Genomic DNA, 57,671 nt, shown 5'->3' with positions numbered 1-57,671 from the left:
TTTGCCATGGTCAGCGCCTGGGTATTTTTGCCGGTTCTGGCGTAGGTAAATCAACGCTGCTCTCCATGATCGCACGAAGTAACTCTTTCGACACTGTCGTTATCGGACTTATCGGCGAACGTGGCCGTGAAGTTCGTGAGTTCGTCGAAGAAACACTTGGTGATCAACTCTCCAAATCAGTGGTCGTGGTCGCTACAGGTGATGAAAGCCCCATGATGCGGCGGCTGGCTCCTAAAACAGCGATGACAGTTGCCGAACACTTCAGAGATCAAGGACAATCTGTATTATTGATCGTTGATAGCGTCACTCGCTACGCACATGCTCTACGTGACGTTGCATTGGCAGCTGGAGAGCCCGCTCTCTCTCGCGGCTATCCACCAAGCGTATTCTCGGAACTCCCTCTCCTGCTAGAACGTGCAGGCCCTGGCATTGAAGGAAGCGGCATGATGACCGCGATCTTTTCCGTGCTGGTTGATGGTGATGACCATAATGACCCTGTCGCAGACAACATCAGAGGCCTACTGGATGGGCATGTCGTTCTGGATAGGCATATTGCTGAGGAAGGCCGATATCCTGCCGTCAACGTCCTCGGCTCCATCTCGCGACTTGCACAGAGCTGCTGGTCCCCTCAGGAACGTGAGCTCATCCTGAAATTGAAGGCAATGATTGCGAAGTTTGAAGATACCAAAGATCTACGCATGATGGGCGGATATAAAGAGGGAGTGGATCCCTTACTCGACCAAGCCATTGAGGTTGCCCCAAAGGTCTACAATGCGCTTGTACAGGGCTTGGATGCACCCTCAAGCCAGGACGCATTTACTGAGCTGGCTCAGCTTCTGTAAAACACGAAAGATACGAGACCTAAACAACAAAAAAGGCTGCTCGAGCAGCCTTTTTTGTTGTTATAGAGAATTAATTATATAGCCAAGATAACGCTTTGAATCGATGGGATCATACCCCATCTGTGTACGTAGTTTCTTTCTTAGCTTACTGATGTGACTTTCGATTACATTTTCGTCTACTTCACTTTCAAAGATGCCATAGACAAAGTTATAAATCTGAGTTTTCGTCAAGCGACGCCCGTTGTTCTGAGCAAGATACTCAAGGATACGACGTTCTCGGCGTGGTAATGCCAGTGTGTTCCCTTTGATTTCAGGATCCCGTCCATCAAAGTATACCGTAAGGTCACCCAGCTCGACATTGATGCTTTGGTTCGTTGTCCGGCGTTTGATTGCGTTAACACGCGCAAGTATCTCTTGCGGATGCACCGGCTTGCGGACAACGTCATCTACACCAGCAGCAAACAACTTCAGTGTCTGCTCTAAAACCGGACTGCTATTCAGAACCAATACCGGTTTTTGAGAACATCTACGGCGGATAATTTGCGGGAACTTTTCATGCTCCCCTATCTCGCCAATCAAAATAGCTTCGACGGCCTCGAACTCAGTATCAGGTGCAGTATTTAACCAATCCCGAAAGTCGTCCGGACTAAAGCCACTTGTCGAAATACCTTCTCGCTCAAATCCAGATGCATACCCATCGGTTACAAGCTGTTGTTCATCAACAATTAAATACATAACCCCAACCCATTCATTCCCAAATGAATATATCGCTGGTAAATCAGTGAAACACGTTCTGTCAATTTCTCTTGAAGAATTTTTACCTTCGACACCAAGTAAAACCTCACCAGAAACTATAGTAATTATAATAGAAAATAAGAATAAATTTTACTTACATTTTTATTCTAATAAATAATATAGGTGCTAGTTTCTGCCATTTTTCGAAATCTTTCGAATTTCAATCTTTATTTTTCATACCCTTATTTTTTGTAGTTCAAAAATTCAAAGGCATATTTTTGCCACATCCTCTCCATATTTGAGTTCGCGTCATACGGGAAAAATCCTTGGGATAAACTATTAGCAATTTTAAGTTAGCTACTATTGGCGCAAGGAGTAGAATCAAAAAGAAGCATTACAGCCGGAGAAAAACGGGCGTACTTCTACTTATTCTTACAATTGTATATCTCATGTAATTTTATCTAAATCAGCACATTAACCATCCAATTCTTAGTAGGCAGCATTTTCCTACTTAGAAAAGAAATGTATTCTCCTAGAACTTTAGATAAATAACAGAGCTATACTCTCTAATACTCGTCACAATTCGACTACAATTTTACCACAATACGTGTCTTTCTTCAGGCAAGGATACCACGTTATCAGGGGGATATACCTAACTGTGGGATGTGTTTCATCTCAGGTTATGTACTATTGCGTTTCAACTTAAACAAACCTATTTGCACATCCAGAAATGATCGGCTCGTGCAGGAGACACAATGTTAATTACAGTAATAGGTAGCGGCTACGTCGGGTTGGTTTCAGGCACGTGTTTTGCTGATTTTGGTCATAAAGTCATCTGCGTTGATAAAGCGGAAGACAAGATTGAAAAGCTGAAGAACGGACAGATCCCAATTTACGAGCCGGGCCTGGAAGAGTTGGTTGCCAGCAATGTGAAAGCTGGCCGTTTGAGCTTTACAACTGAGCTACCTGACGCGGTTCGTAAAGCCGACGTCATCTTCATCGCAGTCGGCACCCCTTCTCGCCGCGGAGACGGGCACGCCGACCTTAGCTATGTGTATGCAGCGGCTGAAGAGATCGCAACATCCCTTAATGGCTTTACAGTCGTTGTCACAAAATCGACTGTTCCGGTTGGTACGGGAGATGAAGTCGAGCGCATTATTCGCGAAGCAAATCCAAATGCGGATTTTGAAGTTGTTTCGAACCCAGAGTTCCTGCGCGAAGGTGCCGCGATTAATGACTTCAAACGTCCTGACCGTATTGTTGTCGGCCTTTCTCATGAGCGCGCGAAGTCGGTCATGACTGAAGTCTACCGTCCTTTGTATCTCAACCATTCTCCAATCCTGTTCACGAGCCGTCGCACCTCTGAGCTGATCAAGTATGCCGGCAATGCCTTCCTTGCCATGAAGATCACGTTCATCAACGAACTTGCTGATCTAAGTGAAGCAGTTGGAGCAGACGTTCAGGATGTTGCCCGAGGCATCGGTCTTGATAACCGCATTGGTGGCAAGTTCCTGAATGCTGGTCCCGGTTATGGCGGTTCCTGCTTCCCGAAAGATACACTTGCGCTTGTTAAGACTGCGCAGGACCACTCCAGCCCTGTTCGCCTAATTGAGACCACATGTTCAATCAACGATCAGCGCAAACGTTCTATGTCCAAGAAAGTAGCAGCGGCTATTGGTGGGGATGTTCGCGGCAAGAAAATCGCAGTGCTTGGCCTGACCTTTAAGCCAAACACAGACGATATGCGCGACAGCCCTGCCCTTTCCATTATTCAGGCGCTTCAAGACAAAGGTGCTGACATTCACGCCTATGATCCTGAAGGTATGGATTCAGCTGTAGAGCTTTTAGAGGATGTTACATTCGGAAGTAATGCCTACGAGATTGCAAAGGGTGCACATGCTCTGGTTATTGTGACCGAGTGGGATGCGTTCCGCGTTCTCGACTTCAGCCGCCTTAAAAATGAGATGGCGACTCCAGTGCTCGTGGATCTCAGAAACATCTACGGCAAAGACGAAGTTGCAAAACACGGCTTCTCTTACACCTGTATTGGACGTCCTGACGAAGAAATCTAAACAATAAGGTCCCGGCGAATTATGCGTTTTGCCGGGACTTTTCTCGCCTCCCACAATCCATGCCCAATTTTTAAGTGCTGTTACCAAAGAGGTGACAATTGCGGTTTGCTTTCAACACACCAATCATGCGAATTTTAATTATCGCGTGAGCAGATTCTCTCAGGGCTAATCCCAAGAGCTTTATGAGCTGAGAACAATCTGCATTTTGGAAGATTGTTGGAGCCTATCCTAGTTGCTTTACAAGCATAAAAACAGACGAGAGCGTATAGCCTCTGGTTGGCCATGGAACGTCAAAATTCCTCGCGCTGTTGCTTTGCTTGTTTGCTTGTGCCTTTCATTCAGCACCTTTTCGCAAGCCTATGCCTTTGAACTTTTCGGATACCATCTCTGGGGTGAAAAAGCCGAGAGTGATGAAGATAGCTTAGCTGGTGTGCCAGACCCGACACCTTACACCGTTGAGTTCCGTGTTATTGGGGAACATGAAGACCAGCCGAGTGAACTTGAGGAAGAGCTGCAGTCCGTCAGTCTTCTAGTTCAGGACGTCAAGAAGCTCCCGTCTGGCGCCAGTGGCGTTCTCGCCCGCGCAACTCAGGACTTTGAACGCCTGATCGGTAAGCTTTATGAAGATGGATACTATGGTGCTCTGGTTCAAATCACCGTAGCAGGATCACCACTTAATCAAGCCATCCTTCATCCTGAGAAAATTACAGAGCGCCCTATTCCTATTCTCGTGGAGATTAACAGAGGTATTCAGTTTCACTTTGGCAACGCAGATGTAAATTATAAAGGCTCGGCAACAGAGAATGGACTTGACCTGCCCAACGCGCAGTCACTCGGCCTTGTAGAAGGAATGCCAGCACTTTCAGCTAAGGTGCTGGAAGCAGAGAAGCAGGCCGTTAAGTTCCTTAAGGATGAAGGATATCCATTTGCGAAAGTGGGGAACCGGCAGTTACTGGCCAATCACGCCAGTCAGACGCTCAAAGTTAAACTGGATGTTGTCAGTGGACCATATGCGCGGTTTGGTCCGATTTCTGTATCCGGCACAGTCAAAATGGATCCTGAGTTTGTTCGCAGTTACGCAAACCTTCCTCGCGGTGCGCAGTGGGATGCCAAAGTTATCTCTCACGCACAGAGCAGACTGAGGGATCTGGAAGTCTTTTCCAGCATTCGCTTTGAACCTGATGACCAGCTTGATGCGAACGGTGAACTGCCTCTGACGATTGTTGTGGCAGAACGCCCACGGAAAGTTTTTGGAATTGGTGCCAATTACTCCAGTAATGAAGGCGTTGGTTTTGATGGATACTGGCGACACCGCAATCTGTTTGGAAAAGCGGAGCGACTTTCAGTAACCGGCGCAGTCGGCCAGCTTCTTGCCGTAAATAACGAGCAGATTGAGTATGCCGCCCGCGTCACCTTTGAAAAACCCGGTGCGATTGGACCGTTGACCGCTTTTTCAACCAGCGTTGCTGCCGTTCAGGAAAACCCAGATAACTATCGCAGCACGTCATTTACATACGATGCTTATCTATCCCGTGATTTTACAGAGGCTTTGAGCGGCCGAATTGGTGCAGAAGTCTATTTTGCCAATGAACGGGACGTTTTCGGCCAGAATGATTACTTTCTACTGGGAATTCCTGCAGACCTGACTTACGACACACGCAATGACGCTTTGAACCCGACCAATGGTATTGAAGCCAAATTATTCTTTGAACCAGCCTATGACGTGCTTGGTGATACCGAAAACCTGTATTCTCAAGGCTCAATTGCCAGTTACCTGCCGATTGTAGGTACGGACCGTGTTGTTTTAGCTGGCCGCGTATCAGCTGGTGCAATTATCGCCCCGTCGGTTCAGGATGTCCCCGCTGCACGGAGGTTCTTCCTTGGAGGTGGTGGATCAATCCGAGGGTATGCTTATAAAAACGTGGGGCCGCGCCTGGATGACGAAGTTACGGGTGGGCGCAGTTTCATGTTGTTTAATGGTGAAGTCAGAACAAGAATTACCGAAAACATTGGTCTCGTCGGATTTGTAGATGCAGGCGCTGCATATTTGACCCAGTTTCCAAACTTCGATGAGCCCTTCAGCGTAGGTGTCGGCGGAGGGGTGCGCTATTTCACACCTGTTGGCCCTTTGCGGCTTGATGTTGGTGTCCCACTTGAACCTCAGCGCAATGATCCGCCGTTTGCAGTCTATATTGGTTTAAGTCAGTCCTTCTAATCAGCTCCGCCTACAGAAGGCATGCGACAAAAAGAGAAAGATCAAAGAGCGAATGCAACTGGTCCGACGTATCACAATGACCCTTGGCAAAATACTAGCCCTTCTTCTCGTGCTGGTACTTGTGGTTTATGCGGGACTTGTGGTGACAACTAGTTTTCAGGCAGGTCGCCAGTTCCTCGGATCAACTTTGAGCTCTTTTTTGCCAGATGTGAGGATTGATCAACCTCGCCTGACCGCTTCCGGCAATCTGTTTGCCGATGGGGTCTATCTTTCCGATGCGAAGGGCACATGGCTTGAAGTTCACAGAGCTTCAGTTCGTTGGTCACCGCTTTCGCTTCTTTTCGGCGCACTTGATATTCACGAGGGCGCAGCACAACGGATTGCATTAGCACGATTGCCAGAAGCTACAGAAAGTCCGGGTTCTGAACCTGCCCCTGCTGAAGAAACAGGCATTACCCTGCCTTTCAACACCATTGATCTCCAAAGCCTCAACATCAAAGAACTTGCCCTCCCCGCTTCTATTGCCGGTATGCCTGCACAGTTCGAGATCACGGGCACTGCGACTTATGCGAGTTCTCCTGACAAAATTGCCGGCAAGCTCAACATTTCACGCACTGGCGACGTTCAGGGCACAGCAAGCATTGACGTCGATTTTGATCCGGCAGATGGCGTAGTCAATTTCCGTGGCATGGTCTCTGAAGCAGCCAATGGGCTGACTGCCAATCTTCTTGACCTTCCGGATGCACCGAGTTTTGCGCTACGTATGGAAGGTGGCGGCCCGCTGACAAACTGGTCGTCTTCATTACAAGTAGATCTGAATAGGGTTCGAGCCATTGATGGTGAGATTACTCTTGCGCAAAATGGAACGCAGAAGTCACTAACTACACATTTATCAGGGGAACTTGAGCAGTTTCTTCCCTCTTCTATCTCCAGCCTATTTGCAGGGCAGACCACGTGGTTTGCAAACGCGACACTCAATGAAGATTATCTGCCGCTTTCAGTAACCGGAAAGCTTTCAACCGGTGCGATCTTAGCGCATTTGGAGAACACATACGCAACTGACAAGAACTCTTTGATAGCGAAGGTCCAAATCCAGACACTTGAGAGCAACACTAAACCACTTCTCATCAAGACTGGCGAGCAGGCCGTTCAACTGGATACTTTGTCTGTGACTGCATCGGCTTCGGGACCGCTTGAGAGCCTGAATTGGGACTTCTCTGTTCAAGCAGATAAGATTAAAACACAAGAAGCGGATCTGGGGGCGCTAAGCCTTTCTGCAAAGGGTGATGGTGCAAACATTTCCGCGCAGATAATGTCCATCCCGCTTGAAGCGCGTCTCCAAGTTAGTGGTGTCCATCTTGCTCCAGCTTCACAAGACCAAAACATCAAGAATATAAGTGTTTCACTCAAAGGCATCGCGTTTCCAAATCAGGAAAAACTAAAGTTAAGCGAGTTACACTTGGAGAGTGATGCAGCGGCTGCACGGTTTAATCTGGTAGAACTCTCGCCGAGCAACGGACAGGCACAGGGCAATCTTTCTGTATCTGACCTTAGCCTTCTGTCAGGATTTGTGCAGCAAAACGTAAGCGGCTCTGTTGAGGCTCAATTGTCCTTGCTAGCGGATTTCCAAAAACAATCTGGAGAGATCAATCTCAAGGGAACCAGCAGCCGTGTGAGTATGCAAAATGAGCGCATTGACCGAATTCTCACTTCCCCGGGTAGGTTTTCTGCCAAGCTTGCAGCAACCCTTGATAGCACCGACCTGCTCGCTTCATATGGCCGACTGGAAGTTCTTTCCTTTGAGAACATGTTTGGACAATTTGAAGCTCATGGCAGTTTGCAAGATCGTCAGCTGGATGGTGCATTTTCTGCTCAAGTGCATCAACTCGATCTGCTGGAGCCCCGTGTAAGTGGGGCCCTCACTGCCAGCGGGAAGGTTTCAGGTAATACTTCTGCACCTGAAGTGACACTTGAAATACACTCTGACCGGATTGAGATGGATGGCACTCCCTTAGAGAAGCTGAAGCTTGTAGCCGATGGGACGCTTTCTGAAACGGCTCCCAATTCGGACATCAATCTTACAGGCAGGTTTAAAGGGGAAGAGCTTGTTGGCAAGTTCAAGCTGCTGAGTGAGGCTGGCAAACTGTCTGTTCCGATACTGGATTTTGATTTCGGCGGGAACAAACTCAGTGGCAATGCACATGCTACTGATCTTGCGCTTCTACCACAAGGTTTGGTTGGGCAGTTCACCATTGAAGCCAATGATCTGAGCACTTTGTCATCACTGGCCTTGACCGAGATGGAAGGTCAGGCTCATGGACAAATCGATATTGAGCAAGACAACGGAGATGCCAAGATCTCATTTGATCTTAGCAGCCAAAACCTTCGGTTTGCGCAAAGTTCCATCATGTCCTTTGTCGCAAAAGGCTGGATAGACAAACCTTTCACACGCCCAGCTGCAAATGCGAACATTGCGCTCGATGGTGTTGAAGTGGAAGGGGTAAACCTGAGATCGTTGACATTGAATGCGACACCTGTTGAAGGCAAGACAAGTGCAGAGGTTGCAACTGGCTTTTCCATTAATGCCGAATTTGCTGAAAACAACGACCAACTTCAAAGCGCAGGGCTGGTGCAAGCTGTTCCCGAAGGGATCATTCTTACGCTGAATTCTCTTAATGGCCGCTACAAGGGCATTCAGACAAACCTCAAGCAACCAGCAGTGATTTCGCTACTTGAAGACAAACGGACTGTGTCCTCCTTTGAGCTGGCTCTTGGCAGTGGCTCTTTAAATGTTTACGGGAGCAACAGCAATCAGCTCAACATCAACGCCGAACTGAAGCAACTGCCACTTTCCATAGCGAATGCCTTTGTTCCAAGCCTTGCCTTGGATGGTGCTCTCAACGGGACCGTTCGCGCCTTTGGCGAGAACGACGCACCTCAAGTCAGCTGGCGGCTTGCGTTGAGCCAGTTTTCAGCAAAGCCGCTTCAGGATAACCGCATCCTCCCACTTCAGATTGAGAGCACCGGCTCGTTTGCTGACAACAAAATTGACCAAAAAACCATCGTCACCAACAGTTCAGGCCTGAACGTTGAGGCTTCAGGGGCAATCGGGCTTGCAGATGGTCAAGAAGTGTCTTTGACCACATCAGGCAACATCCCCCTTGATGTGGTGGGAGCTAAATTGATCGAGCAGAATTTGGGTGGCAGTGGTGGCTTCCGTCTCAGCGGGTCAGTTTCCGGCTCCCTCAAGGATCCTCAGATCGCCATTGATATCCAACCTGTGAACCTTGAGACCACACAGCTCTCAACTGGCATGACGCTGACAGACTACTCAGGTGACATTAAGGTCACACGGCAAGAGATTGCGATCAATAAATTTGCTGCCAAGTTTAGTAATGGTGGCACGTTGGTACTGGATGGCAAACTTGGACTGGGTTCAGGCCTGCCTGCTCAAATGGAACTCACGATTGATGGTGGCCGTTATGTTGACGGGACATTTGTTAGTGCATTGATTGACGCCAATCTTGCACTACAGGGCTCTCTTGCCGATGCAGGCGCCCCTCCTGCAATTTCGGGCAAAGTCACCATTAACCAGGCAGATATTGAAATTCCGAGCTCCTTTAACTCCAGTATCAATCCTGTGATCGTCCGGCATTTGAATGCGCCCAAGCCTATCCTCAACCAAGCGAAGATCCTTGCGCAAGATGAAGGGCGGGAAAACGCCAAGAAAAACGAGCAACCCAGCCCGATCTCGAAAGCCAGTTTGAATGTTGGCGTGGAAGCACCAGGCAAAATCTTCATCCGTGGGCGCGGCGTCAACGCTGAAGCCGGTGGATCACTTAACATTGGCGGCAAGCTCGATGATGTGAAGACCGTGGGCGCTTTCTCTCTGGTGCGTGGCCGTATCGATATTTTGTCAAAACGCCTGACACTCAGCCGCGGTAATGTGACGTTTAGTGGTTCTCTTGTACCAACACTCGATTTTGCGGCAACGACAACATCTGGCTCAACGGAAGTGACTGTCCTGGTGAGTGGACCTGCTGATATGCCGGTGATTGATTTCACTTCAGTCCCAAGCCTGCCAAAGGATGAGGTCCTTGCGCAACTGTTGTTTGGCGAGTCTGTCAACGATCTTTCGCCAATTCAGCTGGCAAGCCTTGCAAGCGCGATCGCAACGCTAACCGGAGGCACTGGCGTGGAAGGGCCATTGGGCACACTCCGCAATCTACTCGGTGTCAGCGATATCGATATCAAGTTTGATGCAGCGGGAAATCCAGAACTGGCCGTTGGTGGCTATATAAGTGAGCGGATTTATTTGGGCGTGACACAGGAGCCGACAACAGGTGACAATGCAGCAACTGTTGATATTGATGTCACGAAGTTCCTGAAGCTTCGTGGTGAAGCCGGCTCCGACGGAGATGCAAAAGCCGGTTTCTACTATGAGCGTGAATACGACTAAGTTGACGGCCCGGCGAGGCGGACTGCCTCTTCGTAGATAGGCTTTGGTAGGTTGACACCGTATTGCTCTGCTTTTTCGCGGGCTGCAAGACGAGATGTTCCCGGTAAACGTGCGCCCTCCTCAGCCTCAATCGCAGCAACAAGCGTTTGCATTCGTTCAGCAAACAAACCGCCAGAGACAAGATCTGCGTTGATTGCCAGAATAACCTGACCAAGATCAGGGGCGTCGCCCTCTCCTGAGAACAAACTGGACGCCTCAAAACCAAATGCAGCTCCGCATAGGCCTGCAGCCATGATCTCAATCATCATGGCTAAAGCCGCTCCTTTGGCCTCTCCGATAGGGATCATAGTTCCTGCAAGCGCCGCCTCCGGATCGGTGGTTGGCTGCCCGTCTTTGTCCAGTGACCAACCTTCCGGGATAGATTTTCCCGTTCGTTGCGCTGCCATGATCTTTCCGCGAGCGACACGTGAGAGCGCAAGATCAATGACAAGTGGCTCTCCATCTCCATTAGGAGCTGCAAATGCAATTGGATTGGTTCCGAACATAGGGTTCTTGCCGCCGTAGGCAGCAATTGCCTTAGGCCCATTGCCAAAAATGAACGCAACCATTCCATCGCGTGCCAAGCGCTCACAGTGGGCCCCCGCTTGCCCAAAGTGATGAGAATGACGGATCGCACTCAAAGCCAGCCCATTTTGCGAGGAAGCGTCTTTCAGAAATGGCAGCGCAACTTCAATTGCTGGGTAAGCAAATCCGTATTTAGCATCAATCCGCTGCACAACCGGAGTGATCAGCTCTGCTTCCGGTTTGGCAAAGCCGTCTACCTTGCCAGTTCTGGTTTGGGCGGTGTAGGACGGAATTCTGGAAAGGCCGTGGCCTGCCTGACCATCTGCCTCCGCGTTCACTAAAGCATTTGCAACGATCTTCGCAATTGCAGGATCTGTTTTGTTGGCAGACAAAGCACCCTCAGTGAGTTTGCGTGCTTCTTCTAATGAGAGATTGACCGTGTCTGACATGGAGCGACCTTAGCTATTCGAGTTTCAAAGCAAGTCGCTCCTGACACATTTTGCGGATAAGCACAATTGCGCCTGCTTCATGCGAAGACATAAATGCAGATTGACCTTGTTCATTTGAGCGGAGCAAATGACATTTCAACAGAACGGGTGCTCTCGCAGTCTTCCGGAATGACATCATTCCAGATTTTTCCGCCCAACCCATCTCAACCTCATTCTCGTAACAGCTTATGAAAGCATGAGTTTTGGATCTACTCGTGTTGCATTGAGAAAGAGACAATCATTACACACCCTGATTTGCATTGCAGAATGGATCAATCTTTGTAAATCCTATGGGGACTAGGTGTTTTTCCTAGAACTACCACTTATATGTGTAGGTCAGATAAAACCGTCGTTAGGTCTTGTTCTTCTATCTCTCCTTAATTGCCTGGCGGGATATGACTTCATCAGGAGATACTTATGAGCACAACACTCTCAGCAACCAAAGAAATTCCGCTCCTACGTGAAGCTTGTCTCATAGGAGGAAAATGGGTCGGCGGAGATGAAAGCAACTCCATCTCTGTAAACAATCCAGCCACTGGCGAAATCATCGGGCGTGTTCCACGTTTTGGCCGTCCTGAGACTGCAGATGCAATCGATGCAGCCCATGCAGCTTTTGCTGTCTGGTCTAAGATGACAGCAGATGAGCGCTGCAATCTGATGCTGCGGTGGGCAGACGTGATCACTGAAAACCAGAAGGACCTTGCTGAGCTACTCACTGTTGAAATGGGTAAGCCGCTGGCTGAATCTACTGGAGAAGTTGCGATCACAGCCAACTACATTCGTTTCTTCGCTGAAGAAGGCAAACGGGTTTATGGCGATGTGATCCCGTCCCCTTGGAAGGACCGCCGTATTATGGTGACCAAAGAACCTATCGGTGTTGTTGGTGCCATTACACCCTGGAATTTCCCAAGCTCTATGTTGGGGCGCAAACTGGCGGCAGCTCTTGGTTCTGGTTGTACTGTTGTGGCCAAACCGGCAAGCCAAACGCCTTATTCTGCGTTGATCCTGGGTGAACTTGCGGAACAGGCAGGAATTCCAACCGGTGTGATCAACATCATCACCGGTTCAGCTGCTCAGATTGCTGACGAACTTTGTGAGAACGACAAGGTCCGCAAGATCACCTTTACCGGATCTACTCCAGTGGGTAAGCAGCTTGCCTCCAAAGCATTGGCTAACATGAAAAAGGTCTCTATGGAGCTTGGCGGCAACGCACCATTTATCGTGTTTGATTCAGCTGATCTCGATAAGGCTGTCGAAGGTGCAATTGCTTCCAAGTTCAGGAACTCTGGCCAGACTTGTGTGTGCGCAAACCGCATTTACGCTCAGGCAGGTATTTACGACGAGTTCTCGGCAAAGCTGAAGGCTGCTATCGAAGATCAGCTACGCGTTGGTGATGGTTTGAAGCCGGGTACCAACCAGGGCCCTCTGATTGATGAGCATGCTGTCGCGAAAGTCGAAGAACTTATCACTGATGCCGTTTCGAAAGGCGGAACAGTGGTAACAGGCGGTAAGCCAGATGTTCAGGGTGGCACGTTCTTTGAGCCTACCCTCCTACTTAATGCGACCCCAGACATGAAGGTTGCCAAGGAAGAAACGTTTGGTCCGTTTGCACCTGTCTTCAAATTTGAAAGTGAAGATGACGTGGTCAAGATGGCGAATGACACTGAGTATGGCCTTGCCTGTTACTTCTACACCCAAGATTTGGGTCAGACCTTCCGTGTAATGGAAGCATTGGAATATGGTCTTGTTGGCGTAAATGAAGGTGTGATCACAACCGAATATGCTCCATTTGGCGGTTATAAAGAAAGCGGATTGGGGAACGAGGGCTCCAAATACGGCGTGGATGATTACATCAACATAAAGTACTCTTGCATTGGCGGGCTTGGCCTTTAACGCTCAATATTAATTTTGTGGGTGCCGGAGTGTTCAACACTCCGGCTTTTCTTTTGAGGACTGCTTTCGTGATTATCGAAGAAGAACGCTGTACAGCTGCTCCAACACTTAACGGCGAGCGCATTATCATGCGGGCTCACCAAACTTCAGATTTTAAAGCATGCTGCGCTTTGTGGGCACATCCTGATGTGGTTCGCTATATTTCAGGGAAGCCTTCCAGCCCAACGGATACGTGGGGGCGCATCCTCAAGTATGCCGGGCACTGGAGCCTCTCTGGTTTTGGGTATTGGGCTGTGATTGAGAAAGACAGCGGTGAGCTTATCGGTGATGTTGGATTCTCTGACTTCAAACGAGACATCACCCCAAGCCTTGATGGATTTGCAGAAGCTGGTTGGGTGATTTCGCCCAAGTTTCATGGCAAAGGTTATGCCCGGGAGGCTGTCGAGCTGAGCCTGTCTTGGTTACAGAGTTCCAGACTGTTTCCTGAAGTTCATTGCATTATTGCCCCTGAGAACAAAGCCAGTGTCAGCCTTGCTGAGCGTGTTGGTTTTGAGAAGTATACGGACGGGACTTATCTCGGACAACCGACCCTTTTCATGAAGCAAAGCTTTACTTAAGCTCAAGAGCCCAACCTGTATCCGCCGAGTTGGGCTTGTTCATTCTCTGCGATCCTGTATATCCTTCCTTTAAAGATCCACGCAGGCTGAGTTATGCAGAAATACGATAAGATTTACGCCAAGGACGAAAGTTACTTCGGCCATACTTCCAAGCAGTTTACAACGCTGTTCTCAAACCTCGACTTTGACAGCGGCACAATTCTCGATCTGGGTGCAGGCCAGGGACGCGACGCGATTTTCCTTGCCAAGCGCGGTTACAATGTAATTGCTGTCGACAGCTCCAAAGTGGGGCTGGACCAGTTGCAGGAGCGAGTAGACACGGAGAACCTGCCGATTGAGGTTGTTCACGTGGATGCACTTGGTTACACGCCCCCACAAGATCTTGATGTAATTGTTGCTGACCGTTTCTTCCACGAGCTGCCGAACAATGCACGTGTTAAACTTCTACAGCGTATGCTCAGTCACCTTCGTGTTGGTGGCTATATGCTTATCGCTGATGAAAAGAGCGTTCTGCCGAACCTGCGCGACACTCTGAAGAAGGAAAAGTTTGAGTTCCTACGCGATAAAAACGGCATTCTCTTCACTTACAAACCATAGGCACCTGATCGGAGGCGCATACGTGTGCCTCCCTTCCCCATTTTTATTACTAGAGTTTCTAACTGACAGATCACACACGAAAGTGTGATGTAAAACCCTTATATTTTTGCAGTTGTATCATCTGGTTTTACAATCTCCATTATATTGCCACAGTGACAACTCATTTCCGCAACAATGTTTGCAAAAATTGGCGATATTGCTGACTTCCTCGTGATTGTGCACCTGGGATGAACAATGCGTTTAATTGCAATTCCCAGAACATCTGCCAATTGTATGCCCAAGATTGAAATTCACAGTTCAACATAATTGGAGATTACAATGAAATCAGTTCGCTTTGGAATGCTCGCAGTCGCAGCTTCTTTCCTCGCTACAGCAGCGGTTGCTGAACCTGTTGCTTACGACGTTGATATGTCCCACGCAAATCTCGCTTTTGACTACAACCATCTGGGTTATTCCACCACAGACGGTCGTTTTGGCACCTGGACACCTACTCTGATTATCGACGAAGCAAACCCAGCAAATTCTAAAGTAGACGTCGAAATTGATGTCAACTCTCTCAACACATTCTGGGCTGCACGCGATGAGCACTTCAAAAGCGCTGACTTGTTCGATGTTGCCAAGTTCCCATCCGCAACATTCAAATCCACCAAGGTTGAGCAGGTTGGAGAGAAAAAGCTGGAAGTGACTGGTGATCTGACCATTCGTGGCATCACCAAGCCAACTGTCCTTGAAGTTGTTGTAAATCAGCTTGGTGAGCACCCAATGGCTAAGAAACAAGCTGTTGGTCTGGATGCGACTACCACGATCAAACGTTCTGACTTTGGCATGGCGATGGCTGTTCCTTACGTATCAGACGAAGTGAATATCAACATCAGCTTCGAAGCGACTGTTAAGTAATGTTTCCGGCCTGTCGGATGCTGAGAATGCTCTGACGGGTCTGGTCGAACTTTGAGAAGGGGCAGCGATGCCCCTTCCCTCGATCAAAGGGTCTTTTCCATGATCAGGAACACTCGATCAGCCTATGGCATCGTGGCAATTGCACTACACTGGACCATAGCAACGCTTATCATTGGTATGTTGGGATTTGGCCTTTATATGGTCACGCTGCCGATTTTCGAGCCTGCCACTTACTCTCTTTATCAGCTTCATAAGTCCATTGGTTTTGTCGTCTTGGCATTGGTCTCATTACGCATCCTTTGGAAAATCACTGGTATCACACCTGATTTACCCGCCGAAATGCCGATTTGGGAAAAGCTTGCTGCGCATTTGGGTCACATCAGCCTATATGCTCTGATGTTGCTGATGCCGCTGACAGGATGGTTGCTGGTTTCGTCCAGTCCGCTTGGACTGCCGACAGTTTTCTTTAACCTCTTTCAGATTCCGCATCTACCAACTCCTGAGTTTTTGGGGCAAAAAGCAGATGTATCTGCGTTCTTCACCGCAGTGCATGGCTGGGCTGCGTATGCGTTTATCGCAGTGATCCTTGCACATGTTGGAGCTGCCCTTAAGCACTACTTCATATCCAAGGATAAAGTCTTACAGCGTATGTTGTCCTCAAAAGCCTAATTTGAGGATCTGGAGAAAACCATGAAACGATTGACCGATATGTTCTTTAAAGCCGGCGTATTTCTGACCTTCATCTTGGTAGGAGCAGCTTCATCTGCCTTTGCAAATGAATGGTCAGTGGATCGCAATAAGAGCACGCTTGGCTTTGAGGTCATCAATAACGGAAACACCGTTACGGGCACTTTTGCCACCTGGAATGCTAAGATCATCTTCGACAAAGAAGAACTCGACAAAGCCCAGATTCAGGCAACAATCATCACTGGAAGCGTAAAAACAGAAGATGCGCAGGCAGCAGGTGCAATCACAACTCCACAGTGGCTGGATATCTCCAGCTTCCCTGATGCTGTGTTTCGCGTAGATAACGTGGTTCCTGCTGGTGGTGATCTCTATGAGGCTGCAGGTACGCTGGAACTCAAAGGTGCAAAGATTGCTATTTTCTTGCCCTTCACTTTGACCATTGAAGGTAAAACCGCTCACGCGGTTGGTGAAGCAACGTTATCTCGCAGTGACTTCAAGATTGGTGATGGCGTGCCAGACAGCACTGTCAGCAATAAGGTCACTGTGAAACTGGACCTATATGCTACTCGTTGATGGATTGCACCAAAGAGAGCCTTGCATTTTCCACCAAGTCTCACGACAATTCGGCGTAATCTAACAAATTTGACAAGTTTTGAAGGCTGAGGGGCTTTGCCCCTCGGCTTTTTCTCTATAAAACGGCGCTCAGCAAATTCAACAGTGTACAGCGGTACACCAAAATAGCCAGAGAGTGCCAAGATGTCCGAAACACTTGCTCCCGAGTACGTTCACACCTCTCTTTTTCCATTGGGTAAAGACAAAACTCCTTATCGCAAACTGACCTCCGAGTACGTGAGCGAAGTTGAGTTTGACGGTGAGAAAATCTTGAAGGTGGAGCAAGAGGGTCTTCGCTTGCTTGCCGAAGAAGCGTTTAAAGACATCAACCATTTCCTGCGCCCTTCCCATCTGGAGCAGCTCCGTAAAATTCTCGACGACCCTGAAGCAACTGCAAACGATAAATTCGTCGCTTTTGACCTGATGAAGAACGCGAATATTTCAGCTGCTGGCGTATTGCCAATGTGTCAGGACACTGGCACTGCAATTGTGATGGGTAAGAAAGGCCGCAAAGTCTGGACTAACGGACATGACGAAGCAGCGCTCGGTGAAGGCGCACGTGACGCTTATTTCAAAAAGAACCTGCGCTATTCCCAACTTGCGCCGATTTCCATGTTCGAGGAAAAGAACACCAAGAACAACATGCCAGCTCAGATCGAACTTTATGCTGAAGGTGATGACGCGTACAAGTTCTTGTTCATGGCAAAAGGCGGTGGGTCTGCTAACAAGACCTTCTTGTTCCAAGGTACTCCGAGCCTGCTGACCAAAGATCGCATGATTGAGTTCCTGAAGGAAAAAATTCTCACTCTTGGCACTGCGGCATGCCCGCCATATCACCTCGCAATCGTCATCGGCGGCACATCTGCAGAGTTGAATCTGAAATCCGTAAAAATGGCTTCTGCCCGTTACCTAGATGAGCTGCCGACAGAAGGCTCCGAAGGCGGCCACGCATTCCGTGATCTGGAAATGGAAGCTGAAATTCATAAGCTGACACAGTCCAGCGGTGTTGGCGCACAGTTTGGTGGCAAATACTTCTGCCACGACGTGCGCGTGATCCGTCTGCCGCGCCATGGCGCATCCCTACCAATCGGCATTGGCGTATCTTGTTCAGCAGACCGTCAGGCGACTGGCAAGATCACCAAGGAAGGCATCTTCCTGGAGGACCTGGAGCGGAATCCTGAAGTCTACATGCCGGAAGTTACCGACACCGATCTTTCTGATGATGTTGTAAAGGTTGACCTCACGCGCTCAATGAGCGAGATCCTTGGCGAACTGACCAAGCATCCAACTAAAACACGGCTTTCGTTGAGCGGTCCGTTGATCGTGGCCCGCGATCTGGCCCATTCCAAGCTCCGTGATCGTCTCGAGGCCGGTGAGCCGCTCCCTGACTACATCAAGAACCATCCGGTTTACTATGCAGGTCCTGCTAAGACGCCAGAAGGTATGCCTTCTGGTTCATTTGGCCCAACCACTGCTGGCCGTATGGATGCTTATGTGGACCAGTTTCAGGCCGCTGGAGGCTCCATGGTGATGCTTGCCAAGGGCAATCGCTCAGCGGGTGTTCGCCGTGCATGTCAGGCTCACGGTGGCTTCTACCTCGGTTCTATCGGAGGTCCTGCTGCCCGCCTTGCTCAAGACTGCATCAAGAGTGTTGAAGTGGTTGAATATGAAGAGCTGGGTATGGAAGCCGTTTGGAAGATCGAAGTTGAAGACTTCCCTGCCTTTATCGTGGTGGACGACAAAGGCAATGACTTCTTTAAAGAGCTGAACCTGAGCTAACTGTTCTGGTGAAATAATACCGAGATTGGAGGGCGTTCTTTGGAGCGCCCTTTTTCGTTGCCTGCATTCATGACAATTTCATTCAATCACAATTCAAATTAACTGAATTCAAGCTTCTTTCATTATATTAAGTTGCGTTTTAGATAGATGCAAATCAAGCTCGATATGAATGTAAATCATCTTCGAATGGCTCTCTAGTAATTTCCTTTTCCATAAGAAGTATATAGCAGCAGTTCTAGTCTGAATTACTTCAACAATTAATATATTTGACATTCTAAGCTGCGAGCGTCTCCCTACTCGCTGCATAAATTCCCTCATGCAAACGAGATAAAACAAACAACAATATCCTAGGGGGTATCAATGCGCATACTTATCGCGAGTGTTGCTCTTTGCTTCGCAGCACTATTTACCGGAACTCAGGCAGATGCCGCAGCATCTGGCAAGTTCTTTGATCATGCATCCAAAAAATGGGTTTCCTATGGTTCTGCTCACCATGGAAAATCTCCGATCAAACGTAAGCAGGTCAGGTACAACGGCTCATACGGTCCAAACACCATTGTGATCAGCACAAAAGATCGACGCCTCTACCATATTCGCGGTAATGGTACCGCGATGGTGTACGGTGTTGGCGTCGGCCGTCAGGGTTTCCAATGGTCAGGAACTCACCGAATTACCCGCAAAGCTGAGTGGCCAAGCTGGACACCACCAAAGGTCATGATTGATCGTGAACGCCGTAAAGGACGTAACCTGCCTAGCTTCATGAAGGGTGGCCTTGATAACCCGCTTGGCGCACGCGCTATGTATATTGGCAGCACCATCTATCGCATTCACGGTTCCAATGAACCATGGACGATCGGTTCGGCAGTCTCATCTGGTTGCATCAGAATGGCAAATGAAGACGTCATCCATCTATATGACAATGTCAATATAGGCACGAAAGTGGTCGTGCTTCGCTAGAATGCATGGGGCTGGTTTTGTGCCAGCCCTACTTGCTGAGGTCTCTACTCAATCCACGGTCCTGCAGTTCACTCAAATATCGATTCCATAAAAACTCTTTTTGATCATTCATTTCCTGAAAATACGCCCACGTGAAAATCCCAGTATCGTGCAGGTCATCAAATGTCAGCTTTACTGCATAGTTTCCAACTGGATCTACACCAATAATCGTTGTGTCCTGCTTCCCCGCGATCACTTTTCGTTGATCTGGAGTATGCCCTTGCACTTCTGCTGATGGAGACATTACTCGCAGAAACTCCGAGGTAAACGAGACTTCAAGGCCATCATCAAAAGTAATTTCAAGATTTTTGCCTTGGTTTTTTAGGTGGATTTGCGTAGGCCAGCGTGTATCCGACATATTTTTTTATCCTTGCCCAAGTTCATGGAACTCAGTATTGATGATTTAGGAATTATACCTGTGGTTCTAAGATATATTTCTATTTAAATCCACTGGAACTCCTTTCTGATGGATTGACGCTAACTCATTGCGTACTACATTAGAATTGTTAAATTCGTCGCCAAAAGAGATACGTGAGTGGAGGTTTCCATGGGGCAGTATGCCGAGGACAAACAGCAGGGTGCCCACCCAGCATTGATTGACCCGTTCGGCCGCGCCGTGACGTATCTTCGCGTCTCTGTGACTGATCGTTGTGATTTGCGATGCGTCTATTGCATGTCTGAGCACATGACTTTCCTTCCCAAAAAAGACGTTCTTTCGCTGGAAGAGCTGGATCGCCTCTGCGCTGTTTTTATTGAAAAAGGGGTCCGCAAAATCCGCTTCACTGGTGGGGAACCGTTGGTTCGCAAGAACATTATGAGCTTCATCCGCGGCCTAAAGCGACATCTAGACAGCGGCGCACTGGATGAACTCACCATTACCACGAACGGTACGCAGCTCGAACGCTACGCACAAGAACTGTATGAAGCAGGTGTGCGGCGCATCAACGTTTCTCTCGACACCTTAGATGCGCAAAAATTCAAAGATGTAACCCGGTGGGGTGAGATTCAGAAGGTTTTCGATGGCATTAAGGCTGCTCAGGAAGCCGGTCTTCAGATCAAATTGAATGCTGTTGCACTTAAGAATTTCAACGAGGATGAACTCATTCCGATGCTGGAGTGGGCACATGAGCGCGGGCACGACCTGACATTTATCGAGACAATGCCACTCGGTGAAATTGATGGGGACCGGAATGAGCAGTATCTGCCGCTGAGCGACGTGCGTAAGACACTCTCCGCCAAGTACACACTGACAGACATTCCGTACAAGACCGGCGGTCCTGCCCGCTATATGCAGATTGAAGAGACTGGTGGCCGTCTTGGTTTCATCACCCCGATGACGCACAACTTCTGTGAAAGCTGTAACCGTGTACGTGTGACCTGTACCGGGCAGTTGTTCATGTGCCTTGGTCAAGAAGATCAAAAAGACCTGCGTACAGCACTACGAGCATCTGAAGGAAATGAAGTGCTTTCGGAAGCGATTGAAGCAGCGATTGCACGAAAGCCAAAGGGCCACGACTTTATTATCGACCGGGATAACAAGTCCGCTACTGGAACGCGTCATATGAGTGTGACGGGTGGGTGAAGGTTGAGCTACTTAAATGTAATAAAGCCCAACTGAAGGCAGTTGGGCTTTATTATTAAGTTTCATCAGTATCTGGATTACTTGGGTGGAGGCGGAGGCGGATCAAGTGCATCAATCACACTCTGAAACACTACCTGTAGCTGTTCTCCCAGCGTAGTTACCACACCAATAATAACTACCGAGATAAACGCTGCTAGAATACCATATTCAATCGCAGTTGCGCCGGATTCGTCCTTAAAAAATTTAGAGAACATTGTTTTAAACTCCATTTTGAGCCCCAGAAGCCTCAGTCCTCATTGGGACTAACAGCAAGCTAGGCCTTCATTTCTTGCCAATTTATGAATCAAATTTGCAGAATAATTTAAGTTTGTTGGACTTAGGCACTATTATTCAGTGCCGTTGGTAAACAACAGTAAATTCAACCTGCACATACATTCATTAACTCATTGATTTAAATAAATTTTCTAATTAATAAAATTTACATTTATGCATTAACGACTTATTTACTTTACCTATTGATTGCCAGTTTTTGCAGTGTATAGTTTAGCTCTTAAGCTTACATCGCTGTTTTCCCTCTCTTACGCACATAGAGTCTGTCCAAAGGGTTCTCCCCATGACATGAGAACCGCATATAAACCTTGCTAAAGCTGCCAGTCAACTTGAGCTTACTTCAGCCGGGCACCGTTTATTACCGGGCGTCGAAGCTGGGTTAGAAAACTTCAGCGAGGCTGTTGCTCACATTAAAGGAGTAGATGAGGATAAAGTCCTCGTTATATCCACGGGACCGGGAACAGCTTCCAAAGTTATTGCGCCTCGGATTTATCGCTTCATGGAGGCTTATCCTGAAATCGAACTTCGCATTTCCGCCAATTTGAAGCTCGTAGATTTCTACAGGAACGATGTTGATCTCGGGCTCCGCTTTGGGCGTGGGCCATATCCGGGATTACATATTGATTTTCTAGCGGAAGATTTTCTTACACCCATGTGTGCGCCTCGACTGGCGAATGAAATGAATGAGCCCGCCGACCTAAAGAACTTTACTTTGCTTCACGAAGACAGCATGGCGACATTCTTGAACGCACCGGGATGGAAGGCATGGTTGAAGACTGCTGGAATCTCTAGGGCCTCTTGGTCGGAGAAAGGGATGCACTTTTCTCAAATTGACCATGCTCAGGATGCAGCGATTGAGGGGGCTGGTGTTATTCTTGGTCGCAAAGTTTTGTGCGCGCATGACGCACGACTTGGTCTTCTGGCGAAACCATTCGAATTCGAAATTTCTGCAACTGCTCACTATATGTTGGTTGGGTTGGAATATTCATTTCAGAAACATAAGTGCAAGGCATTCATAGACTGGATAAAGTCGGCACTTGATGAGCTCTGCCTTTCATAATTGCATTTCGTAGAACTGGGCACTGCAAACAGAAACGGCAGATGTCAACGAGATGACTACCTGCCGTCTAAGTGAAGCCTTATCAATCAAGTCAATTTATTACCGATCAACCAATAACGATTTTAGGTGCTGACCTTGCAGCATCGCCAGTGGGTTGAAGGACGCCCTGCCACAGGCCAGCAGCAATGATGCCGTAGGCCTTTGAGACTGGACTGTCTGGGTTACTCACTGTGATTGGAGTGCCTGTATCAGATTGTTCTCTGATTTCCATCGTCAGGGGCACTTCACCCAAGAATGGGACTTTCATCTTCTCAGCTTCTGCTTTTGCACCACCATGACCAAAGATCTCATGCGTGCCACCGCAGTCTGGGCAGACAAAGTGACTCATGTTTTCGACGATACCCAAGACAGGGATCGCAACTTTCTCAAACATGGCAATACCGCGGCGTGCATCCAGAAGCGCAAGGTCCTGTGGTGTTGAAACGACCAAAGCGCCTGTCAGAGGTACTTTTTGAGCCATAGTCAACTGAACATCACCCGTTCCTGGCGGGAGGTCAACGATAAGCGCATCCAGCTCACCCCAGTCAACTTCGCGCAGCATCTGATTGAGAGCAGACACCACCATTGGGCCACGCCAGATCATGGCTGTTTCTTCTTCTACCAGAAAACCAATAGACATCAGCTTGATGCCATGAGCTTCCACAGGCTTCATAATACGGTTTTCAAGAACTTCCGGCTGTCCAGAGGCTCCCATAAGCTTTGGGATTGATGGGCCATAAATATCAGCGTCCAGTAAACCAACCTTCAAGCCCATTGCAGAAAGAGCAAGTGCGAGATTGGCTGATGTTGTTGATTTACCAACCCCACCTTTACCTGATGCAACAGCTATAATGTGTTTCACGCCAGGTACTTCCTGCTTTGCTGGCATTGGAGCGCCTTTCGGCGGAGCTTTACGTGCAGCAGGTGGTGGCGCAGATGGAGAGCCAGGTTGTTTTTCTGCTGTGAGTGCGACAAGGACCGTTTCAGCATCAGGAAGCACCGACACAACCTTCTCAGCGGCCAAGCGAAGCCCTTCAAGTTCAGAAGCTCGCTCTGCGGGTACTCTGATAGAAAAGACGACACGACCATCTGATACAAACAGGTCTGCAACCAGATCCTGATCAACAATATTGCTCTTGCCATCAGGCGATTTAACCTGTTTGAGCACGTCGAGAACGCGCTCCTGCGTCAACCCAGCCATAGTCTCTTCAGTATCCTTATGGTTCTTGCCTGATGTGAACCCGCCTTTGAGGCGCCCCCACAATCCTTTAGGTCTGTCGTTGTCCATAGTGCACACCCTGTAAAGCTCTGTATTGCAGAGAGGGATAATATGATCTTGAAAACAAATATGCCTGCAATCTAAATGTGCAAGCTTTTGCCGATGGTTCTTTTATATCTTGGTATACTTCGCACGAAGAATAGAGCAATACAGAATTCACCAAAGACGTTCTTTGTCCTTTGCACATTCGCAACCTGTTTTGCCAACCCGGCATGCAATCAGTTGAGCAGAGTTCACGCAAAGTTGAGGTCACCATCACAAATTCACAGATATTTGCGCTTCACGCAAAATCTTTCATTGCAGATAAAACCCAGTGTCTTCTGAGGATTAGCGCACCGCCTAGGGGATCTGCCTTACGCATTGGAGAACCTGTTTCATGTTCCTGATACATTAGGCCCACAAACTGAGGGGAATGCATGGTATTTAGGGGCCTAAGAACCCTCTTGCTGCTGCGACCAGAAGCTGGAGGATCGGGCAAAATTCATGCTGACAATTATGTTCTGCATTTTCCACGGGCTAGGAGGCAATCGTGTCTAATCCTATTTTAATGAATCGTCGTAGCGTGCTGGGGGGCATGGCCGCTACCGGTGCCATTGCAATGGTGCATCCATATTCTGTTCTTGCAAAAGAGAACACAGCGCACTTGCGTTTGATGGAAACAACCGACCTCCACGTCCACGTCGCTCCATATGACTATTATGCTGACCGCCCAATGGACACGGCTGGCCTTGCTCGCACAGCAACTATCATCAAAAAGCTGCGCTCTGAAGCAACCAACTCCATGCTCGTTGATAATGGTGATTTCCTGCAGGGCAACCCGATGGGCGACTACATCGCCTACGAGCGCGGCATGCGTGAAGGTGATATCCACCCGGTCATCAAAGGCATGAACGTACTGGGTTACGACGCTGGCACATTAGGAAACCATGAGTTCAACTACGGTCTGGACTTCATGATGAAGGTTCTTTCTGGCGCAAACTTCCCTGTTGTTTCTTCCAATGTTTCCAAAGGTACCACCCTTGCTTCCAATGGCCGTAAGGATGATCTGTTCCTGAAGCCGTACACTATTGTTGAGAAGAAGATCAAAGACGGTGCTGGCATCGAGCACACGATTAAAGTGGGTTTTGTTGGCTTCGTTCCTCCAATGATCATGAATTGGGACTCCCGTCACCTGGTTGGTAAGGCGAACACTCGTGACATGGTTGATGCTGCGCGTGCATGGGTTCCTGAAATGAAGGAACAAGGCTGCGACCTCATCATTGCGTTGTGTCACGGTGGTATCGCTGGTGGCGAACATGAAGACGGAGCTGCAAACACTGCGCTACACATCGCTGGTGTTGAAGGCATTGATGCTCTGTTTACGGGTCACCAGCACGATGTCTTCCCGGGGCCTAGCTATGATGGTATTCCTGGCGTTGATGCTGTCAAAGGCACCCTGCAAGGCAAACCAGTTGCTATGGGCGGTTTCTGGGGTTCTCATCTCGGTGTCATCGATCTGATGATTGAGCGCGACGGTAACAACGGCTGGCGCATTGCAAACTTCACCACAGACGTACCGTCTATCTATAAGAAAGAAGGTCGTAAGCGGATTCCTCTTGTTTCCAGTGATGAAGAAGTGCTGGCAGCGGTTGAGGATGATCACCAAAAGACGCTTTCTTATGTGCGCCGCGCTGTGGGAAAATCCTCTGCTCCGCTGCATTCCTACTTTGCTCTGGTGGCTGATGATCCGTCTGTTCAGATCGTTTCTAAAGCGCAGACCTGGTACACTAAGGAAATGCTTAAGGACACTGAGTGGGCTGGACTACCAGTGCTTTCCGCTGCTGCTCCGTTCAAGGCAGGTGGTCGCGGTGGTGCGGACTACTATACTGACGTTGCTGCTGGTGATATCGCAATTAAGAACGTTGCTGACCTTTACCTTTACCCAAACACAACACGTGCAGTGCTGATCACTGGTAAAGACGTGAAGGAATGGCTTGAGCGTTCTTCTGGTATGTTCAACCAGATTGAAGCTGGTAAGAAAGACCAAGTCCTTCTGGATGCTGATTTCCGTTCTTACAACTTCGATGTGATTGACGGTGTTACCTACGAGATCGACCTGACACAGCCTTCCAAGTATGACGGTAAAGGCAATGTTGCGCATCCAGAGTCTAACCGCATCGTGAACCTTCAGTTTGAAGGTAAGCCAATCGATATGGATCAGAAGTTTGTTGTTGCAACCAACAACTATCGCGCTGGCGGTGGTGGTAACTTCCCTGGCATCAATGATGATGTGATCATCTTTGTTGGTCCGGACACAAACCGTGATGTGATTGTTCGGTACATTGTGGACCAAGGTACGATTAATCCATCCGCCGATGCGAACTGGAACTTCAAACCTGTTGCTGACACAACTGTTCTGTTTGAGACCGGACCTGCTGCTGAAAAGCACATGAAAGGCGTGAAGGGCGTTCAGATTGAAGCGGCTGGCGAAGGCAAAGACGGTTTTGCCATGTACCGCATCACTCTCTGATTTTCCTTAGAGCGTCCTCCGTTCCCAAAAACCGGGAGCACTTTGCGAGGATATGCTCTAAGTCTGAGTGACTTACATGACTTTGAGAAAGCGGGGCCATAGGCTCCGCTTTTTCTTTTTTTCGCAAAAAGCGAGAAGTATCAATATTTTAAACACTGTATTTTACATTTTTAGAAGAATTTACTGTCAGGCTTTCATGAACCGGAGGATCTGACAATGAGTGTTACGCAATTATGTTATCGCAGCCGCATTCATTGGCCTGCGCTTCGTTATAGCCTCGACGAGGAAGTCGAGCGATCGTTGACCCGTATTCGGCGCATCAACTCAATGGCAGGCGTTACCGGCGCCCTGATCTTGACAGACAATCATATTTTTCAGCTTTTGGAAGGCCCATGGCCCTTAGTGAAGCGGACGTTTGAATGTGTGCTTGAAGATAAGCGGCATTCTGATCTGACTGTCCTTTCAAATGAAGAACAGGATTTCAGGCTCTTTCATAATTGCTGGATGCACTTCTGCGACCTTCGTGAGGAAGCCGATAGCCATTACCCCAAGTTCTTTGGCAATCTTCTGGCCCACCCTGATCGCACCTGTAGCGAAGAGGTGATGGAATTGCTGCTTCTACTCTCGATGAACATGAGTGAAAGCCAGCTGACCAGTCGCCTTGCTCTCATGTAGTCCCACGCTTGTTCCCCAAGGTGGCATGACCACCGCTCCCCGACGCTCTTAAAGGCACTTCTCCTCCCACTGCCTTTAGGAGTGTTTTCTTGTGGTTTGCGACTGGATGCCACTTTGCACCCTGCCCTATTCTGCCTCACAAGTAGCGCTGATGATTTGTGTGTTAGAACACGTCACGTTCATTAACATTCACGCGGCGTGCTCTAACATCTTTGGTGGAGCGAATTCTTCTCGTTTAATTGAATCCAATCAAACGGAACGCGCTCTAGGCCTAAGTGGGAAATCAGGTATGTCTGTTGAAACAGAGAAGCGAAACAAAGTGATCGGCTGTATCCTCTGCGGTGGGAAGTCCCGACGCATGGGCGGCTCTGATAAAGCATTACTAGACCTGAATGGCACGGCTTTGCTGGAACATGTTGCTTCCCGCTTGCATGGGCAAGTCGCACAGAGTGTTTTGAGCGTGAATGAGCCAAGTGATCTTCACGAAAGCCTGGGATTGCCGATGCTCTCAGATCAGCTTGAAGGCCATCTAGGGCCATTGGCTGGTGTTCACAGTTCATTGAGCTGGGTAAGACAAAACGCTCCTGGCGCATCCGACGTTGTGACTGTGGCAATTGATACGCCGTTTTTTCCAACGAACCTGGTGGAGACGCTTGCTGCCAGCAGAAAAACGAATGCAGGCGCCCCAATCATTTGCTCCAGCGGTGGGCGCGACCACTTTGTATTTGGCTTGTGGCCTGTGGCCTTAGTAGACCCTTTGAAAGGGTACCTTTTGAAGGGTGGTCGCAGCATCAAAGGCTTTTTTAAAGATTATCCGCCCGTCATCGTGGAATTCGAACTTCAGAACGCGGTTGATCCCTTCCTTAACATCAACACGCCGGAAGATGTTGCCATCGCACTTGAGCATCTTGCTCAATTACAGGTGCAATAGTCGTCAAAACGATCAGATGCCTGTGAGATCTTTGATTTTTGCCAAATCCTAAGGCGTGACTCTGGTAAATAAAGAAACACGCCCACTCAAGTTTCCGGAATAGACATGAACACGAAAACGCCCAGTCTGAGCTTTGACGAAGCCCTTTCTCATTTGCGAGGTTTAGGTCACTGCAAAGTCACTGCAGAAGAAACATCGCTTTACGAGGCGTATGGCCGTGTTCTTGCCGAAAACATCATTGCAACTTGCGACCTTCCTCCACTTGATAATTCTGCAATGGATGGCTACGCGATTGCTACTCAGCGAGATGGCTCTGCACAAACTTCCTTTCCTGTGGTCATGGAAGTCTTTGCTGGCTCCATGCCGGAAGTCGCGCTGAAGCCGGGAGAAGCTGCGCGCATTTTTACGGGGGCACCAGTTCCCGAAGGAGTCGATTTTGTTGTTCCTCAAGAAGATTGCTCTGAGAGTGAAAGCGATGGAGCACGTTTGGTTCAGCTGTCTCGGAGCTATTCGGCTGGCTGTAATATCCGTCGCAAAGGTGAAGACCAGACCAAAGGCGCACCTATAGTGAAGGCAGGTACTGTGCTGCGCCCGCAGGAGATTGCCGCGACTGCCTCCATCGGTATTGACCAACTGCAAACATACCGCCGGCTGAAGGTTGGTGTTTTTTCAACGGGCAATGAACTGATCCGTCCGGGAACAACGCGGCAGGACGGGCAAATCTTTGATGCGAACCACTTCCTGCTGCGCGGTATGCTTGCCAATTTGCCGGTAGAGCTGGTGGATCTCGGCATTCTGGCGGATCAACGTGATATTGTGGAAACTGCGTTAGAAGCTGCCTCCAAAGAATGTGATGTGATCCTGACCTCTGGCGGTGCTGGTGGTGGTGATAAAGATTTCGTCTCTGCGACGCTCTCCAAGCTTGGCAAGACCACCTTTTGGCACCTTGCAGTTAAGCCCGGGCGTCCCTTTATGGTGGGCGAACTGCCTGATTGCGTTTTTATCGGCCTTCCGGGCAATCCTGTGGCAGCCACTGTCGCCTTCGCATTTCTTACGCGCCCGTTGATTGAAGCGCTTGCCGGGGCTGACTTCATTGAAGCGCCGCGCCAATACATTGCTGCGGATTTTGAGGTTTCTGGCCGCAAAGCCGGACGCCGTGAGTTTTTGCGCGGGCGCCGTGTGACTGAAAATGGCATTATTAAACTGACCAAGTATCACAGTGACGGATCAGCCTTGTTATCTTCTTTAACTTTCGCCGATGGCTTCATTGAGTTGACAGAAGATATGATTTCTGTTTGCAAAGGTGATCTTGTTCCGTTCATCAGCTTTGATGAAATTGGCCTTAGGTAACTCTGCTGGCTCGCATTTTCAGAATCGCGTGCGAGCCATTTTTCCACGCCTAGATCACTGGTTGCAATTTTAACAAGTTTGCCCTCAAAGCTGCGAAATATTGCAAGATATTACCGCGAAGCATCGTCATTTTGCTATTAATTAGCCTAATATGCCTAGTATATAGGTTGATCTACGGATACTTTTAGTGAAACATAAGCTCCGGTTATGCAGGGGCCTACCTAAAGAAACCCTGCCAAGATAATTAATTCGGGGACATAATATGCGTATTATGCGTTTGGCAGCAGTAGCAGCAATTGCGTTGGCAGCAGTTTCTGGCGCGGAAGCAAAAGAATGGACAAAGGTTCGCATGGGTACCGAGGGCGCCTATCCTCCATTCAACTATACCACCGCTGACGGAACACTGACTGGCTTTGACATTGAGATTGGGAATGCTCTTTGTGACGAGCTGAAGCTTGAGTGTACATGGGTTACTCAGGACTGGGACGGCATCATCCCCGGTCTGGTTGCTGGCAAGTACGACACCATCCTTGCATCTATGTCCATCACTCCAGAGCGTATGGAAAAGATCTCCTTCTCTAAAAAGTACTACAACAGCCCTCCAGGTATTGCAGTACGCAAAGATTCCGAATTGGGCGAAGCCTCTCCAGAAGGCCTTAAAGGCGTTCGCCTTGGCGCACAGGCCAGCACCACGCACTCTCAATTCGCTGAAGAGATCCTGAACGGCTCCGACGTTGCTCTTTACCCAACTTCTGAAGAGTACAAACTGGACCTGGAAAATGGCCGTGTTGATGCTGCTGTTGACGACGTGATGGTTCTCACTGAGTGGGTTAATTCTGATCAGGGCTCTTGCTGTAAGATCCTTGGCACCATGCAGTCTGTTGAAGAGATTCATGGTCCTGGTGCAGGCATTGGCGTTCGTAAAGGTGACGAAGACCTTGCAGCTCTGTTCACCAAGGGTATTGCTGCTCTGCGTGCAAACGGCAAATACAAAGAAATCAATGACAAGTACTTCTCCTTCGACGTTTACGGCGAATAAGAACAACTTGGCACTCAACTGATTAATCAGCTGATGGTTTTGAGACCCTCGGGTGTGTTGCGCCCGAGGGTTTTATTTTGCCAATTTGACCAATCAAAGTCACCAGTTTGGCAGAATGGCTCATTTAGTCTCTCAAAATGGCAAATTGTAATTGATTCCGGGAAAGCCTAAATCCGCTCTTCTGAGTGTGAAGGGACATAGTTTTCTCACTTAACCCAGAAAGCGGGAGAAATATTTCCTCCACATAACCCGTTGAATTAACGGATATCACTTCACAATAACGGCATATGGCGCATTTTTCTTCCGATATCTCCGTTATTTCAGTTGAAGTCCTGAGCATTTTTTATAGTGTCCTTGGCAACAAATGCAGAGCACAACCAAAATGGCCACTCTGCCAAAAAGAACGAGGATACGCTAATGTCTTTTGCCCGTATGGCGCTTGCCACACTTATGAGCTTCACTGCTGTTTCAGCCCTTCAGGCAGATGAGATCACCAAACTGCGTGTTGCGACAGAAGGTGCCTACCCTCCATTCAACTTCACAGGATCAGATGGTGTTCTGACTGGCTTTGATGTTGAGATTGGCAATGCACTTTGCGCTGAGATGAAGGTTGAGTGTGAGTGGGGCACGCAGGAGTGGGATGGCATGATCCCAGGTCTGGTTGCTGGCAAGTACGATGCGATCATCGCCAGCATGTCCATCACGGAAGAGCGTCTTGAGCGCATTTCGTTCTCTCGCAGCTATTACAACACGCCATCAACCATTGCAGTGCCTAAGGATTCTCCCGTTTCCGATATCACTCCTGAAGCTCTGGAAGGCCTGCTAATTGGCGCACAGGGCGGCACCACCCATTCTGTTGTGGCGGAAGAGATTTACTCCGACGCTGATGTGTCGCTGTACCCGACCTCGGAAGAATACAAGCTGGACATCGAAAACGGTCGTTTGGATGCCGTGATTGATGATCTGGGTGTTTTGCAGAGTTGGGTGGATTCTGAAGCGGGTTCTTGCTGTAAAATCATTGGCTCTCTGCCAATCCAGCCTGAGCTACACGGTCAGGGCATCGGTGTCGGTGTTCGCAAAGGTCAGGAAGAGTTAGCGGATCGCTTCTCTCAGGCTATTCTCGCAATTCGTGAAAACGGCACCTATAAGACGATCAATGACAAGTATTTCTCTCAGGATGCATTTGGCGAGTAGCAGCTAGCAAGAAAGATTCGAAGCTGGGGAAAATTTCTGTGATGCATCACCGTTTTGTGGGACAACCATGCCTAAAACTGGTCAAAATGGAAACTTACTCCTCTCAAGATGGAATTAATTGGCTATTTTCTGCTGACACCCATACTCAAATAGGTTGAAATCTTATTTCTTCCATTTAAATATGCGCTCCGGCTGTGCAGGGAGCCATCTTGATGACCCCTGCCAAGAATTTACAAAGGGGAATACAAATGGGCTTCATGCGCTTTGCCACTGTTGCAACACTCGCACTTCTTGCTTCAACTCAGGTTCAGGCAAAGGAATGGACCAAAGTCCGAATTGGTACTGAAGCCTCGTACCCTCCATTTGCCTACACCACTGCCGATGGCAAGCTGGTTGGCTTTGAGATTGAACTGGGCAACGCACTCTGTGCTGAGCTGAAGGTTGAATGTGAATGGATGCCGGTTGACTGGGACGGATTGATCCCTGGCCTCGTTGCAGGCAAGTACGACACGATCATGGCATCTATGTCCATCACACCAGAACGGAAGCAGCGCATTCAGTTCTCTGAAAAGTACTACCAGACCCCTCCGGTAGTGGCAGTACCAAACGATAGCAAGATCACTGAGGCCTCCATTGAAGGAATGTCTGGTGCTCTTGTAGGTGCGCAGGTTGGCGCGACACACGCAGTGTTTGCTGAAGACATTTTGACTAAATCAGAAGTGTCTCTGTACCCTACTGCTGATGAATATAAACTCGATTTGGAAAGTGGTAGACTTGACGCTGCAGTTGATGACGTAGTTGTTCTTTCAGACTGGTTGAAGTCAGAGGACGGCAATTGTTGTAAACTGCTCGGTACCATGTCACCTATTCCAGAGATACATGGTGAAGGCGTTGGTGTAGGTGTTCGTAAGAACGACCAAGACTTGGCAGGCCTATTCTCCAAAGCGGTTATTGCTTTACGTGAGAATGGAAAGTACAAAGAGATCAACGATAAATATTTCGACTTTGACGCCTACGGAGAGTGATGGCGTCAAGCTGCAATACACTCTGACGGCGGGACCAGTTTCCCGCCGTTCTAAAAAGAATAGGGGCAATCCCCGTAATGAATGAATTTTTCACACTCTTGTCCTTTGGGGACATGGGCTGGGGCGATGAGATAGCACTTGGCGTTGTTATGACCGTCTCCCTTGCGTTAGCAAGTCTTCCCTTTGGCTTGCTTTTGGGTTTTCTGCTGGCGCTTGCGAAGAAGTCCGAAGAGCCTTCGCTCCGCGCTGCAGCCAACATTTACACGACAATTTTTCGGGGACTTCCCGAGCTTCTAACCCTTTTCCTTGTCTATTACGGTGGTCAGATCCTCATTCAACAAGTGCTTGCATTGTTTGGGGAATTCTATTTTGAAGTGAACGCATTTCTGGCAGGTATGATTGCCCTGTCGCTTGTGTTTTCTTCCTACGCTTCCGAAGCTTTCCTTTCTGCTTTCCGCGCGATCAACAAAGGCCAGTATGAAGGTGCGAATGCGCTCGGTCTGGGATACGTGCAGACCATGCGTCTGGTTATCCTGCCGCAGCTCGTCGGCCTGTCCTTGCCTGCGCTGAGCAATCTGTGGCTCATCTTGCTGAAAGAGACATCTCTGGTCTCCATTATCGGTCTGGCGGACATTATTCGCTATTCCAATATGGCAGCCCGTACCACCAAAGAACCGTTCCTGTTCTTTTCGGTTGCTTGCATGATTTATCTCGTTCTGGCTGTGATCTCTTCCGGTGGCATTTCCCGCCTGGATGCATGGGCTAAACGCGGGGAGATCTCCAGATGAGTGATGCATCTATCGGCGCTCCGGGAAGCTACGTTCAATCTCAGGCTATTCAGGCGAAAGCCCCTCCTCCGTCTCCGACATCCCGTCCGTGGACGCCAACGCGTATTGTTGGCACCACCTGGCTGACACTTTGGATTGTCAGCGGACTGGGCATAGTATGGTTCCTGCTGAATTCAAACAGCGTTGCATTGGTGTTTGGCGGTGAAGGTCTGTTGCCTGTTTCTCTCACCCACAATGCGAAGTTCCTGACCAAGTATGGTGAGAAATTTGTTTCCGGCTTCATCATTACGCTTAAGCTTGTTGGCGTTTCCATGCTGCTGGGCGTTCTGCTTTCCATACCGATGACCTTCATGCGGATGAGCAAGAACCGTGTTTTGGGCAGCATTGCGTATGGCTACGTCTACTTCTTCCGCGGTACGCCGTTGCTGGCGCAGGTGTTCCTGATTTATTACGGCGCGGGCACGTTCCGTGAGCCACTGGAATCCGTTGATCTATGGTGGTTCTTCCGGGATGCGTGGAACTGTGCTGTTCTGGCGTTCACGCTGAACACCGCTGCCTATCAGGTGGAAATTCTGCGCGGTTCCATTGAGAACATTGCGAGAGGACAGTGGGAAGCTGCCTCTGCACTTGGTCTTCCGAAGTGGGTGACTTTCTGGAAAATTATTCTACCGCAGGCTCTGATCGTCTCTCTGCGCCCTTATGGCAACGAGATCATTTTGATGATCAAAGGCTCTGCGATTGTAGCGATCATCACCATCTACGATCTGATGGGTGAAACGCGTCGTGCGTTCTCACGGACCTATGACTTCCAGGCGTATGTTTGGGCCGCGATTGCCTATCTGGTGATGGTGGAGACATTGCGCCGGGCATGGGATCGCATTGAGGCTCGTTTGACGCGCCACCTAAAAAGATAAGCCAATAGGTAGAGATGAATACTTGAAAGCGCAGGTCCAAAAGCCTGCGCTTTTTTCATTGGTACACCTAGGGCGCGCTGCGTTCAGTAACGCTCACGCATCGCGCTCCCGCATCTTTGGTGGAGCGAATTCTTGTCGTTTGGTTGAATACAATAAAACGGAACGCACGCTCGTGAATTTACGTGGTATCTGCTGGTGAAGCTGGTAGTGTTGCTGCGCTCTGATTCAAGATTATAAGGATAGTCCGATGGCAAAGGTCGCGTTTATTGGTTTGGGTGTTATGGGATACCCAATGGCGGGTTTTCTGGCCTCACGTGGTGGGCATGACGTTACCGTTTACAACCGGACAACAGCCAAAGCAGAGGCATGGGCCAAAGAATACGATGGCTCCTTCGCTCTGACCCCTCAGGAGGCCGTTGAGGGCTGTGACGTTGTTTTTGCTTGTGTTGGCAACGACAACGATCTGCGCTCTGTCACGACTGGCGAGAACGGTGCATTTCACGGCATGAAGGCTGGCGCAATCTTCGTGGACCATACGACAGCTTCTGCTCAGGTGGCTCGCGAGCTGGATGAGGCAGCGCGTGCGGGGGGATTTTCCTTCCTTGACGCGCCCGTCTCAGGTGGGCAGGCAGGTGCTGAGAATGGCGTTCTGACCGTTATGATTGGCGGTGAGGAAGACGTCTTCAATCGCGCAAAACCGTTAATCGATTGCTTTGCAAAGTTTGCCGGTTTGATGGGTCCTGTTGGCGCTGGTCAGCAGACCAAGATGGTCAATCAGATTTGCATTGCTGGTCTGGTGCAGGGTCTGTCTGAGGCAATTCATTTTGCGCAGAAGTCCGGCCTTGATGTTGAGAAAGCTATTTCAGCAGTGCGCGGCGGGGCTGCACAGTCCTGGCAGATGGAGAACCGCTGGGAGACCATGCGTGACGGTGAGTTCGAGCATGGCTTTGCGGTGGACTGGATGCGCAAGGACCTGAAGATCTGTCTTGAGGCAGCTGACGAGGTTGGCGCACGCCTGCCGGTGACAGCACTGGTCGATCAGTTCTACTCAGAGGTTCAAGGCATGGGCGGTAATCGCTGGGATACCTCCAGCCTGATTGCCCGGCTGAACAACGCCAACAAGAAGTAAGAAAACACAAAGCCCCGATCAGATGACCGGGGCTTTTTTAGTTCTCAGCTTTGCCGAACAAGTCCTATGACATGTTCGCTTTTGGCTTTTCAGCGATGATGTAGGAGAGCGGCAGTTCGGTGGTGTACTTGATCTGCTCCATCGCGAAAGACGTGGACACGTCTGCGATATTTACCCTTGCAATCAGCCGCTTATAGAAATCGTCGTAGGCATCAATGTCTGGCACGGCAACGCGCAGCAGGTAGTCTACCTGTCCGGCCATGCGGTAGAACTCCACCACTTCCGGGAACTCTCGGATGACATCTGCAAATTTGCGGAGCCAGTCGTCGGTGTGTTCGTTGGTGGTGATGGCGACGAAGGCGGTGACTTTGGCGTTGACCTTCTTTGGGTCAAGCACTGCAACGCGGCGGGTGATGACCCCGTCCTCTTCCATCTTCTGGATACGACGCCAGCATGGGGTGGTTGACAGGCCGACGCGGCGACCAATCTCAGCTACGGGAATGGTGCTGTCTTCTTGTAGAATGGACAGAATGCGACGGTCGATCCTATCGATCATATTATACCCCTATCTCCCACCGGAATTATTGTTTGGCGCAAAATCATTGCAGGAAGCATAAGGTCATGTGAAATGTTATTCCAGCTTCAAACAGCAAGATTTATGCAGGAATATAGGTTTTCGTTCTACACACCATTAATTTCATGAAATTTATTTTCATCAAGATGGATTTCAGCAGGAGCCAAAGAAAACCAATCCCATATTCATAGGCACATAAAAAAAGAATCTCTCAAATCAGCTCAAAAGACGTCTTACTTCTTCTTTCAGGAGCGGAAGCAGCTCATTTTCGAACCAGGGGTATTTTTTTATGTGGGCGTTGTTGCGCCAGGAAGGATGGGGGAGCGGGAGAACGCGAGGGCCGAGGCCTTGGGCATGGCGCTCGACTGTCCTGTCCCAGATTGATCGAAAATCAGCAATTGTTTCCCAGAGGCGTTTTTTGGTCAGCTCGGGCATGTGGTAAGCCTGTGCGTAGCCACCTATTGCCAGCAGTGTTTCAATTTGCGGCATATTGCTGAATATTTCTTGATGCCAGGTCTTCTTGCATTCCGGCCTCGGCGGCTTGTCGCCCCCTTTTGAGTCCAATCCCGGAAAACACAGGCCCATGGGGATAATTGCAAGTTTGGCGGGGTCGTAGAAGACCTCTTCACCTATGCCCATCCAGTCGCGCAGGCGATCTCCTGATGGGTCTGTAAACGGTTTGCCAGAGGCGTGGACACGCGTTCCCGGTGCCTGACCGCATATGGCGATGCGTGCCGTTGAGGACAGTACAACAACGGGCCTTGGCTCGTGAGGCAATGGCTGGCGGATGGGCTGCTCCACACAGACCCTGCACGCAGCAATGCGCTCTCTTAGGCGCTGGAGGTCTCTTTCATCACCTGAAGGGCTGCCTGCACGCCCGGACGCTCTGTCATTTTTGCATACCATCTACGCAGATTACCAAGTTCCTCAGGGACTTGCAGCTTAATTACGCGAGCAAAGTTGATTGCTGCGAATAATGTGATGTCAGCTATTGAATACCGGTCACCGGCAACAAACTGATTGTCTGCCAGTTGCCTATCAAAAATGACCAGTGTCTCCAGAACTTTAGGCCTGTTCGCCTCTCCCCATTCCTTGATCTGCGGCTGCTCCAGCGGAGCCATAGCCGGATTGGTGTGGCGGAATACCTGGGAAATCTGATTTAACAGCCTCAGATCGGCGCGCCGGTTCCACATCTCAATCAGCGCTCTTTCCTTGGCCGTTTGGCCCAGCAAAGGCTTGAGTGGGTTCATTTCTTCTATGTAGCGACAGATGGCACAGCTTTCAGATATCGCGGTTCCATCCTCCAGCACGAGCACAGGCAATCGCTGAAACGGATTGATCGCTTTAAACTCATCTGCCTTCAATTCGCCATGCATGAAATCTACGTAGGCAGTGTTAACCTTAACGCCCTTCTCAGCAAGGAACAGGGTGACGCGAAAAGGGTTAGGCGCTTGCCTATGGCTATAAAGTTTCAACGGTGCCTCCCAACAACCACGAGCTGTTGCCCCTACAATCTAAAAGAGAATTTGTCCCAAAATGGGGCAAAAACCTAGCATTTTTTAGACCTTGTAAACTCAACATTAACCTTATGAATCAGAGCAATCTTAAGAGATCATGTTCATTCTGGTCAAAAGAGCAAGTATCCCGTCAATCTATTGGCACACAGAGGCCGAGAATACATGAACAACGGATCGTCGCAGAATAGTAAGGACAAAACAACTATTAATCGTGCCCGAGCAAATCGCCGGCGTGAGGTTGCACGTACCGTAACGGATGCTCGCGAACGTCTTGGCACCGTTGAGGGCGTGAGACCCAGTTTTGAAGCTGATCTTATTTTGATGTTCGTGAAGAACAGATTGTCGGTGGCCTACGCCATGCCGATGATCGCCATTGTGGCTGCGACCATCTCAAGTGTATGGCTTCCTGTGGAAGTAGCCGGAGGCTGGCTTGCAGCCATGCTGATCGCTCACTCCCTTATTCTTCTTTCTACAAAACGAATGGAAAAAAGCTTAGCTCAGGAAGGTGATCTGCGCTCAATTCGCAGAGAGCTATTCGCTGGTGATATGCTCTATGGCATTGTTTGGGCTATCTTTTTTATCGGCAACCTGCAGTTCAACACGGATTACGGGTTTGGTGTTTTCCAGTTTGCAACCATGTTGATCGTCATCGCCATGGCGACCATGTTGTCTTCCCCTCTCCCCGGCGCTTTGCTGGCTGCCACGGCCCCGATTACAGGCGCACTGATCTTTAGTTTCTGGCAGTATGACAGCATGCCTCATTATGCGATGGGGATGATGGCGATTGGGGCGCAGTTGTTCTTTTATATCCTCAGCAAACAGTTGCATAACTCTGCTTTGACCTTGCTGGAATACCGCGCTGAGAAGGACCATCTGATCTCCGAGATGGAACAGGTGAATGCAATTTCTCAGGAAGCACGACGCCGTGCTGAGGAAGCGAACCTTGCCAAGACACGTTTTCTTGCGACAATGAGTCACGAATTACGCACACCTCTGAATGCGATTCTCGGGTTCTCTGAGGTGATGAAGGACGAAGTTCTTGGCCAGATGCATAATAAAACCTATCTGGATTACTCCAAGGATATCAATCAGTCTGGTCAGCATCTGCTCAATCTGATCAATGAGATTCTCGACCTGTCGCGCATTGAGGCAGGCCGTTATGAGTTACAGGAAGAGCCTATTTGTCTGCGGGATGTGGCAGCGGCCTGCAAGCACATGATGCATTTGCGGGCAGCAGCTAAAAACATCGAGATTCATGAGATCTACGAGAGTGGTCTGAGCAAAGTCTGGGCCGATGAAAAAGCCCTGCGCCAAATGGTTTTGAACCTTTTGACCAACGCCGTGAAATTTACGCCTCCTGAGGGGGAAATCTCAATTCATGTGGGCATCGACAATGCAGGTGGTCAGTACATCAGTGTGAGCGATACAGGTACTGGTATTCCTGAGGAAGAGATCCCTGTCGTGTTGCAGGCTTTTGGTCAGGGCACACAGGCCATTCAGGATGCAGAGCAAGGCACCGGCCTTGGCCTTTCCATTGTGCAAGCATTAGCGCATATGCATGAGGGCGAGTTCAAGCTTACCTCCAAACTGCGTGAAGGAACGCAGGCGACAATCTCGCTGCCAGCCAAGCGCGTACTGAGTCATATCGACCCGATCCCGACACCAGACCCGAGTACACGCAAGGATAGAGAGCCCTTGCTTCGTGCAGGTTAAGGGTATATGTTCCTAATTTGTTCTAGGTGCGTATATTGGGGGGATGTATGGTTCATGCCATTGCGGTGCAGTTAAATTTGAATTTCGTGAAAAACCAGAATGGCTGGCAGGCGCAAGGTGTTTTGCCTGTCGTCGTTACGGCACTGTTTGGGCGCACGGATCGCCCAGGAATGTGAGCATTGAAAAAGCTCCTGATGCGACATTCACCTATATTTGGGGTGATAAGATGATCGCGTTCCACACCTGTAAAACCTGCGGAAACACCACTCACTGGTCCGATCTGGACGAGGATTATGACCGTATGGCAGTCAACACACGCCTTGTGCCGATTGAGGATGTGAAAGACATCCCCATCCGTTATTTTGACGGTGCTGATACGGGGCAGTTTCTGGATTAAACCCATTCCCTTTTCATCGTGATCCTGCACTCTGCTTTGCTTTGGGTTTGCGGATCGGCACTTCTATTCATTTACGGGGAGAAACACATGTTACGTGGCTCATGCCATTGTGGTGCAGTTAAGTTTGAATTTCGTGAAAAACCAGAGTGGCTGACGGAGTGTAATTGCTCTGCCTGTCGTCGCTACGGCACCATCTGGGCGCATGGTTCGCCCAAGAACGTGAGTATTGAGAAAGAGCCGGACGCGACCTTTACGTATTTGTGGGGTGACAAGGGCCTTGAGTTCCATACCTGCAAAACTTGCGGGAACACCACGCACTGGGCGCCGGTTGATCCTGACGGGGATAAAATGGCGGTGAACACACGGCTGGTGCCTGCTGAGGATGTGAAAGACATCCGTGTGCGCCACTTTGATGGCGCGGATACCTGGCGCTTTGTCGATTAACGCAGCTCATCAAACCCACGTTTGCGTTCAAATGTGCGTTGGTTTGAAAGGAAAGCGTTTTTCCTGCGTTATTTGCTGAAATTGAAAAAGGCCGCCTCAACTCGTCTGAGTGAGGCGGCCTTTTTTCAATTTATTCCCCTCCTCGGCGGAGGGGCTATTCTCAAATTAGTCCTGAGCTGCAACGCCTGCATCAGCGAAGGTCGCCATGCCGGAATGAGTTGCTGCTGCTGCTTTGATGATGCCTGCTGCGATGGCTGCACCGGAGCCTTCACCCAAACGCATGCCCAGATCCAGAAGAGGCTTGCCGCCCATCTCGGTCAGAGCGCGGCGGTGTGCAGGCTCAGCGGAGGCATGAGAGAACACACAGTGCTCCAATGCGGTTTTATCCATCTTATAAAGGATGGCAGCCGCGGCGGAGGTGACGAAGCCATCAACAACGACAGGAACCTGCTGCATGCGCGCTGCAAGAATAACACCCGCCATTGCTGCGATTTCGCGGCCACCGATCCGGCGCAGAACTTCCAGGGGCTCAACTTTGCCCGGTCCGCCGATCCGCTGCACAGCTTGCTCAACAACAGCAATCTTGTTTTTAAGCGCATCACCCTGAACACCAGTGCCCGGGCCAACCCACTCTTCTGCAGTGCCGCCGAACAGCGCGTAGAAGATGGCAGCTGCTACAGTGGTGTTTGCGATGCCCATTTCGCCAAGGCAGAGCAGATCAGTCCCGCCGGAGATAGCTTCCATGCCGAAGGCCATGGTTGCGGCGCACTCGGATTCTTCGAAGGCGTCTTCCTCGGAGATGTCCGGGGTTGGCATTTCGAGCGCCAGTTCAAACACTTTGAGGCCGAGATCATAAGCAATGCAAAGCTGGTTCACGGCTGCACCGCCCGCTGCAAAATTGGAGACCATCTGTGCGGTCACTTCTTTCGGGAAAGCAGAAACGCCTTTGTCAGCAACGCCATGGTTTGCGGCAAACACAGCAACCAGTGGGCGGGTGACTTTTGGCATTGGCATACCCTGCCAGGCTGCCAGCCATTCCACCAGCTCTTCCAGACGACCCAAAGACCCCAGAGGCTTCGTCAACTGCGCATCGCGTTTCTTCACCGCCTCAATTGCTTCAAGGCTTGGACCGGGCATTGCGCCCACCAGGTTTCTGATATCATCAAATGGCAGTGCAGACGTTGCAAGAGACATACGCTTCTCCGAACTTAAAGCAGTTCTCCTTCAGCTTGGAGCGGTTGAACTGCTTTAGCTTTTGTTTCCGCGTATCTTTGATCCGAAAACCGGTTTCCACTTTTCGGCGATACGCATTAGTTGACCCGCAAAATGAATTTTTGCGCTTTGTTGATTGCGCAGATCTATAAGCCACCGGAAGCAGAATACAAATGAGACTTATCAACTATTTGTGGTTTCCACGGCTTTGCAAACTACAAATAGTTGATTTAGAGCTTGCGCATTCATGCGCCATGCTCTGAAATCTTTGTGTTTGAGCGAATTCTTATCATTTGATTGAAATAATCAAATGGAACGCGCTTTAACTGAATTCAGAAGCTCTTGATGCCTGTTTCATTTCTGTGAGAACCATCATGTCCGACGACAAACATTCAGAAGATTCTCTTCCCACGCCTTCCTCCATTTTTGCCGAGGTGGCTGAACTGGTGCGCTTCTTCTCCCGCATTCCCCTGCCGAAACTTGGGAACTGGGATGACCTGAACACGGCACCGGATTTTCGTATGCGCGCACGCAGCATTCCGCTGGCAGGTGTCATCATTTCCCTGCCAAGCATGCTGGTATTGCTCGTACTCTCCCAGAGTGCTCTGTCGCCTGCCATTATTGCGCTGCTTGCGGTTGCTGTGGTGGCGACTGTTCAGGGCTGCCTGCATGAAGACGGCCTTTCTGATGTGGTTGATGGGTTCTTTGGAGGTCATACGGCTGAGCGGCGGCTTGAGATCATGAAAGACAGCCGTATTGGGGCTTTTGGCACCGTGGCACTTGTGCTTTCCCTGAGCCTGCGCTGGTTGCTGCTTTCCATGTTGCTGGAGAGGTTTGGCGGCATGGGCGCGGCGCTTGGTTATCTGGCCGCGGAAACGACTGGCCGGGTTGGCATGATCTGGATCTGGAACACTATGCCACCTGCTTATCATGGTGGGCTGTCCACCCGCTTCGGCATTCCCCAAAACACTGCGGTCTCCTGGGCTGCGGGCTTTGCCTTACCGCTGCTGATCATAAGCTTGTTCTACCTCAGCTTCTGGCAGGTGGCGTTTGGGGCAGCATTCAGCTTTGTGGTGGTCGGTGCCTTGGCAAAACTGTCTCTGGCAAAAATCAAGGGCATCACTGGTGATGTTTTGGGGGCTGCGCAACAAGTTGGTTCACTCGGCTTCCTGCTGGGCGTCCTTGCTCTTTAGAGCCTGCTTTGTGTCCTTGCCTGAAAACCGAGGCAACGCTTTTAAGAAACCATCATTGTGCAATCTTTTGCTAGCATTTTAGCTTTATTCTACGCGCATTGACTGCCTAGAACGCGAGTGACCCACTGATTGAACCGTACGGGCCCGGAGAAACCATGACGCCTTCTTTTGCTTGCGCACTGTCTGCATTAAAACGAGTTGCCACCTTTGCGCTGGCTGCTGCCGTCCTTGCTGGTTGTGCCTCGCGGCCCGGACCGGATGCCTTGCGTGTTACATTAGAGGAAGCGCCGGGGACCAGAGAAGTCAGCATGCTCATCGCCACCACCCGCGCGCGCTCTGACGTCCCTCATGAGTTTTACTCTTCCCAGCGAGCTGAAGGTGTGGACTTCGGGTCGGCGACCATCTCCATTCCGCCAACCCATAAACCAGGCCGGATTGCATGGCCGCCTTCCCCTCCAGGCGACCCGAACACTGATTTTGTGGTGCGTCAAGTCTCTTACATTGATGGGAATGCCGCGTTTCAGAAAGAGATAAACCGCGAACTTGCAATGCGCTCCGGAAATGAGCGCGAGGCTGTGCTGTTTATTCATGGGTACAACACCCGCTTTTCTGAGGGCGTTTTCAGGCTGGCGCAAATGGCAGCTGATGCAAAAGAAAGGCGCTTGCCCATTTTATTCACCTGGGCCTCTGCGGGTTATCTCACAGACTATATTTATGACACCAACAGTGTTGCCATCGCGCGAGATGGGCTGGAGAAGGCCCTCATTGATCTGACCAACTCCAAGGCGCAGCGTATCACCATTGTGGCGCACTCTCTTGGAAACCTGCTGCTTCTGGAGACCCTGAGGCAAATGGAGCTTCAGGGCAAAGGGCTTTTGAAGAATAAAAAAGTCACCGTTGTCATGGCATCTCCTGACATCGATATTGATGTTTTCGAAACAATGATTACCTCTCTTGGGTACAGAGCAAACCCTGTTTTCGTTCTGGTCTCGCGTGATGACCGGGCACTGCGCTTCTCTCGCAGGCTTGCGGGTGGTAAAGCGCGTGTTGGTGATGTGGAAGACGATGAAAGGCTGACCAAACTTGGCATTGTTGTTATTGATCTGACAGAGGTTGAGTCACAAGATTCGATCAACCATGACAAGTATGCGCAGCTTGCTCAGTTTGGCCCTCAACTTGTGAAAGCGCTTGAACAGGGCAAACAGAACAGAAACAAACAAGGTATTGGCGGGCGCCTTGGCAATGCCGGACGCAGCTTTACCGAGTTCCTTGGCCACACAGCCAAGATTGTGGTGAGCACACCCGGATCAGTTTCAACGCGCCCTTAAGACGCGCGTTGGAGCCCCAACGATTTTGTAGGACTTTATTTTGTCAGTCACTTTAGAACCACCCGCCAGCCCTTGTTTAAAACTGTGTAAGCTGGATGAAGACCGGACAATGTGCGTGAGCTGTTGGCGTCTTTTGAGTGAAATCGCCGGATGGAATTCCCTCTCCGCACAAGCTCAACATGATGTGCTGGCAAAGCTACCTGCCCGGAAAGCCAGATTTCTCACAGTAACACAGGAGGATGTGCAATGCGCTGGACGATAGGCCTTGTCATCCTTATTGGTGCAATGGTGATTGGCGTTGCGACTGGTTACCTTGGAACACCTGAGTTTTTGGGCGATAAGTTTCAGGAGGACGGGCCGCGCCTCGTTGCCCTGCTCGCCATGGGGATTGTGATTGGGATGGGCGTGCTCATCCGCCGCCCGAAATTTCGCGAAGTTTTTGGCGCAGTCGCCTTCTGGGGTGGTTTGGCTCTGCTGCTGATTATCGGCTACTCGTACCGCTATGAGTTGATGACCGTTCGTGACCGTGTGATGTCCGAGCTGTTCCCCGGCTCCATCTCGCAAACAGCAAGCGGCGAACTGGTGATTTCTCGCGGCATCAACCATCAGTTCTTCATTGATGCGCAGGTGGATGGCACCTCTGTCGATATGCTGGTGGATACAGGCGCGTCCCATATCACCCTTTCTTATGGCGATGCCCGCCGGGTTGGCATTGATACGCAAAACCTATCCTTCACAACGCCGGTTTCTACTGCCAACGGCATGGGCTTTGTGGCCCGTGTGCGCTTGCAGGATATGCAGATCGGAAACTGGGACCTAAACGACGTGCCTGCCTTTGTGGCGCAGGAGGAGATGCTCTCAACCAGCTTGTTGGGCATGAGCGCCCTGAACACGTTTGCCAGTTGGCGCGTGGAAGGCAACCAGCTGATCCTGAAAGCCCGTTAAACAATCATCTGATATCAGATAAAAGAAAGCCGCCGACATCGCTGTCAGCGGCTTTTCTTGTTTCTACAAGGGGCTGGCTTATAGCAGGCTGAAAGTAAACCGGGCGCAAGCGATGAGCAGGAAGACACCGAACGCGACTTCCAGCTTTCGCTTTGGCAGATTGTGCGCGAAGTGCGCGCCCAATGGGGCCACATAGATTGTGATTGGAATGATCAGCGCCACGGCCAGCAGGTTGATGTAGCCAACAGAGAACGGCGGCAGATTGGGAGCCCCCCACCCTGCGGCAACCATGCCGAAGACAGCCGGAATGGAAATCAGCACTCCAACACCGGAGGATGTTGCAACAGCCTGATGGATTGGGCGGCCAAACAAGGTCATGAAGGTGTTGTTCATAACGCCGCCGCCGATGCCCATGAGCGTTGAGAAGAAGCCGATCAGCACGCCAATGAGCGCACGCACCGGATTGCCCGGAATATCGTTGCCCAACTTCCAGCTTTCACGGTTGAACAGCATGCGCATGGCGACCACGAACGCGATCACAGCAAAGATGCCCTTGAGCGTATCCCCTGAAACGAGCGCGGCAACATAAGATGCCAGCAGCACGCCAATAGGCACCGGAATGATCCAGCTTTTCAGCAAGGACAGATCCACAGCACCCTTCTTTTTATGCGCGAAAAACGACCGTAGAGACGTTGGTACGATCACTCCCAGAGAGGATGCCACCGAGATGTGAACAACGACGTCAGGATCAACGCCCACTTCTGTTAAAATGGTCACGAGAACCGGCACAAGGATTGCGCCGCCTCCGATACCAAACAATCCTGCCAGAAAACCTGCTAGTGCGCCGGAGGCAACCAATGCCGCTCCGAAACCCAGCATAGACGCTGTAATCATGTCCATGCTGCCCCCTCCTCAATTCCAAACGAATTTTTATACGCGCACTCTTGTCCGAAAACCGGTAACCACTTTTCGGGAGTGCGCTCTAAATCAGCGCGGCCTCTTTTTGCTCACGTGCTTCACGCATTACACTTTGATGGTGTGATACGGCGGTCAGTGCATCTTCCAGCACCTCAATGCCAGCGCCTGTCTTGTTTGCATCCACTGTCATGATACGGCGGAAATGACGGGCACCGGGAACGCCTTGGTATGTTCCTAAAATATGGCGGGTGATTGACGCCAGCTTTGTGCCAGCGGTCAGTTCATCCTCAATGTAACTGCGGTAAAGGTCCATCGCCTCAACAGGAGAGATTGCGGCAGTGTCTTTTCCGTAGACCACGCGGTCCACTTCAGCCAGCAGCATTGGGTTTTGATAGGCTGCACGGCCCATCATCACGCCATCCAGCTTTTCCAGATGCGCTGAGGTCTCTTCCAATGTGGCGACACCGCCATTGACGCCGATAAACACATCCGGCAAGCGCTGCTTCAAGCGGTAGACAAGGTCATAATCCAGCGGCGGCACATCGCGGTTTTCCTTCGGGCTCAGACCTTTCAGCCAAGCCTTGCGGGCATGCACCCACAGTGCGTCTGTGCCAGCTGCGATGACTTTATCTGCCAGCGCATTCAGCGCTTCTTCCGGCTCCTGATCATCCACCCCAATACGGCATTTGGTGGTGACTGGAATGGACACCACATCCTTCATGGCGGCAATGCCTTCCGCCACCAGCTCTGGCTCCAGCATCAAACAGGCACCAAACTTGCCGGACTGTACCCGGTCAGACGGGCAGCCCACGTTGAGGTTGACCTCATCATAGCCCCAGTCTTCCACCATCTTAGCGCACTCGGCCAGCGCTTTGGGATCAGAGCCCCCCAACTGGCAAGCAACCGGCTGCTCATCTTTAGAAAAACGGAGGTGACGGTCCCTGTCGCCATGGATCAAGGCGCCAGTGGTAACCATCTCGGTATAAAGCAGCGAGTTCTTTGAAAGAACACGATGAAACGCACGACAATGCCTGTCCGTCCAATCAAGCATCGGCGCGACCGCGAAGACAGACTGATTGATATCATAGAGTTTTTTTGTTTTCTCAATCATTTAGCATTCCTAGAACTCTATCGAATTCGTACCGTTTCTGTCTGTTATTGACTATCGCGTCCCTTCTGGTACGAATAATTCGTACTCGAAAAGGACGGTTCGTACCGATGGGCACTATAGTCTCAAAACCACGCAAAGATGGCAGTATCTCACATTGCGCGCAGATACTCATCAAGCGAAAAGGCAAAATTGTCCATCGAGAAAGCAAGGTCTTCTCCCGCAAGAGGGCAGCCCAAGCATGGCTCAACAAACGAGAGACCGAATTATCGCTTCCAGGTGGGCTAGAACAAGCCCAAAAACCCTCGAAGACTTTAGGGGAGGTAATAAAGCGATATATCGAAGATCACAACAAAAACATTGGCCGCACAAAGTCTCAGGTTCTGGAGACTATTCGAGAGCAACATACGATCGCAGACCTGGACTGCACTGAGATCCGGTCCGAGCACATCGTTGAGTTTGCAAAACAGCTTTCTCAAAACGTCCAGCCGCAAACAGTCGGCAATTATCTCTCCCATCTTTCAGCGGTGTTTTCCATTGCACGTGTTGCATGGGGCTTCCCTCTCGACAAGCAAGTCATGGAAGACGCTCACATTGTGTGCAAGCGCCTTGGCATCACGTCAAAGTCCAAACAGCGGGAGCGCCGACCGTCACTGGAGGAGCTGGACAAGCTGCTAAAGCACTTTTGCCTTAGCCAAACAAAATATCCCGGCAGCACTCCTATGCAGCAGATTATCCCGTTTGCTCTTTTTTCTACGCGTCGCCTTGATGAGATTTGCCGATTGACGTGGGCTGACTTCGACAAAGATCACAAACGCATCTGGGTGCGAGACATGAAGCACCCCGGCGAGAAGATCGGAAACGATGTTCTGGTTGACCTGCCAGACCGAGCAATCTCTTTCCTTGAAAATCAAGATGAAGTTGACGAGAAGATTTTCCCTTATAACCCGAGAACTATTTCAACGACTTTCACGAGAGCCTGCAAGGTTCTTGGCATTGAGGATCTGCACTTTCACGATCTGAGGCACGAGGGCATTTCGGTCTTGTTTGAAAGCGGCCTAACCATCCCTCACGTCGCAGCTGTTTCTGGCCATAGGAGTTGGACTTCATTGAAGCGCTACGCCCATATTCAAAGCAGTGCAGATAAATATGAGGATTGGGACTGGTTGAATAAGCTGCTGGTGACCACGGACAATTCTACAGAAAGCTCCTCACAATACAGCACCGCCGAAAGCTAGGTTTGACACTTCATTATCTCATATCCATAATGAGAACAAATAATGAACATGAGCTAAGTGATGCAGTGGTTACCCGGCTTTTACTGGAAAGAGAAGGAAGGCAAGAGAAACACTTTTGTCGGCGCGTCCATGCAGTCCTATGAAGTGGCAATTTTGCTTTGGGAAGAGCTTGCAATGCCCCCTGCCCTTATGTGGCAATGGCAAATTTTGCATGAGGCTCTCGTGAGAGCATCCGGAGGGGAAGCAACCAAGGCACTTGGGACGATAGCCGCTCAGGTTGCCTACTCGCATTATGTTGGCGCTCTTATTGCACATGCGCCTGAGAGAGAAGAAATGAAGAAATTGAAGTACGTTTGGGGGCCAGCTGAAGGGGCAAGGATTGGTGACGGGAAAGGCATTGGCCGTGTACCAGACGACCCAGACATACTCATGCGTGTTGACAGATACACAGAAGAGGGAGGACGGGTTTATTGGTACTTCATTGTGACCAGAGGCCGAGAGTTAATTGAAGACGGGCAGCGCAATAGTAAAGAAGAAGCTGTTCTGGCAGCCGAAGAGGTCTGCACTACGAGCTAACTGTACACCTATATCGAGTTCTACAATTATATCTTCCATCACAGTTTCCACCAGATAGCTTGATGGGTTCAAAAACCAATTGCGACCCGGGAAGTGAAGACTTACTCCAACTGCTGCAGATAGTTGGATAGAAGGGAGTACTCCCCATAGGCGCTAACTTAAGAGATAAGATACTATTATCATTAATGTCTTTTATTTCAAGACAAGGCTTATATCGCCTCAAGCTTGAAACCCTATCCCAAACAAAGCGGTGAGGCAAATATTGCGACCTTAGGTTATAGCTCGCAAACGATAAGCATTCAGGCTTCCCCTCTCCGATCCAGATGCAGCGCTCATCAAGGATGGAAAGGGGAGGTTTAGATTTTATCAGATCGGTTTAGCTAAGCGAAGGCAAAGTCATCTTGTATTACTTCACCTCTCGTAACTGCTGTTCGGGTAATGTCGCTAAGAAGTTCGGTGTTAATTACTGCACTGTCTATCGCCACTGGAGTAAGCTCTATGTTGTTTATCAAATCATCAACGCCTATGCCCAATGGAAGTAAATCGTCGACCAAGGTCGGTTTCAGACTCAGATCTAATGTAATTTCTTGCCCAACATCTACATTACCAAATGTAAATTCGGCATGAGAAGGAGACACGACCACGGCACTTTCTGGCATTATTGGATGCAATGTTAGGTCGTCATTAAGATCCACACCAGGTTCACTAACTGATTTGAACTCGTCGTCAGTAATGGGGCTCAGCCGTAAATCTGAAGTAAAATCACGGCCAATGCGCACATCCACAAAGTCAAAGTCGACAGGAGAAATAGGTACGACCACAGCGCTTTCTGGCATTATTGGATGTAATGTTAGATCGTCTATAAGATCCGCATCACGTTCACTAATTGGCTTGAACTCATCGTCAGTGACAGACTCAAATGTTGAATCTGAAGGAATAACGAGGTCGACGTCAACCTCTACTGCTACAACATCGAATGGGTCGCGTTCCATTACTGTTGTATTATTTGTAACATCTTCTGGTGTCCAGGTTGTGCCATCTGCAAAGGAGATAGAAATATCAGCGTGCCAAGAGAAAGTTATAGTCTCATCCGTCGCGATGATTTTGATGACCACATCACTGAAGCTGTCTTCTCGTGAGATAGATATGTCTTCAGCAGATAAGTCTGTTAGAATGAGCTTGCTTTCCCCAAATGAGTCACTGATCACATCGTTGCCATCGTCTTTACGATAGTAATAGGTGTCCGCTCCAAAAGAACCATCTAGCTCGTCATCGCCCTTGTCGCCAAAAATCTCATCGTCTTCAAACCCGCCGCGGATATTGTCGTCTCCTGTGGTGCCGATGTATCCATCAAGTGTCGCGGGGTCAAAATCAACTTGCTCAGCAACCGTAATCATAGAGGACCCAGATACATTGCCACCATGGCCATCTGACACTGTATACGTTATTGATGCCTCGCCTATATAATCTTTCTCAGGCGTGAACACGATGTTTCCTTCAGCAGTCAGGACTGCTGTTCCATGTTGTGCAGAATCCACAGACAGGACAATAAGGTCGTCACCATCAACATCTCTAAATCCGTCAGTTATCGCGCTGACTTCGATGATGCTCTCCTGGTTTTTCGATGCCGAAAATGACTGCTCAATGGTTGCAACCGGTGCGTCATTGATTGGTGCCACAGTTAAGTCAAAGGCCGCTGATGTTGTTTCAAGTCCATCATCGGCAATCACTACGAGTGATATACGTCCATTGAAGTCTTGCGGAGGGGTGCCAGATAGTGCTTGCGCGCTAGCATCAAAAGACAACCAACTAGGCAACGCCCCACCATCTGACAGTGTTGCTGAGTAAGCCAGTGTGTCATCATCAGCGTCAACAAATGTCTCAACGGGCAGCGTAAATGTCCAAACCTCATCTTCATCAGTGTTTTGATCCAAGATTGGTTGGAACAGAGTCGGAGCGCTATTGGCAGCCTCTATCTGTAACTGCAAGGGTAATGATGTTGAGATTGAGCCGTCAGATGCTGTCACTTTTATGTCTAGAGAAGACACACTGTCTGTTGGCGGTATGCCGCTAAATGCTTGAGTTTGGGTGTCAAACTCAAGCCAATCCGGTAGCGGTGATCCATCAGCAAGAGCAGCTGTGATGACTAAGTCATCACCGTCTGCATCTTTAAAACTGTTTGCCGGAAGAACATATTGCCAGGTTGAGCCTTCCAACGCGGTTTGAGTAGGTGGGATCAGGATTACTTCTGGAGCATCATTTACCGAAGTTATATCCAGAAGTGCTTTCGCTGGAACTTCAAATTCTCCATCTGAAACAACAAAACTGATCTCAACATTTTCACCGTGGAAGTTGGCCGAAGGTGTAAATAGCCAAGATCCATTTCCTTGATCCATCATTGTTCCGAAGCCCGGATCAACAGCAACAGAAGATATAGCTAGTGCGTCACCATTGATGTCAACTGTTTGTGAGAGTAATTCTGTCTGGGTAATAAGCCGTGAGTTGTCCTCAGCAAGACTGCCAAGATTTACTGTTCCGACTTCTGGCTTAAAGTTGATGAGATCTGTAACTTGATATTTGATGCCATTGAACTGAAGTACCTCTACATCGACAAGAGTATCACTCGTACCGTCACGCGTATCTGTAATCAGAACTTTATTGTTCAGTATCGATATAGCGTAGTTGTCTTTCCCATCCGCGTAAATGGCAAGGTCATTGCCAGCCCCACCATCCAGGTGGTCGCTTCCAGAGCTGCTGAAGAGTTTATCGTCGCCCTCTCCACCATAAAGGGTATCGCCCGCAGACTGATCGGCAAAGATGAAGTTGTTACTGGTCAAATCAGCCGCATCGACACCTGCAAGCAAAATCATGCCGCCATCTGGTGCCGCAATACCAGCCCATGTGATGTTATTAAGCGTAATTCTGTTTGTTATGATCAGATCTTCAAATGATGAAACGGACGTAAGAGAACTCAGATCAACAAGATCATTGTTGACATCAAAACCGGCGTAGTGGTTGCTGCCCAGAGCCACGAGCTGCCCACCCGAAGATGTGATCCCAACACTGGTGCTCGATACATAAAATTCTTGAGCATCCTCAATAGAGATGATGTCGACATCGCCAGTAAGCTGGCGTACTTGCTTGTCGCCCTGCAGGTAAACGCGGTTGCCAGCAACCTCTTCTGTGGTCTCTTCGAAATGAGCATAAAGCTCATCATTGCCTCTGCCACCACTAAGGGTGTTGGCTGCAGCATTCCCATAGAGCTTATCATTGCCATCCCCTGAGAAAGCATTCTCAATAACAGTCCCACTGCTAAAGGTGATGCTTTTGCCTGAAATGGAAGTCTGGTGAGTGCCACTTAAGTCAATCACCACATCACCTGACACAGCACTTGTGTTGATGATATCAAGACCTTCAGTGTCTGTAATGATAGTGCGATCTCTTGTGCCGATTTCTGCAAACTCATTGGTATAGACATAAGTGCTGTTATCAGCAGCTTGATCACCGTAAAGACGAAGTTCCCAGTTCTGCAGCGTTCCAGTCTTTCCGCTCTGAGTATCCTTGACGATCAGCGTCCAGTCGCCGGCACTTTGTCCTGCCCAATGATTTGTGCTTGTTGTCAGCCAGGTCTGATTGAAATTACCATATCCACGATCTGAGCTACCTGCCTCCAAGGAAACACCAGGCCGGTTGATCAAAATGCTTTCAGTCCCGTCCGGGCCAACAAGAATGATCTCAAGATCTCCGAGTTGCTGGTGCTGCAGGTCCAGAAGAACTTCAATATTTTGAAGTGCGATGTCCTCACCAACAGAAATCGTACTGCGGAGAGCTCTTCCATTATCCGGAATTGCCAGATCCTTCGCATCGCTTTCAGCGGCAACTGTAATTTCGTTCGCTGAAACACTGCGCTCTTGCCAGGTCTCAGCAAGCCGAACAGCTGCATGTGCATCCACCAAGCCAAAGCCATAGTCATGGCTGTAGTGCATACCGCCGCCGTTCCAGGTTGAGGCACCATTGGTAGACCACTCGGTAGAGGGATCGTCGACTTGCTTGGCAGAAAGAGCAAGAATTTCCTGAACATCACGCCAGCCTAACAACGGATTTGCTTCTAGCATCAAAGCGACCACGCCTGAGACGATTGGCGCTGCAAAGGATGTGCCTTGAGTTGCCTCATAATCGTCGCCAAAGGTTGAGCCGTTATCATTTTCAACGAGGCGAGATGTCGAAGTCACATTAGAGCCCGGAGCTGAGACGAGAATGGACGCACCGGGATTGGAAAACGGATCTTGTGCGATTTGAAGATTTCCAAGATCTCCTTCAGCGTTAATCGCGCCCACAGTGATGGAGTAACGGCTGTTTGTAAGGTCATGGGCGTTGGTGTCATGCCCTTCCTGTCGGTCATTACCACCAGAGACCACAACAATTGTTCCCAGTTCAATACGTCCTGAGCCTGTCGCCTGTTCAAGCAGCGTTGTGCTTACAGAGTTGCCATTTTGGTCGACGACTGCGTTCGCAAAAAGATCTTCTGTCCCCCAACTGTTGTTGGCAATATCGTATCGTTGCCAGTTGAACAGTGGGTTGAGATCGCTCTCCCGAATACCTTCGCTTGTAAGCGTTGCATCATAAGCAACGCCAACGGATCCAATGTCATTGCGTGCAGCGCCAATAACACCGGCCACCAATGTAGCATGCTGTGTCGGTTCAATGTTTGGATTTTGCGTGCGCAACGCTTCATCATCAATATTGGGCAGCAAGTCCGGATGACTGTAGTCAACCTGTCCATAGTCTTCAGCGTTCCATGGGCCCGGTTCAAAAATTCCAACCCTGACACCTTGGCCTGTGTAGTCCTCCCAGACCGGCAGAACATTGATTTCAGGTAAGTACCATTGTTCCAGGAACTGCGGATCTTGCGGGTGACCTTCTAAAACAAGAGTGACTTTAGCGGTCATCTCAGTAGATTGATTGGTTCCAGTGACGCCGACCTGCAGGCCGCGATTGCCATGTTCGTCTCTGATTTTATACGAGAAAGTAGGAATGCCAGCAAAGCCTTCAGCGACGACAAAGACCACCTCGTTTCCTGAGATAGAAACAGTGCCTCCAACAGCAGCAAAAACTTCCTGAATCTGGAGATCATCTTCCTGGTAATCCAGATCGTTGCTCAACAGATTTGAAACAGGAATGCGGTAGGTATGACCATCAGCTTGCGGTGCCAGACGAACAGTGTCCTTGACAGGCATAGGGTTGCCGCCATCAAGCTGTACTTCGTTAATGTCAGCGAAGTTGAGTGCTTCAATGTTAGCTAAACTATCAACGCCGTCTGCGCCATTGGCGCGTCGATCAGCAACGGTGTAGCTGCCATCTGCATTTTTGGTCACAAGATAGTCTGCGTATGAGCCGGAATATTCGGCAACATCATAGCCATCGCCACCGTCTAAACGGTCATTGCCAGTTCCTCCATCCAGAAGATCTTCACCGCCTTCACCATATAAAATATCTTGGCCCAAACCTCCTAGGAGGATATCATTGCCATCACCTCCGTTCAGCATGTCGCTCCCGCGATGACCACGGAGCAGATCATCCCCGTGAAAGCCGTAGAGTATATCTGTTCCTTCTTCGCCGTTGAGGACATCGTCTGCAGACCCTCCCAGCAGCATGTCATCACCAGCACCACCATTGATGATGGCTTGATCTGAAGAACCCGCTGCCAGTACATCGTCATGAGCAGTTCCGATTGCCATTTCCACTTGGCTTTGCTGCATGTGGAACGTGACACCTTTATTTCCAACGAACTGGACGACATCGAAACCTGAACCGCCATGAATGCCATCCTGACCGTCCAACAGGTCTTCTGCATCTGCGACAATATAGTCGTTGCCGGCCCCGCCATTCAGGCGGTCTTTGCCTCGTCCACCCACAAGCCAGTTGTCGTTTTCATCGCCGATGACATCATCGTCTCCATCCGACCCAATCCCACTGGTGACACCTTTAAGAGCTAGATTGATGGTCTCACCCTTCTCATCTCCGGCAGTGTAAACGCTACTGCCACCTTCAATAGTGACAGTTGTTCCAGAGCCTTGGGCTTCTTGTGTCAAGCCGTTGGGGTCAGAAATGAAGTTCACTGAGGCGATGGTACGTTCACGGTCTCCAATTTTATAGGTTGACCGGCTGCGCACCTCGTTGCCCCCCGTAAAGGAACCATCAGAGGAGTTGTGCAGGGAAATAGCGGTTATTCCAGCCTCATCCAAAGTTTTCAGCTCATCCGCTTCTGAGCGACCATTCTGGTTTTCATCCTGCCAGATTTTTAGCGAGCCGAAGTTTGCATCTGAGGCATCGACCCGCCCATCATTGTTGCTATCAAAAACAGAAAGAGCATCAAACCCATCATCATAGACAGCACCTGTACCGGCAGCAGCACCATAATACTCTGATAAAGTTTCTGTAATGTCGTTGATCTGACCATCGCCATTGCGGTCATCCACCAGCATCGCGTCGTCAGCACCTACCCAGCCTGTGCGCTCTAAGGCGCCGTCATTGTCCATATCAAAATAGATCTGTTGGTCAGAGAACGGCGTAAGCTCTATCCCATCCTCATCAAGATCAAGCACGAGCGGGTCAATCTCAGCAAGGCCAGTTGACCAACCTGTTAGATAGGATGTTGCAAAGTTGACATCATTGATGTCCAGAAGGCCATAATTGCTTTGGTCAAGGGGATCCCAGAGTTTGGCAACCTCAGCACTTGCTGTGGTTTGTATAATGTTACTACGACCGGGTTGATAACCGTCAGAAATCGCTGCATTTATTCCCACCCAAAATCCAGGCGTATTGGTAGTCACAGAATCGACTCTCCAGTTGCCTCCTGTAATCAGCAATCCTTCCCGGATACTATCAAAGTTGGCCCCAAAGTTATCTAGCGGTTCCTGACTGTTTCCATGAGTGAACGACGTTAAGATGTCAAACCCATATTGAGCGGTATCAAAGCCTGTTCCTGAGAACTCATCTGTGGTGTCAGAGGAGAACCAACCATCAGCGCTAAGATAGTCAGAAAATGGGTTTTCGAATAGGTTAACGACGAGGGCAACTGCTCGAGCATCAGTTAACCCAACAGCAACCCGGCCAAAGGTGGCGGTATTAGCAAATAGAACGCCACCCTCTTCTTCTAAGTTGCCCTGATGAAAACGCTCGCCTTTGTAATCAAAAACACCGGTTGCTATTTGCAACTGGTCCCCATCAGGACCAACCATCACGCCCGTACTCCCCGGACTCCAGTTCCCTGGAGGTACAGGGAAAGTAAGTTTGGCTCCTTGATCGATAGCTTCAGAAAATGTCAGAATTTGATCATTCAGTAGATAATGGCGTTCGGTATTCTGTCCCAGGGCTTCAAAAAAAGTGCTGATATCATTTAAGAAATTACCTTCAATGGATCCTGGGACTGTCATATTTGTGACGTCAATCAGCTCGTGTCCCGGATAAGCTTCTGTGGGATACCTCAATTCCTCCGTAAAAATCCGGATCTCTTCAGCGAGAATTTGTTGATCTGAGGGTAATACTATTTGCCCAGATGCATCGATATTTTTGGTTATGATTTCAAGCACACCTGTAGCAATGGTTCGGGAAATTTTATCCCGTTCCGCTTCGAACAGGTCGTGCCCAACCACGTCGCTGACATGTTCGTGGGAGAAATTGCCAAAGATACCCTGACCTGTTGGGCCTGGTATATATAAGCCAGCGATGATTGACCCATTTTGATAAAGAGTGTGATAAAATTGAGTGAAATTACCTGCATCTACTGAAGTTTGTAACTCGTCTATTGTTTGCTGACTCAAGGTATTAGTCATATTAAATTTCACTTATTTGCAGGTATGAATGAGTAAACGTTGCAACGCTTCTTCCACCAGAACATGTGCTTGCTCAAAATTAGCTAGCAAGTCTTCGCTGGTTACGGGCGTGTCGGTGCTAATGGACATGATGGGATCGGCCTCGTCTTGAGGAGAGGATGGATAGCGGTATTTTGGGCAGACAATAACGTCGTAGTAAGTAACGCAGCCATATCCGGCCAAGGTCAGACAGCGAATAAAACGCGCAGGATCCCATTTACCGCCGTAAGGACCCGTTAATCCTCCTGCCTCAAATGTGTCAGCACCCCAAAGAAAGTACGTTCTTTTGCCGTTTTCTTTGTAGAGCTTATCGCCATCTCGGATATGTACAGAAAAAACACTATTATTATAGCGGCTTAGTTCGATATCGAGTGTGTTTGGTTCGCCACGTCGCCAATTGGGTTGCCTGAAACTGAAGAGTCTTAAAGCGGAACCATTGGTTAAAACACCGCGATACCCCGTGTAAGGGTGTATGCGGAAAATCCAGCCTGGATGGTAATCATCGCAGAACTGAATGGACTTGGTGGACGAGACACCATCTAATTTCTGTTCAAGCCCATCCAAACAACTCAAATCTGGTGAAGCGGCTTCTGCGGAAGCAGAGAATGGCAAGAGAATATACCCAGCGCACACCATGAAAATGACAGTTCGCAGAAACGCTAAGAACTTCTTGTAGGCTTCTAAACACGCAGATAGAGGTGTCTCTTTTTGTGATCGGAAGTAGCTAAAGAAAATCAGGCTTAAAGTGTCTCTCATCATTCGTTTTCCATCTCACACAAATATGAAAAGTGATGTGACGAAAGTTTCATCGGAAAATTGGATGTCATCAGTCTTTGAAAACGGATCTTCTTTGCCATTTTGCTCACTGTTATTTTAAGATTTGAACGCATTAAAATCAAACTTCACTCATCGTCAAGGTGATTGAAAAAAAAGACGATCTTAATCATTTAATTATGTTCAGCGTATTGGGGGCGTATAGCGCGATCGCTTTCGTATCGGGTAAATCTGTACTGACACACTCGCGAGAAATGATTAATTAATTTCTTTAATACTTTGGTTGAAGAGCTGAATTTTATTCGAGATCGGTGTCGACTTGAACATGGAAGTAATCTTGGAAGCCATGCGATCCTACCTAGTGTCAAATAACTTTTATCTTATCCAATCTTATATGGCAGAGTTTCGAACGCAGCCAAACATCTGTGGTATAATGATCGGAGCATTTGAGTATATGTAGACCGCTGGAATCATTATGTGATTCATAAGGGGAATGAAAACTGAAGTTCCTACGTTAGCTCAATGGCCAGACATTCTTTCATCGTTGTCATCTAGTCTTGATA

General features: G+C 49.4%; 47 protein-coding genes (1 of these 47 running past the window's edge). 34 read left to right on the top strand and 13 right to left on the bottom strand.

The genetic code is table 11. The features are described 5' to 3' along the window. On the top strand, positions 1-842 hold the 3' portion of the coding sequence (gene fliI / locus PsAD37_RS12330) for a flagellar protein export ATPase FliI (protein WP_063296400.1). The gene continues 475 nt to the left of window position 1, outside the view; 842 of the gene's 1,317 nt are visible here — the last part of the coding sequence; its start codon lies off the left edge, out of view; its stop codon occupies positions 840-842. Between the two features lie 60 nt (positions 843-902). Here fliI and PsAD37_RS12325 read toward each other — a convergent pair whose 3' ends face one another. Beyond that, positions 903-1,577: a response regulator transcription factor gene (locus tag PsAD37_RS12325; protein ID WP_063296399.1), complete on the bottom strand. Its 675-nt coding sequence runs from the start codon at positions 1,575-1,577 to the stop codon at positions 903-905. Positions 1,578-2,332: 755 nt separating this feature from the next. Here PsAD37_RS12325 and PsAD37_RS12320 point away from each other — a divergent pair. From PsAD37_RS12320 to PsAD37_RS12310, 3 genes are all read left to right on the top strand, one after another. Continuing rightward, positions 2,333-3,649, top strand: coding sequence for a UDP-glucose/GDP-mannose dehydrogenase family protein (locus tag PsAD37_RS12320; protein ID WP_063296398.1), 1,317 nt, complete (start codon positions 2,333-2,335; stop codon positions 3,647-3,649). Positions 3,650-3,881: 232 nt separating this feature from the next. Next, the gene (locus PsAD37_RS12315) at positions 3,882-5,864 is read left to right on the top strand and encodes an autotransporter assembly complex family protein (protein WP_208991847.1); all 1,983 of its coding nucleotides are present in this window, start codon (positions 3,882-3,884) and stop codon (positions 5,862-5,864) included. Positions 5,865-5,916: 52 nt separating this feature from the next. Continuing rightward, positions 5,917-10,323 carry a translocation/assembly module TamB domain-containing protein gene (locus tag PsAD37_RS12310; RefSeq protein WP_063296397.1) on the top strand — a complete coding sequence of 1,469 codons (4,407 nt, stop codon included), beginning with the start codon at positions 5,917-5,919 and terminating at the stop codon, positions 10,321-10,323. Here the strand turns inward: PsAD37_RS12310 and PsAD37_RS12305 are convergent. After that, complete coding sequence (locus PsAD37_RS12305; protein ID WP_063296396.1) at positions 10,320-11,336, bottom strand: Ldh family oxidoreductase; 1,017 nt, start codon at positions 11,334-11,336, stop codon at positions 10,320-10,322. The genes PsAD37_RS12310 and PsAD37_RS12305 overlap by 4 nt on opposite strands. Positions 11,337-11,792: 456 nt before the next feature. On the opposite strand from PsAD37_RS12305, the gene PsAD37_RS12295 reads away from it, so the two are divergent. The 8 genes from PsAD37_RS12295 (at position 11,793) to PsAD37_RS12255 (ending at position 19,414) form a co-directional block, all read left to right on the top strand. Then, positions 11,793-13,268, top strand: coding sequence for an NAD-dependent succinate-semialdehyde dehydrogenase (locus tag PsAD37_RS12295; protein ID WP_063296394.1), 1,476 nt, complete (start codon positions 11,793-11,795; stop codon positions 13,266-13,268). A gap of 68 nt (positions 13,269-13,336) precedes the next feature. Beyond that, the gene (locus tag PsAD37_RS12290) at positions 13,337-13,885 is read left to right on the top strand and encodes a GNAT family N-acetyltransferase (RefSeq protein WP_063296393.1); all 549 of its coding nucleotides are present in this window, start codon (positions 13,337-13,339) and stop codon (positions 13,883-13,885) included. Between the two features lie 93 nt (positions 13,886-13,978). Then, positions 13,979-14,482 carry a class I SAM-dependent methyltransferase gene (locus PsAD37_RS12285; protein ID WP_063296392.1) on the top strand — a complete coding sequence of 168 codons (504 nt, stop codon included), beginning with the start codon at positions 13,979-13,981 and terminating at the stop codon, positions 14,480-14,482. 318 nt (positions 14,483-14,800) lie between these two features. Then, on the top strand, positions 14,801-15,379 hold the full coding sequence (locus PsAD37_RS12280; RefSeq protein WP_063296391.1) for a YceI family protein: 579 nt from the start codon (positions 14,801-14,803) through the stop codon (positions 15,377-15,379). 99 nt (positions 15,380-15,478) lie between these two features. Continuing rightward, entirely contained in the window at positions 15,479-16,048 is a 570-nt protein-coding gene (locus PsAD37_RS12275; protein ID WP_063296390.1) for a cytochrome b, read from the top strand. 21 nt (positions 16,049-16,069) lie between these two features. Then, complete coding sequence (locus PsAD37_RS12270) at positions 16,070-16,639, top strand: YceI family protein (protein ID WP_057465996.1); 570 nt, start codon at positions 16,070-16,072, stop codon at positions 16,637-16,639. Between the two features lie 183 nt (positions 16,640-16,822). After that, positions 16,823-18,457 (top strand): fumarate hydratase, encoded by a 1,635-nt coding sequence (locus tag PsAD37_RS12265; protein WP_063293167.1) that lies wholly within the window; start codon positions 16,823-16,825, stop codon positions 18,455-18,457. A gap of 360 nt (positions 18,458-18,817) precedes the next feature. After that, positions 18,818-19,414, top strand: coding sequence for a L,D-transpeptidase (locus tag PsAD37_RS12255; protein WP_063293169.1), 597 nt, complete (start codon positions 18,818-18,820; stop codon positions 19,412-19,414). A 28-nt stretch (positions 19,415-19,442) separates the two neighbouring features. Here PsAD37_RS12255 and PsAD37_RS12250 read toward each other — a convergent pair whose 3' ends face one another. Then, positions 19,443-19,811 carry a gamma-butyrobetaine hydroxylase-like domain-containing protein gene (locus PsAD37_RS12250; RefSeq protein ID WP_063296388.1) on the bottom strand — a complete coding sequence of 123 codons (369 nt, stop codon included), beginning with the start codon at positions 19,809-19,811 and terminating at the stop codon, positions 19,443-19,445. Positions 19,812-20,000: 189 nt separating this feature from the next. Between PsAD37_RS12250 and moaA the strand changes: the two genes are divergently transcribed. Beyond that, positions 20,001-21,035 (top strand): GTP 3',8-cyclase MoaA, encoded by a 1,035-nt coding sequence (gene moaA, locus PsAD37_RS12245; RefSeq protein ID WP_063296387.1) that lies wholly within the window; start codon positions 20,001-20,003, stop codon positions 21,033-21,035. 77 nt (positions 21,036-21,112) lie between these two features. Here the strand turns inward: moaA and PsAD37_RS12240 are convergent, their stop codons facing one another. After that, positions 21,113-21,289: a Flp family type IVb pilin gene (locus PsAD37_RS12240; RefSeq protein ID WP_084407757.1), complete on the bottom strand. Its 177-nt coding sequence runs from the start codon at positions 21,287-21,289 to the stop codon at positions 21,113-21,115. A gap of 377 nt (positions 21,290-21,666) precedes the next feature. Here PsAD37_RS12240 and PsAD37_RS12235 point away from each other — a divergent pair, with 377 nt between their 5' ends. After that, complete coding sequence (locus tag PsAD37_RS12235) at positions 21,667-22,425, top strand: LysR substrate-binding domain-containing protein (RefSeq protein ID WP_084407749.1); 759 nt, start codon at positions 21,667-21,669, stop codon at positions 22,423-22,425. A 106-nt stretch (positions 22,426-22,531) separates the two neighbouring features. Here the strand turns inward: PsAD37_RS12235 and apbC are convergent, their stop codons facing one another. Further along, positions 22,532-23,665 (bottom strand): iron-sulfur cluster carrier protein ApbC, encoded by a 1,134-nt coding sequence (apbC, locus tag PsAD37_RS12230; RefSeq protein WP_063296467.1) that lies wholly within the window; start codon positions 23,663-23,665, stop codon positions 22,532-22,534. A gap of 652 nt (positions 23,666-24,317) precedes the next feature. On the opposite strand from apbC, the gene PsAD37_RS12225 reads away from it, so the two are divergent. The 10 genes from PsAD37_RS12225 (at position 24,318) to PsAD37_RS12180 (ending at position 35,297) form a co-directional block, all read left to right on the top strand. Then, complete coding sequence (locus PsAD37_RS12225) at positions 24,318-26,252, top strand: bifunctional 2',3'-cyclic-nucleotide 2'-phosphodiesterase/3'-nucleotidase (protein ID WP_084407747.1); 1,935 nt, start codon at positions 24,318-24,320, stop codon at positions 26,250-26,252. A gap of 216 nt (positions 26,253-26,468) precedes the next feature. After that, a complete protein-coding gene (locus PsAD37_RS12220; RefSeq protein ID WP_063296384.1) occupies positions 26,469-26,927 on the top strand; it encodes a BLUF domain-containing protein in 459 nt (152 codons plus the stop codon). Between the two features lie 289 nt (positions 26,928-27,216). Then, positions 27,217-27,858: a molybdenum cofactor guanylyltransferase MobA gene (gene mobA, locus PsAD37_RS12215; RefSeq protein ID WP_063296383.1), complete on the top strand. Its 642-nt coding sequence runs from the start codon at positions 27,217-27,219 to the stop codon at positions 27,856-27,858. A 105-nt stretch (positions 27,859-27,963) separates the two neighbouring features. After that, complete coding sequence (gene glp, locus PsAD37_RS12210; RefSeq protein WP_063296382.1) at positions 27,964-29,208, top strand: gephyrin-like molybdotransferase Glp; 1,245 nt, start codon at positions 27,964-27,966, stop codon at positions 29,206-29,208. 262 nt (positions 29,209-29,470) lie between these two features. Continuing rightward, complete coding sequence (locus PsAD37_RS12205; RefSeq protein WP_063296381.1) at positions 29,471-30,247, top strand: transporter substrate-binding domain-containing protein; 777 nt, start codon at positions 29,471-29,473, stop codon at positions 30,245-30,247. Between the two features lie 417 nt (positions 30,248-30,664). Continuing rightward, on the top strand, positions 30,665-31,441 hold the full coding sequence (locus PsAD37_RS12200; protein WP_063296466.1) for a transporter substrate-binding domain-containing protein: 777 nt from the start codon (positions 30,665-30,667) through the stop codon (positions 31,439-31,441). 248 nt (positions 31,442-31,689) lie between these two features. Next, complete coding sequence (locus tag PsAD37_RS12195; protein WP_063296380.1) at positions 31,690-32,466, top strand: transporter substrate-binding domain-containing protein; 777 nt, start codon at positions 31,690-31,692, stop codon at positions 32,464-32,466. Between the two features lie 77 nt (positions 32,467-32,543). Then, positions 32,544-33,254 (top strand): ABC transporter permease, encoded by a 711-nt coding sequence (locus PsAD37_RS12190; protein WP_063296379.1) that lies wholly within the window; start codon positions 32,544-32,546, stop codon positions 33,252-33,254. Then, on the top strand, positions 33,251-34,168 hold the full coding sequence (locus PsAD37_RS12185; RefSeq protein WP_063296378.1) for an ABC transporter permease: 918 nt from the start codon (positions 33,251-33,253) through the stop codon (positions 34,166-34,168). The genes PsAD37_RS12190 and PsAD37_RS12185 overlap by 4 nt, the downstream gene beginning before the upstream one ends. A gap of 247 nt (positions 34,169-34,415) precedes the next feature. Continuing rightward, complete coding sequence (locus PsAD37_RS12180) at positions 34,416-35,297, top strand: NAD(P)-dependent oxidoreductase (RefSeq protein ID WP_063296377.1); 882 nt, start codon at positions 34,416-34,418, stop codon at positions 35,295-35,297. A 64-nt stretch (positions 35,298-35,361) separates the two neighbouring features. On the opposite strand, the gene PsAD37_RS12175 is transcribed toward PsAD37_RS12180, so the two are convergent. The 3 genes from PsAD37_RS12175 to PsAD37_RS12165 form a co-directional block, all read right to left on the bottom strand. Beyond that, a complete protein-coding gene (locus tag PsAD37_RS12175; RefSeq protein ID WP_063296376.1) occupies positions 35,362-35,853 on the bottom strand; it encodes an Lrp/AsnC family transcriptional regulator in 492 nt (163 codons plus the stop codon). Positions 35,854-36,087: 234 nt separating this feature from the next. Beyond that, on the bottom strand, positions 36,088-36,672 hold the full coding sequence (locus PsAD37_RS12170; RefSeq protein WP_084407745.1) for a uracil-DNA glycosylase family protein: 585 nt from the start codon (positions 36,670-36,672) through the stop codon (positions 36,088-36,090). Between the two features lie 29 nt (positions 36,673-36,701). Further along, the gene (locus PsAD37_RS12165; RefSeq protein ID WP_084407743.1) at positions 36,702-37,346 is read right to left on the bottom strand and encodes a glutathione S-transferase; all 645 of its coding nucleotides are present in this window, start codon (positions 37,344-37,346) and stop codon (positions 36,702-36,704) included. Positions 37,347-37,550: 204 nt separating this feature from the next. Between PsAD37_RS12165 and PsAD37_RS12160 the strand changes: the two genes are divergently transcribed. The 4 genes from PsAD37_RS12160 to PsAD37_RS28735 all read left to right on the top strand — a co-directional run bounded on the left by PsAD37_RS12160 (position 37,551) and on the right by PsAD37_RS28735 (position 39,942). Further along, a complete protein-coding gene (locus PsAD37_RS12160; protein WP_208991845.1) occupies positions 37,551-39,101 on the top strand; it encodes a HAMP domain-containing sensor histidine kinase in 1,551 nt (516 codons plus the stop codon). 47 nt (positions 39,102-39,148) lie between these two features. Beyond that, a complete protein-coding gene (locus PsAD37_RS29410) occupies positions 39,149-39,277 on the top strand; it encodes a hypothetical protein (protein ID WP_275078317.1) in 129 nt (42 codons plus the stop codon). Then, entirely contained in the window at positions 39,274-39,498 is a 225-nt protein-coding gene (locus tag PsAD37_RS12155) for a hypothetical protein (protein WP_063296373.1), read from the top strand. Before PsAD37_RS29410 ends, PsAD37_RS12155 begins: the two co-directional genes overlap by 4 nt. Positions 39,499-39,585: 87 nt before the next feature. Continuing rightward, on the top strand, positions 39,586-39,942 hold the full coding sequence (locus PsAD37_RS28735; protein WP_208860398.1) for a GFA family protein: 357 nt from the start codon (positions 39,586-39,588) through the stop codon (positions 39,940-39,942). Positions 39,943-40,107: 165 nt separating this feature from the next. Here the strand turns inward: PsAD37_RS28735 and cobT are convergent, their stop codons facing one another. Then, positions 40,108-41,136, bottom strand: a complete 1,029-nt coding sequence (cobT, locus tag PsAD37_RS12145; protein WP_063296372.1) for a nicotinate-nucleotide--dimethylbenzimidazole phosphoribosyltransferase — start codon at positions 41,134-41,136, stop codon at positions 40,108-40,110. Positions 41,137-41,528: 392 nt separating this feature from the next. Here cobT and PsAD37_RS12140 point away from each other — a divergent pair, with 392 nt between their 5' ends. The 4 genes from PsAD37_RS12140 (at position 41,529) to PsAD37_RS12130 (ending at position 44,620) form a co-directional block, all read left to right on the top strand. Beyond that, complete coding sequence (locus PsAD37_RS12140; RefSeq protein WP_063296371.1) at positions 41,529-42,347, top strand: adenosylcobinamide-GDP ribazoletransferase; 819 nt, start codon at positions 41,529-41,531, stop codon at positions 42,345-42,347. Between the two features lie 155 nt (positions 42,348-42,502). Further along, on the top strand, positions 42,503-43,675 hold the full coding sequence (locus PsAD37_RS12135) for an alpha/beta hydrolase (RefSeq protein WP_063296370.1): 1,173 nt from the start codon (positions 42,503-42,505) through the stop codon (positions 43,673-43,675). A 40-nt stretch (positions 43,676-43,715) separates the two neighbouring features. Continuing rightward, positions 43,716-43,937 carry a DUF1289 domain-containing protein gene (locus tag PsAD37_RS27515; RefSeq protein ID WP_206600011.1) on the top strand — a complete coding sequence of 74 codons (222 nt, stop codon included), beginning with the start codon at positions 43,716-43,718 and terminating at the stop codon, positions 43,935-43,937. Continuing rightward, positions 43,922-44,620 carry a TIGR02281 family clan AA aspartic protease gene (locus tag PsAD37_RS12130; protein ID WP_063296369.1) on the top strand — a complete coding sequence of 233 codons (699 nt, stop codon included), beginning with the start codon at positions 43,922-43,924 and terminating at the stop codon, positions 44,618-44,620. Before PsAD37_RS27515 ends, PsAD37_RS12130 begins: the two co-directional genes overlap by 16 nt. Positions 44,621-44,698: 78 nt before the next feature. Here the strand turns inward: PsAD37_RS12130 and PsAD37_RS12125 are convergent, their stop codons facing one another. Together PsAD37_RS12125 and dusA are read right to left on the bottom strand one after the other, a co-directional pair. Next, positions 44,699-45,520, bottom strand: a complete 822-nt coding sequence (locus tag PsAD37_RS12125) for a sulfite exporter TauE/SafE family protein (RefSeq protein ID WP_063288305.1) — start codon at positions 45,518-45,520, stop codon at positions 44,699-44,701. Between the two features lie 82 nt (positions 45,521-45,602). Continuing rightward, a complete protein-coding gene (gene dusA, locus PsAD37_RS12120; protein ID WP_063296368.1) occupies positions 45,603-46,649 on the bottom strand; it encodes a tRNA dihydrouridine(20/20a) synthase DusA in 1,047 nt (348 codons plus the stop codon). Between the two features lie 107 nt (positions 46,650-46,756). Between dusA and PsAD37_RS12115 the strand changes: the two genes are divergently transcribed. Further along, positions 46,757-47,884 (top strand): site-specific integrase, encoded by a 1,128-nt coding sequence (locus PsAD37_RS12115; RefSeq protein WP_063296367.1) that lies wholly within the window; start codon positions 46,757-46,759, stop codon positions 47,882-47,884. Between the two features lie 60 nt (positions 47,885-47,944). After that, the gene (locus tag PsAD37_RS12110; protein ID WP_063296366.1) at positions 47,945-48,460 is read left to right on the top strand and encodes a hypothetical protein; all 516 of its coding nucleotides are present in this window, start codon (positions 47,945-47,947) and stop codon (positions 48,458-48,460) included. Between the two features lie 380 nt (positions 48,461-48,840). Here the strand turns inward: PsAD37_RS12110 and PsAD37_RS12105 are convergent, their stop codons facing one another. Further along, positions 48,841-55,701: a cadherin-like domain-containing protein gene (locus tag PsAD37_RS12105; RefSeq protein WP_244272521.1), complete on the bottom strand. Its 6,861-nt coding sequence runs from the start codon at positions 55,699-55,701 to the stop codon at positions 48,841-48,843. A gap of 606 nt (positions 55,702-56,307) precedes the next feature. Beyond that, positions 56,308-57,093, bottom strand: coding sequence for a hypothetical protein (locus PsAD37_RS12100; RefSeq protein ID WP_063296364.1), 786 nt, complete (start codon positions 57,091-57,093; stop codon positions 56,308-56,310). Positions 57,094-57,671: the final 578 nt, after the last annotated feature.

It is taken from the genome of Pseudovibrio sp. Ad37, assembly GCF_001623075.1.
GTDB lineage: Bacteria > Pseudomonadota > Alphaproteobacteria > Rhizobiales > Stappiaceae > Pseudovibrio.
Note: the sequence above shows the minus strand (reverse complement) of the source record. Positions and strands in the feature narration are given on the sequence as shown.

Excerpts from the sequence above, each read along its gene's own strand:
- PsAD37_RS12325 (WP_063296399.1), bottom strand. The coding sequence starts at position 1,577 with ATGTATTTAATTGTTGATGAACAACAGCTTGTAACCGATGGGTATGCA.
- PsAD37_RS12320 (WP_063296398.1), top strand. The coding sequence starts at position 2,333 with ATGTTAATTACAGTAATAGGTAGCGGCTACGTCGGGTTGGTTTCAGGC.
- PsAD37_RS12310 (WP_063296397.1), top strand. The coding sequence starts at position 5,917 with ATGCAACTGGTCCGACGTATCACAATGACCCTTGGCAAAATACTAGCC.
- PsAD37_RS12305 (WP_063296396.1), bottom strand. The coding sequence starts at position 11,336 with ATGTCAGACACGGTCAATCTCTCATTAGAAGAAGCACGCAAACTCACT.
- PsAD37_RS12295 (WP_063296394.1), top strand. The coding sequence starts at position 11,793 with ATGAGCACAACACTCTCAGCAACCAAAGAAATTCCGCTCCTACGTGAA.
- PsAD37_RS12285 (WP_063296392.1), top strand. The coding sequence starts at position 13,979 with ATGCAGAAATACGATAAGATTTACGCCAAGGACGAAAGTTACTTCGGC.
- PsAD37_RS12280 (WP_063296391.1), top strand. The coding sequence starts at position 14,801 with ATGAAATCAGTTCGCTTTGGAATGCTCGCAGTCGCAGCTTCTTTCCTC.
- PsAD37_RS12275 (WP_063296390.1), top strand. The coding sequence starts at position 15,479 with ATGATCAGGAACACTCGATCAGCCTATGGCATCGTGGCAATTGCACTA.
- PsAD37_RS12270 (WP_057465996.1), top strand. The coding sequence starts at position 16,070 with ATGAAACGATTGACCGATATGTTCTTTAAAGCCGGCGTATTTCTGACC.
- PsAD37_RS12265 (WP_063293167.1), top strand. The coding sequence starts at position 16,823 with ATGTCCGAAACACTTGCTCCCGAGTACGTTCACACCTCTCTTTTTCCA.
- PsAD37_RS12255 (WP_063293169.1), top strand. The coding sequence starts at position 18,818 with ATGCGCATACTTATCGCGAGTGTTGCTCTTTGCTTCGCAGCACTATTT.
- PsAD37_RS12250 (WP_063296388.1), bottom strand. The coding sequence starts at position 19,811 with ATGTCGGATACACGCTGGCCTACGCAAATCCACCTAAAAAACCAAGGC.
- moaA (WP_063296387.1), top strand. The coding sequence starts at position 20,001 with ATGGGGCAGTATGCCGAGGACAAACAGCAGGGTGCCCACCCAGCATTG.
- PsAD37_RS12240 (WP_084407757.1), bottom strand. The coding sequence starts at position 21,289 with ATGTTCTCTAAATTTTTTAAGGACGAATCCGGCGCAACTGCGATTGAA.
- apbC (WP_063296467.1), bottom strand. The coding sequence starts at position 23,665 with ATGGCTGGGTTGACGCAGGAGCGCGTTCTCGACGTGCTCAAACAGGTT.
- PsAD37_RS12225 (WP_084407747.1), top strand. The coding sequence starts at position 24,318 with ATGGCCGCTACCGGTGCCATTGCAATGGTGCATCCATATTCTGTTCTT.
- PsAD37_RS12220 (WP_063296384.1), top strand. The coding sequence starts at position 26,469 with ATGAGTGTTACGCAATTATGTTATCGCAGCCGCATTCATTGGCCTGCG.
- mobA (WP_063296383.1), top strand. The coding sequence starts at position 27,217 with ATGTCTGTTGAAACAGAGAAGCGAAACAAAGTGATCGGCTGTATCCTC.
- glp (WP_063296382.1), top strand. The coding sequence starts at position 27,964 with ATGAACACGAAAACGCCCAGTCTGAGCTTTGACGAAGCCCTTTCTCAT.
- PsAD37_RS12205 (WP_063296381.1), top strand. The coding sequence starts at position 29,471 with ATGCGTATTATGCGTTTGGCAGCAGTAGCAGCAATTGCGTTGGCAGCA.
- PsAD37_RS12200 (WP_063296466.1), top strand. The coding sequence starts at position 30,665 with ATGTCTTTTGCCCGTATGGCGCTTGCCACACTTATGAGCTTCACTGCT.
- PsAD37_RS12195 (WP_063296380.1), top strand. The coding sequence starts at position 31,690 with ATGGGCTTCATGCGCTTTGCCACTGTTGCAACACTCGCACTTCTTGCT.
- PsAD37_RS12190 (WP_063296379.1), top strand. The coding sequence starts at position 32,544 with ATGAATGAATTTTTCACACTCTTGTCCTTTGGGGACATGGGCTGGGGC.
- PsAD37_RS12185 (WP_063296378.1), top strand. The coding sequence starts at position 33,251 with ATGAGTGATGCATCTATCGGCGCTCCGGGAAGCTACGTTCAATCTCAG.
- PsAD37_RS12180 (WP_063296377.1), top strand. The coding sequence starts at position 34,416 with ATGGCAAAGGTCGCGTTTATTGGTTTGGGTGTTATGGGATACCCAATG.
- PsAD37_RS12175 (WP_063296376.1), bottom strand. The coding sequence starts at position 35,853 with ATGATCGATAGGATCGACCGTCGCATTCTGTCCATTCTACAAGAAGAC.
- PsAD37_RS12160 (WP_208991845.1), top strand. The coding sequence starts at position 37,551 with ATGAACAACGGATCGTCGCAGAATAGTAAGGACAAAACAACTATTAAT.
- PsAD37_RS29410 (WP_275078317.1), top strand. The coding sequence starts at position 39,149 with ATGGTTCATGCCATTGCGGTGCAGTTAAATTTGAATTTCGTGAAAAAC.
- PsAD37_RS28735 (WP_208860398.1), top strand. The coding sequence starts at position 39,586 with ATGTTACGTGGCTCATGCCATTGTGGTGCAGTTAAGTTTGAATTTCGT.
- cobT (WP_063296372.1), bottom strand. The coding sequence starts at position 41,136 with ATGTCTCTTGCAACGTCTGCACTGCCATTTGATGATATCAGAAACCTG.
- PsAD37_RS12140 (WP_063296371.1), top strand. The coding sequence starts at position 41,529 with ATGTCCGACGACAAACATTCAGAAGATTCTCTTCCCACGCCTTCCTCC.
- PsAD37_RS12135 (WP_063296370.1), top strand. The coding sequence starts at position 42,503 with ATGACGCCTTCTTTTGCTTGCGCACTGTCTGCATTAAAACGAGTTGCC.
- PsAD37_RS12130 (WP_063296369.1), top strand. The coding sequence starts at position 43,922 with ATGCGCTGGACGATAGGCCTTGTCATCCTTATTGGTGCAATGGTGATT.
- PsAD37_RS12125 (WP_063288305.1), bottom strand. The coding sequence starts at position 45,520 with ATGGACATGATTACAGCGTCTATGCTGGGTTTCGGAGCGGCATTGGTT.
- dusA (WP_063296368.1), bottom strand. The coding sequence starts at position 46,649 with ATGATTGAGAAAACAAAAAAACTCTATGATATCAATCAGTCTGTCTTC.
- PsAD37_RS12115 (WP_063296367.1), top strand. The coding sequence starts at position 46,757 with ATGGGCACTATAGTCTCAAAACCACGCAAAGATGGCAGTATCTCACAT.
- PsAD37_RS12110 (WP_063296366.1), top strand. The coding sequence starts at position 47,945 with ATGCAGTGGTTACCCGGCTTTTACTGGAAAGAGAAGGAAGGCAAGAGA.
- PsAD37_RS12105 (WP_244272521.1), bottom strand. The coding sequence starts at position 55,701 with ATGGTTGGTCCTGATGGGGACCAGTTGCAAATAGCAACCGGTGTTTTT.
- PsAD37_RS12100 (WP_063296364.1), bottom strand. The coding sequence starts at position 57,093 with ATGATGAGAGACACTTTAAGCCTGATTTTCTTTAGCTACTTCCGATCA.